Raw genomic sequence first — 45,966 nt, 5'->3', positions numbered from 1 at the left:
ATTAAGTCTAAATAGAGTATACAACTAATCCCACCTGCATAAGTAGGTGGGATTTATTTGACGCTTACTTTTCAAATGAAGATGAACCTCTTTGGTGACATATAATTGCAGTTTTCTATTAAGCTAATTTAGGCTTATACAAGGATAACCAACTGCTGCTACTGAATTTACTGCAAGGTTATACCTTAATTAGAATGCAATCTATAAAATCCTAAAAGAATTATTTTTATTCCGGCATCAATCCAGCAGAATATCTATTAACTTCATCACTTACTGTGAAACTGACTTTTAATCTCCTTAATAAATGGTACAATAACGGGAGAGAAGTTATGATTTGTTCATTATAGAACTTGAGGTGGGAAGGCAATAATGGGTAAAGTTCAAGTTAATTTATCGTTAAATGACGTGCTTGAAACACGATTCAGGCAATCTTTTCGAGGTTATAACCAAGATGATGTTGATGTATTCCTCGATAAAGTGGTTCAAGATTACGCAGCATTTAACAAAGAGATTGATAGACTGGAACAGGAAGTGGAACAGCTTAAAAAAGGCTATGGCTATAGATAACGCAATAAATGCGCGGAACATGTTTTATTTAAAAACAAATTTGGAAATTGTTTTTATAAAATCCATTTTGATTATCGTTTTCAAAGTGGATTTTTATATTACCATGATACATCGGGGTGATGGCATTGAAATTGAGCCAGGATACACAATACATCAAAAGTGCAGATTTGAAGAGAGATGAAGTGCCTTCGTTTGAAAAATTTCCGTTTCATTTGCCGGCAGTACGGGATTTCCGGAAGCTGCACTTCCATCCAAATGTGACATATATTATCGGGGAAAACGGCATGGGGAAATCAACTTTACTGGAAGGAATCGCCGTAGCTTTAGGCTTTAACCCGGAAGGCGGCACACGGAATTTTAATTTTTCCAGCTATGATTCCCATTCTGTTTTGGATCGATATTTGCGCATTGCCAGGGGAACACGCCGGCCAAAGGATCACTTTTTCTTTAGGGCGGAATCTTTTTATAATGTAGCGACAAATATTGAAGAACTTGATCAGGCACCGGTGCCGGGCGGCGGGAAAATCATCGATTCCTTTGGCGGTACGTCACTCCATGAACAATCACACGGGGAAGCTTTTTTTGCTGCGTTTATCCACCGGTTCCGGGGAAATGGGGTCTACATATTGGATGAGCCGGAATCCGCCCTTTCTCCGCTCAGGCAAATGTCAATGCTGGCGCGCATGCACGAACTCATCCATCAGGGATCGCAATTCATTATTTCCACACACTCCCCAATTCTGATGGCATACCCTGAGGCAAAAATGATGGAACTGACGGATGAAGGGATACAGGAAACGAGGCTGGAGGAGACGAGCCATTATACGGTGATGAAGCAGTTTTTTGATGATCGGGAAAGGATGCTGCATCATTTGCTGGGGGAAGAAGAATAGCACAGGTGCTGTAAATTTTTCGCATTTCATGAATGCTGTCTCTAATAAGGCGTCATCACGAGCCCCCATTTCCGGCATCCTTCTGTACTGATAGCGCAGACCCATTCATATTCTTATAGAAGAATGATATAAGAAGGAGGTCTGTGCCGTGAAGAAGGTGAAAGTACGATTGCGGCCACTGGTAAGCAAGTTAAATTTGCCTGCCGTCATAAAAACAGCAATCCTTCCCGGGGACACGGTGGAAAGATTATTTATTGCCACCCAGGTTGGAGAAATCTTTTACATTGGAGACGGGGAGATGCGCGTCTTTCTCGATATTCGTTCCTCCGTCATTGAATTGGGCACCTCGAATGGCGGATATGATGAGCGGGGATTGCTTGGCTTGGCATTTCATCCTAAGTTTTATAATAATGGTCTGTTTTATCTTCACTATTCTGCAGCCGGTACGCAGGGACCTGGTGCACCTCAGGCATCCTTTGAGCCGGACCCTTGTGATCCCGTAACATTGCATGTTAAGTGGGTGAACAGAGAAACCGAATATGATCATATTGATACAGTGGAAGAGTGGGTTTTACAAGCGAATGGCAAGCCCAAGAAACGCCGGACACTGCTTAATCTAAGAAGGCCGTTTGCAAATCATAATGGGGTCAACAGCTTAAATTTTTCTCCGGAAACAGGAAAACTTATCTTTACCAACGGGGACGGAGGATCGGGCTATGACCCATTTAACTTGAGTCAGGATGATATGGAGATTGCCGGAAAAATAATAGAAATCGATGTTAGTAAGAACAGACACATCAAGCACTCCCCTGTCGTCACACGGTTTAATGAACTCCCGCCAGGCATTCAGGAAATGCTCACGGCAGTCGCCAAAGGGGTACGCAATATGCCAGGAATTACCTTTCAATGGTTTCATGACCGGTATGTGAAATATGTGGGAAATGTCGGTCAGGAAGTGGAAGAGCCCATTTATTCATTTGAAAAATATAAGTCCATCCCGGTGACGCGTCTTGTCCAAGCTGCCTCTACACAATCCAAACCAGACGAGGAAGGATTAATTAACTTTGGCTGGCGGGCGTGGGAAGGAAGCTTTCCTACACCGGTTTTAAGAGAATGTACGAATGATGAGACACTGCTAAAGAAGAACATTGCTTTTTATGATGAAGCGGCAGCACTGTCAGCGATTCGCCTTCGCCCGCTTACGAGTTATTTTCACTATGATGCCAGAGAAGATAAGTTTGCAGGCAACGCACTTACCGGCGTTAAGGCCTATATGGGAAATGACATTCCCGGGTTAACGGGTGCTGTTGTCTTTACCGATTTTTTTAAGACAGGATCTCAGCCGGAGGATAAAGGTACATTGGCCTATACCTTCAGAAGAGCGGATGGAAGACAAAATGACTTCAGTGAAATTCAAGTTGATTATGATTTTGGACCACAGTCGGCCTATTATGTCAGTTTGGGAACGAATTCGAGTCAGACAAAATTATATCTTGGCGTTCACGGCTCCATGAATGTGACTGATCTTCATCAGGGCAGTGTTTTTGAAATCATTCCATAAATTCAGGTAAGCTAAATTATCATCTTAATTCTCCTGAAAATAAGTAAAGCAATGTCAACCCATAGCCAGCTGTAAAGAAAAGAAAAAAATAAAATACCTCCTGCTGCAATGAATGAGAAGGAACCATTGGCAACGGGACCTAAAATGGGGAATTGGAAAATATACAAAAGACTCGTGATTCCCAATGTTAAAAACACCGAGCCGGCAGCGATCATACTTATTCTCTTCCTGAAAAAGTGAAAAGCTGCTCCTATCCCAAGTCCCAGCAACCCTGTTGTAAAGGGGAAAATAATCAGTTCTGTCGGCTCCAAAATAAATAACAGCATGATGGTCAGAAGATAAGACATGATACCAAAAGGAAAAGAAAACATGGAACATAATAATATGGGTGCAGTGGCGAGCGGACTGATAAAAAATCCGATGCCGGGCAAAAATCCGCCAAAAGACTGCAGCATGGCGGCCAAAGATGAGAGGATGGCTGCAAAAACAAGCTTCACTGTTTTTTTATAGTTATGGAATGCCGTTTGGGACAAACGACCCTCATCAGAAATATTTTTTAGGAAATACACTTATTCGCCTCCGATCCATTTATTTGTAATCACTATATGGATATTAATGAGAGGCGGAACTTATTATGAATAGGACGAAAAATAACAGCATACTTAACAACATTGCAGCCGCAATAAGTGAAAATCTTAATTCCCTGCTGTAGTCCGCAGCCGTTTACGGGCGGAATTAAGCTGTGATGTGACAGGGATGTGTTTATTAGCATTAGCCAGCCCGAACAAAGGCATATTCCGGTAAATGCATTCATAGCTCCCTTTTTTTACGTTATAGGTCTCATGGTAAAAGCCGACAGCATCGTTGTTTTCCATTCTTTTGTTAAAATTTCTCCATGCACTCAGGTGCTTCTCCCCTTTTGCATATGCAAGCAGATCTTCCGCGGACCGCCAGTACTGAACCATGAAAGTGGTGCGCAGACCAAAATAGCTTTCCACCGAATGAAACCCTAACTCCTCCTGGTTTTCATAAAGCTCTTTAATCATTCCGGGCATGGCTGAAAAGACAGGGCCCCACTTATGAATAGCCCACCTTTTGTTTACGCGCATGCCAATAAGAAAAACAACAATATCTTCTTCATTTTCCGTCGTGTACCTGCCTGTGAAAATTTTTTTGCCCATGGTTATATCCCCTTTATTTAAAGAATGCATGCAATCATAAAATGTACAGGACCTACTTAACGCCCTGCTTTATCAATCCCTGTCTTTGATATTTATATCTTTCTTTTACTGAAAGGTAGATGATCAGCGGCACAAGCACAATGGCCGGTGCAAACCATAACCAAACAGAAGCTTGATTTAATGCAAATATGCGGGGAGCTCCAAAAACGACAAATGCAGTTACAGTGGAAATGCCGCAGCTTAACATGCCTGTCAGATGTTCCACCCTCCAGCGCAATTTAAAATCAGGCCGGCGCCACCAGTAAGTCATGTGGGATAAAGCCAGAAATACCCCTAACAGAGGAAACCATGTAAGCAGCTGGTCGCCAAGCATCCATCCGTATATGCTCATGAGCACTGCACTCGTGAAAAGGAGGACTGGGAGAAACCAATCGATCCACTCGCGGTGTTTTCCTGCGTGTTTTTTAAATCTCAGCACGCGCAATCCGTACATCGCTGTAGTAAAACTTAACACCGCAATAAACATCAAAAACAGGTAAAAGGAAAACTCTTCTGTGGTCAGCTTTCCTTCAAACCATATTCTGTATAAAGCAAGGTGTATCGATGTACCGCTTATCATAAACATGCTGCCGGTGAAGACCCAGCCCGTTAAGCGATGATAGCGGCCCCCCTTTTTAAACAGGAGCGGCAGCCATAAAAAAATCAGAGCAATAAACCCTGCTGCCACATGCGTTATAATGGATAATGTAATCACTTGTACCGTACCCCCTTCATAGTTTCTTCATGGTTTCCTCACACCAGTCAATCGCAGCTCTAGTCACCCGTTTTCCGTAATCAAGGGTGAATAGCCAATACGGTGCATCCCCCTCTTCACAGCCATCGCCTGAGATCATCATTTCAATCTGCTCATATGTTTCATATTGCGCCTCCAGCTTCTGCTTATATTCCTTCAGCAGAGACGCAGATTGCTCTTTTGACTGATGCCTGCCGAAAAATAATTTCAGCAGCACTTCATTCCGCTCCGCCGGAACATTTTGCAGCGGCGTTTCCAGCCAGTCCTTTAAAGCCCCCTCCCCTTTTGATGTAAGAAAATATGCTTTCCGGTCGGGCTTTCCTTCCCGGGATGCTGTTTCCACTCTGGCCAACCCTTCTTGTTCCAATCGTTTTAACGTCGGGTAAATTTGTCCATAACTGATTTTCCAGAAATGGTTGAGGCTTTGGTCCATGAACTGCTTAATGTCATAGCCTGATCTGTTTCCTGTCGTTAAAATACCAAGGATCGCATAGGTTGTGTCATTGTATTTTTCCAAAAGTAATTCCCCTATCTAAAAGATATGTATCATTTAGATATATAATACGTTAAACAAAATGAAAAGTAAAGATAAATTTGCATAATAGGTAATATTTATAGAAAATTTACAAAAGCATATGGTATCCTACCATCATAGAAAGTCACAATTCATAAAGGGGATATGAGCAATGGAGAATATCGGAAATCTTATTCAGTACCAGATTTATGCCACGATGCATAATCCGGATCCAAACAGGCTGCCGGTAATCACGGAAGAGTGGGAAAAGCTTGCACGGGAAAAGCTGGAGGACGGTCCTTATTATTATATTGCAGGCGGTGCCGGAGCAGAGAAGACCATGGAGGCAAATTTGAAAGCGTTTACGGACTGGCAAATCATTCCGCGCATGCTGCGTAATGTAGACAAGCGCGACCTGTCGGTAAACATATTTGGACAAACGTATCCTTTCCCTGTATTACAGGCCCCGATTGGCGTACAATCGATCATCCATGAAGAGGGAGAGATCGGCTCGGCAAAAGCTTCTGCGGAAATGGGCGTACCCTACATAGCAAGTTCCGCATCCACGGTCCCCATGGAAAAAATAGCAGAAGCAATGGGAGACGCACCGCGCTGGTTCCAGCTCTATTGGAGCAGAGACCCGGAGATCGCAGCAAGCTTTTTAAAACGAGCCGAGGCATCCGGCTACTCCGCCATTGTCGTCACATTGGACACCCCGATGATGGCATGGCGGGAGTATGATTTGAAGAATGTGTACCTGCCATTTTTGGCCGGGGAAGGTGTAGGAAACTATTTTACGGACCCGGCATTCCAGGCAAAGCTGGATGCCCCGATAGAGGCTGATCCCCAGGGCGCCATTATGCATTGGACAAGGATTTTTGGAAATACAAGCCTTACTTGGGATGATCTCTCCTTTTTACGGGAGCACACAAAACTGCCGATTATTTTAAAAGGGATCATGCATCCGGATGATGCCAAAATGGCAATTGAGAAAGGTGTGGACGGCATTATTGTATCCAACCATGGCGGGCGTCAGGTCGATGGCGCTGTTGGCGCGTTGGAAGTACTGCCTGAAGTGGCAGAAGCAGTTGGAGATAAAGTGCCGGTATTAATGGACAGCGGAATCCGCCGAGGGTCGGACATCATGAAAGCCATGGCACTTGGTGCAAAAGCAGTACTGGTGGGAAGGCCGCTGATGTATGGTCTGGCAGTGGCAGGACAGAAAGGCGTAAAGGAAGTGCTGCAAAATATGCTGGCAGACTTGGATATTACGATGGGATTGACCGGGCAGAGCAAAGTGAGTGAGCTGGATGAATCACTGCTGAGGAAATTGGATGGATGATGGTGGGAGCGGCTTTTGGGCCGCTTCCTCTACTTATGTTTAGCTATGAAAAGGCATAATGAGGCTTTAGCTCTAAGCTCTGTTACTGTCCGTTCTCAAATTAATAATCAGCCAAACCACCTGAATAATTAATGGAATGATAAACCCAATCAATAAAATAACAAATGCAATTAATCTCAGCTCAGGTGTTTGCACAGCACCAGTCCCATCAACTTCTCTCAGCCAGATAATAGCTGAGCCTAATACAAACATGACAAACCAGAATATACTGCAAATCCACCAGAAAATCCATCGTTTTTTCACATTATCATTCCTTTTGCATGCTTTAACTAAAATGAATTTATGCTATATTTTAGTCCAAACTAAGCAGCGCCAATGCCCCGATCGTTGTTATAATAAGAATGAAAGAAACCGTCATCCATATCGTATTTTTCTCTGTAACCTTGTTATCTTTTATCTTCTTTAACAAGGAGACTAAATTCACACAGAAAATAATGCCATAAACGGGTAATAAATAAAGTCCTAAAACAGCATACAATTGGAAAAAAATAATATCACAACCTATAACATTTTCATTCTTTGAGATTCCTTTTTAGCAGCTTCTATGTGCTGCTTCATTGGGTTCTTCAGCTATTTTTTTAATAAACCACCAGCAAAATCGCTGTGGCCATCGTCATCATCAACGGTACTTAGCAAACATACATTGAAAGTGTTTACCCCCCTTCCTGAGAAAATCCCTGGGGTAAACATTCCATCTTTAGGAAAATACGCTGCTCGCCTTCAGCAATCCATCTCTTGCATCGATATATTCCTGGTGCAGCCTATCCACATATGCTGCTGCACTTGTCACCTCATCCACTGCACCTATCCCCTGGCCGCTTCCCCAAATATCCTTCCAGGCCTTGACGTCCGTGTCTGTGCCAAAGCTCATTTTAGACGGGTCGCTTTCCGGAAGAGCTTCAGGATCCAGGCCAGCTTCCCGGATAGATGGCTTCAGATAGTTTCCATGGACACCCGTAAATAAATTGCTGTACACAATATCATCTGACGTGCCTTCCACGATCATTTGCTTGTACTCCTCAGATGCTCTTGCTTCATGCGTAGCGATAAATGGTGAGCCAATATAAGCGAAATCCGCTCCCATTGCCTGTGCAGCCAAAATTGCCTTTCCATTGGCGATAGAACCAGACAGCGCCAGCGGACCGTCAAACCATGCGCGTATCTCCTGTACTAAAGCAAATGGGCTTTTGCTTCCGGCATGTCCTCCTGCGCCTGCAGCAACGGCAATAAGGCCATCTGCCCCCTTTTCAATGGCTTTATTGGCAAACCTATTATTGATCACATCATGCAATACGATGCCGCCATAGCTGTGGGCAGCCTGATTTACTTCCTCCCGGGCTCCGAGAGAAGTGATGGTGATGGGAACCTTGTACTTTACGCACAGCTCCATATCCCGCTCCAGCCGGTCATTGGATCTATGTACGATTTGATTAATCGCAAAAGGCGCTGCCGGGCGATCCGGATTTTTCTTGTTATAATCATCCAGCGTCTCGGTGATCTCAGCCAGCCACTCATCCAGCTGGGAGGCCGGTCTGGCATTTAACGCCGGCATGGAACCTACAATTCCGGCCTTGCACTGTTCAATGACAAGCTTTGGATTACTGATAATAAACATGGGTGATCCAATAACAGGAATCCTTAAATTATTAAGAATGGATGGTATGTTTGACAATTTTAGTTCCCCCAATTTCAAAATTTGTGTGTGAAATAATCATATTTATTTGCAGTAAGAAAGAGAAATCGTTTTCAATAATCCTTCTAATTAGTAATACTATATTACCAGGATAATAGTCAAACAATTTCCAGGAATGGTAAAAATGCATTATTTGGATACTTGTGATGTTTAAATCTTTGATGGGATTTGGATTTAAGTAAGATTACTAGATTTCTTTATGTGTTTTGACCCGGGTGCAATAAGTTTGCAGCTTCTGCAGATTTGTTAAATACACAGCACTCAATTCTGCCGTTGTGTAATGATCCACCTCGTCAAATGCGTCTACACGTCAGGATATGAATTTACTGCGCCCGGTAATTGGATATAAAACCATGCCGGTTTAGCTGTTCACCGGCTCTTCGGCAGTTTCCGCTGCAGGCTGGAATTGAATACGGCAGCCACCCTTTGTATTTTTGCCCATAACGGCAAGAATGTATTTACTTTTTTGAGGTACAAAGGAAACCTTACCTTTTTCACTCTCTTTAAATTCTTTGTCGATAATTATTTCTTTTCCCATTTTAATGGATAATACAACAGACCCCTCTTCCACTTCCACATCATAATGAAGTTCTGTCTGCTGACCCGGCTTTAAGGAAAACAAATAGTTGTTGCCACCGTTGTACTTTCCATAGCTAAGGCGGAGTGTTCCTTTGGTGCTGCTGTGATCAAATACAAATTTATGCCTGATAACCGGAAAGCGGACGTTCCGGATATAGCCCTTTTCATACAATATGTACACGATCCCAAGCACGATGATAATACCTATCAGATTCGTAAAGTCCATTGTTCTTTCCCCCAAATTTTATTTCTTTATGTGATATTTTACCATAAGAAATACAGGAAAAAAGTCATTTTTATAAATACTCCGCTAAAGCTGGCGGGTATTAGTCCATATTAGGTGAAGGGAAAGTAGCGATGAAGCTGTTCCTTCCATTCTGCATGAAGTAAATTAAGTACTTCTTTTCAGTTCTGAGGCTGCTTGGTATTCAGTGAAGAAATTACTAATATTTTTCACCTTAAGAAGGATACGACAGCATAATAAATTGTGGTAAACTAAAAATAAATTTTATAGTGAAGGTTGGACAGGAAAATATGAAAATCACCATCGTCTCAGTCGGAAAACTGAAGGAGAAGTACTTGAAACAAGGCATCCAGGAGTATTTGAAGCGGCTGGGAAATTACGCCAAAGTGGAGATAATTGAAGTTACAGATGAAAAGGCCCCGGAAAGCATGAGTAAAGGTGAAATGGAAGCGGTAAAACGAAAGGAAGGAACGCGGATTTTAAGCCATGTCAGCCAGGATGCATATGTGATTACGCTGGAGATCGGTGGTAAAATGCTGAGTTCGGAGCAGCTGGCAGCGAAAATAGATGAGCTTGCGACGTATGGGAAAAGCAAAGTGGTCTTTGTGATTGGCGGTTCGCTGGGGATCAGCAGAGAAGTTCAGGAGCGGAGTGATTTGGCATTGTCTTTTTCCAAGTTGACTTTTCCCCATCAGTTGATGCGGCTGGTTTTGCTGGAGCAGGTTTATCGGGGGTTTCGGATATTAAGGGGGGAACCGTATCATAAGTAGGGGTGGCTTTTCACTAATCATGTTGCTAGTGATAGATTGTCTACTTGTAAAATTAAAGATATAAAACAAGTGTAGATATTGATATCTGCACTTTAAAAATATCTATAAATGCACCAATAATAGTTGACCATAAACTTTCTGGATCTTTAGCTTTTGAGGAAACTTTTTTGATAATTGATTAAACTTATTAACAGATCAAAAAATTAATAGTTGTTCTCTTGTGACTAATTATGGTTTACATATTTTTTAAGTGGTTTTCCTATCTTTCTTTAGAGGCTTTAATGATTAAGTTATTTGAGAAGCTGCCATAAATATTATTCATAGCAGCTAGCTCGTATAACTGGAATAATTAATTTGTTGCATATGTTAATTCTAGGTTTGTACAAATATTCTTTAATAAATCAATTGCAGTCCCTCTAGATAAATAATCATGTGCATATTGATTCAAATAATTTTTTAAACACCCATAACAACTTGTTTCCAGCCCACATGAACACATTTCCAAGATATTCAAGCTTTCCTTTAATGTAAGGTTCAGTTGTCCATAAATTTCCTTCATATAGCCGGCTCCACCTGGAACTTTATCATATAAAATGATGGACGGGTTTACTTGATTTTTATAATGTACCACACCATCAATGTCATTACGATCAATACCTAGTGCGATACTTGCTCCGTTTAGAATGGCATACAATAAGGATTCCCACGGCCATCCTTCTATTTGATGGCCTTTAATTTGGTAATTCTCCAACTCTAATTCAAGCACGTCGCTCATAAACTCATGACCAAGATGGATTGGTTTCGACTCATATTTACCCGTACAGTCGCCGCCGCTTGGTGTTTTATGTTTTGATGGCTTTTTTCGGCCGCCTTTGATAACACTACCGCATACATTACATAAGTGATAGCCTTTTCCTTTTGCTGAGTTGACAACAGCAAGTTTTCCAAATGGTGAATATTTTGCGCTTAAGGTAAATTCCTTTAAAACCTCCTTATTTTCTAGTTCTTTATTCTCTCCTTGAGTTGAAAAGTCATATTCTGAAAAGAACACGCGGGATCGAAATTCTTTTAGCGGTTTTCTTTCCCCTGCTTTTCCTTTTTTGGAAGCCACAAACCCAAATGACGGTACTATCATTTTATTAATAGGAATAAGTTCACCACAGGATTCACAATTCATTTGATGCTCATCAAAGTTTGGATCATTTTCATTCAGCATATTATAATAGTTACAGTTTTTGCATTCCGAATAATATTTTCTAGTTAATTCAAATCCCCGAATAAACCGAAGACCTACACTCTCAAAAATATTGCCATTAGCGATGATTTGCGAACCTGGAGCATATTCCGATACTGCCAACGTCAAATCACGGTTTAAACGTATCTTTTCTGCTTCCTTATCAATAATTTGCATTTCAACAACATCCACCGGGAATCCGTATTTCGGTAAAATATTATGTTTGGAAAAATAGGAAATTAGTGATTCAGATAACTGTGTTTTAATTAGTCTTCGGAAAACATCTACTGACCCGCTGTCTTTTTTAAAGTTTCTTTCTGCCAATTCCCGTAATTGCCTTAAGTTATCATAGTACATTGTGGTGACTTTTTGCAGAAGACTATCACTGCTATTCGTTATCATTAGTTCTTTCGACCAACCCCAATTTTCAGTGTCCATTTCATTTTTGGCGGAAACCGGAATAATATTATTAATCGAATTCATTAGTTCCTTAGGTTTCTCATTTAAAAACTCTGTTAACAAATGCTGTCCTGATTCTGATTGATTCTCATCTTCTAAGAAGAATTTTTCAATTTTTCCGAAGTAATCTGAATTCCTCCTGAAAAACTGTGACAATATAACGGAATGAATATGTCGCTGAATAATCTTTTTATTATCCATTGTAAATATTGGGGGCTTCACAATTCCTGCAATCATATCCTCAGGTTTTTCATAGAAGGTTAAATCATGTGAACGTCTATTGGCGTACGTTAACACAAATGCAACAGATGATTTTCTTCGACCGGCACGGCCAGCGCGCTGTATATAGTTTGCTGTATCGGGTGGTACGTTACGCATAAACACGGATTCCAAGTCACCAACGTCCACTCCCATTTCAAACGTAGTCGAACAGCTCAATACATTGATTTTACCTTTTACGAAGTCATTCTGATAATTCATCGCCGTTTCCGGGCTTAGTTGTGCCGTGTGCTCCTTAACTGACATCGGTATCGGTATTATCTCTTCATACAACTTTCTATAATGATTAAATTCTGACTGTGGATTGAAAACTTCCAGCGTACCTATACAGTCATTCTTTGGGCACACCTCACTGACATTTCTACTCGATAAAATTCCACAAGTTCCACAGCGGTAAGTGCTCTCTACTTTACTAATTCTCCAGTATTGATAGGACATAATTTTGTTACCTTTATGCTCTGTAAAATAGTTCGGTAAAATTTGGTCGGTTGCTATAAAACTTTCCCATATATCTTGCAGGCACTTCTGGGCTTTCTTTTTACTTTCTACTTCTGAAAAGCCTTTCCTTTTATAAACCCGCATCAGATAATCCAAACGTTTGTTAAAACGATTAGTTGGCAGCCATGACATTACATTCGTTTCTGATTGGGATTGTTTTTTATTCATACTAACCTGCCTATTTTTTGGGGAAAACGTTTGATCTTTAGGATCTGATTCACTAGGATGTTGCATCGCATTATAATAACGGAACGAGTCAAATAGAACGTTAAATAAATCAATTACTTCATCTCCGGAAATGTCAAGCTGTTCTCCGATAAGTTCCTTGTTATTCATCATTACTTGAGGGAGTTCAACTTTAATATCAATCAGTCCAACTCCTTCCAAAGAATTTCGTTCTTCCCCTTTAATCAACTCACGCATAACATACTGTTGAGCCTCTTTTTTCCGTTCTACCCTGTCCATTGCATTACTATAGATTTTTTGTTTTTCCGCAAGCTTTATCAACTTTGTTGTTATGGTTTCTACACTGAGAGATTGTTCCTCAGATTCCGCTAGGACCGTATATATAAGGTTTTTCCAAACAATATGCTTATAAGTGCTTTCTAAATACGGACTAAAATAAGCTGCGGACTGCCTAGAGTCCGAGAAAATTAGTAGTTTTTGGGGATCATACATAACTTCTTTTGGCTTTTCTAATGTATTATTGCTAGCCAAAAAGCCGAATCTACTATTCTTCATATTTACAGTGGACTCTTGATTTAATTTTTCTTCCCGCTTTCCGCCTTTTACTAATTGTTGGTAGAGAGAAGTTGATAATACACTCGTCGCCCCGTCCTGTCCTAATATGAACTGGCGGATTGGATTACTACTGCGTTTCCCGCAATTATTACACTTCGAATGTTTATCAAACTCAACAGCTTCTTTTCGAAGTAATATTTTTTTTATACTTTTACCTTTCTCACAACACTCAGAGGATGCGTTATTGCCTTTTATGTAAATAGATGAACAACATGGGCAAAGTTCATACAGCAAGTCTTCAGCAGTGTGTTCGCCTTCTAATAATTCTTCATCTTCATCATATACATTTTCTTTACTAATGTTGTTAACAATCATATAAGCAAAAAAGCGAACGTTTTCATCTGATTGGTTACTCTGCTGCTGTATCAATTTACCGTCTTTCTCTTCCCCGATGAGATGAGGTTGGCCACAACTATTACATACCCCTAGTTCGAAAAAAGGATGCTTCGTTTCTTCATCATATTTTTTAGTTTCCACAGAAAAATTAATATCTGGGTAAAACTGGACAAATGCTCCCTCAATGGAACGAATAAAGGCGTGATATCTGGCAGGCAACAGAGGTTCATCAGATTCATTTCCTTTAGCCTTCACAGCCAATTCCACCAACTTAATAAGGTTTTCTTCTAAATGATCGGGATGAATATTATTCCCTTGCAGGAGCATCTTATTATGAATCATATTAATGACAGTTGTTAACTTTTTTGGCTTGTCAGAAAGGGTTTCCCTTAAAAGAAATAAATTACTGTCATGTTTTAATAGTTCGTATATCAAGCGATATGGATTTTTTTCGTAGTTATTGACACTTACATTATTTATACCGAATTCCGGTAACTTTATTATATCAGCATCTGTGACTTCCTCTTTATTTAACAATTGTAGTAACCATGTATAGATATCCCAGTTAGGTTGATATATTTGTTGGTAATAATCACTATAAGAAATCCTGTCTGCCTCAATTATTGATGACAAAGAATTATGTTTATACGTAAAAGACTCATCGAATAAGTTTTCCGCAAATTGAACCACTTTTTCCTTCGCCTTTTTCCCTGAACCTAATGTTGCACTTGTAGCAATACACTGTAAAGAACCTCGAAATGGTCTATTCTTTAAAACCCGATCCTTTAACCTTCGCAGTAGCATACCGATCTCAATACCTTTTGCCCCGTTATAAGTATGCGCCTCATCAAGTACGATATACTTCCAGTCGTTTGCAAAGCCACCATCAAAAAACGGTGTATCATCCGGTCGAAGTAATAAGTATTCTAACATTGCATAGTTTGTGACTAATATGTTTGGAGGTGTCTCTCGCATTTCCTTTCTGGATAGCAATTCATTAGGCAGAAGTTTTTCATCCTTATTAATATGCTTAAATGTTTCTGTTGCTTTTCTAGGGTCTTCCTTGGTTTCCCCTGTATACCTTCCAAAGGTTATTTCAGGATTGTTCTCCAATAACGTTCTTAACCTTTTCATTTGGTCGTTTGCTAATGCATTCATTGGATAAACGAACAATGCCCTAACACCAGGGTTGAGTGTTCCATTTTCAAACTCCTCAAACAAAGAGTTCATAATTGGGAGCATAAAACTTTCCGTTTTACCACTACCGGTACCTGTAGCCACAATGAAGTTCTTTCCTTCTGCAGCATGTTCCACTGCTTTTACCTGATGCGAGTAAAGTTTTCTATTCACTGGAAGAGCTTCCTGATTTACTTTATTAAACCGCCGAGAAAGTAACCCGCTGTCCATCAAATCCTGTACAGACTTTGATTTCTTATAGGGTGCAGTAACTTCTAGATATGGTCCTTGTGAAAATTTATTTTTATTTCCTATTTCCTCTTCAAACTTACGCATCAATCCCGGATCGTTGATATAGAACGATGTCTTCAAATAATCGAGGTATGCGTTTTCAATTTCAACTTTTCCATTTAAAGGATGAATACTCACGAGCTTTACTCCTTTCTTTATTCAAATGTCTGGTTTTTATAAGCATTTCGTAATACCCTGATATATACACTAAATCGTGTGTTAACCATGCCTTATCTGTTTCAAGAATCTTTTTTGTGACACTGCGGATTCCTTTTCGTTCCTCATCTGAAAAGGATATTTCTGATATACTCAACAATCGGTTTAACAATGCGACTTTTGCAATCAAGTAGGGATAAGTATTTCCGGGTAAATTGTCTAGTTGATAATCCCGCTTATCTATCTCTTTAAAAAGCCGATAATCAAATTTATTCTTCTCTTTCTTTTGCTGATAGACATTAGTGATATACATGTAATTATCTTCAAGTAATTGAACAATCTTTTGTCGGTAATTACTATTCACTTTCATTTTTTTAATAAATTCAATATGTGCCTGTGTAACACTAAAATCCTGGATTACCGAATGATCTAATTGCATTTGCTGAAGCATAATATTTAGCTGTGTACCATTGTTTTGAGCAATCATTTGCATGGCAATTTTATCACCGAAGTAGTTTTTATTTGTGTTTTGAACGTCATCTATCACCTGTTGGTTTACATCAGTAGCTAATGTGGATCTCAATGAACTATAATCCCATTCTGCAAATCCAGCTAATAGCAATAAAATCTCAATCATTTCTCTGTCTTCGTCTGGGTTTTGGACCAAATCAATAAGTAAATCTATATTTCTTATACCGAAGTCGCAACATGCATCGTAGTCCTCTGTTAGTAAAGATACATATTTAGGCCCCATTTGTTTTATTGCGTGAACCAATTGCTCGAATTCCTCGGATTCAAATTCATATTCAAGACCATCCTTGTCATGTAGCAATGTCAACTCCGATAACGTATAGGGTGTATCAACTTTTATAACTTGGTACTGACCATGCTTATAACTTGGTTGATTATCTTTATCGTCCAGCAGGAACGCAAAGGGATTATTATTTTTTTCCAACCATTCAAGCAAATAATAGCCGGAACCTCCATTGTTGAGCGTAAATTTAGTCTGGCCCTTCGATAGATCAAACTTTTGATTTGCCTTTGTAGGTTCATCCAGCTTCCAAATTTTTAACTGCATATTTTCCTGCGAAAAGCTTTCTTCCCACTTCATTTCTATTGATTCATGGTCATAGGAATAATTAAAGTTGGTAACCTTCCAATTATTATCAATAAATAAAAAAGGACGATATTCCGTTTCAATTGGATCAATTTTGCAATATAACTCTACACTGTATTTGTCATGTACATCACTAAAATAACTTAAAGGTATCGTGACCTTCTTACCGATTCTGACTGATTTATGAATATACTTATCCGCCGTTTTACTTTTTAACGTAATTTCAAATTTTTCACTATTATATTTATTCAATGACGGGTTTTCTAAATCTATTACTAAACGTGCCTTTTCTAAGTTTATTTCAGTTTTATCCGTCATTGTACCTGATTGAAAGATACTATTCTGATAGATAATCTTGGCATCGTATGGTTTTGTATATAGAACCAAGGGCAAGGATGTATCTGTTTTATCATTTGTGAATTGGATTACTATTTTATACTGATCTATTGAACACTTCATACTAAAATCAATAAATTGACCCCGTTTCAATTTTTGAAACATATTTATATTTTCTGGCCAGATAACCTCAGCATTATAAGAAGAGGGTACATGAAATTGAATAGACTTTAGTTTTTTTCGTTTCATAAATAAATCCTGATGTACCCTTACATTTATGTTTTCACCCATAATAAAATTAAACGTTATATCTGTACCAAGAGGTCCATAAAGCATTAATTCAAATTCTCCAAAGCCTGTATCCTGAATTACTTCTGAAGATTTTAAGGGAATACGGACATCACCATTGACTGTAAATGTCTTATCCATATCAACAATCGAAAAACTTTCACTTTCGCCTGTACCTTTTGAGAATAGCTTTAGATGCCAATCAAATTTATTCATAAAAAACGGTGTGAATTCTTTCGGAACTATAAGAATTGGAGCTTTTTCATAAACCGTAAAGCGTTCATGCCCAATGTTATCCAATAGCTTCCCTGATAAATAAGGTAAGCTATCTTTATTGCTTAATACTATAACATGATTCCCCATAACTATTTCTTCCGTATGTGTTGCTTCAACTTCAATAAGGCTATAACCCCTCCAGGTTTGATTCATATTATAATGGTAGGTTTGTGAGTTCCAACTAGAAATATCTTTTATGTAATCATTAGATGCTACCATTTGTAATTCTTTAAATGGTTTATTGATATCAACCAGTTGCTCATTTGTTTTCGGATGAAAAAATAGTATGTTTTCCTGATTAAATACAAACTCTGTTTCAAGGTTATTGTTATAATACAACTCTACAGAGTATTGATATTTCGGCATTATCACATAATCTTTTTGAAATTCCTCTACTAAAAACTCATTAACCCCGCCGGATAATTCTATCTTAACTGTACTTATTTCATGCGATTCCAATGTCTGTTTATTTGTAATAACCCACTTAACGTCATTTATTGATGAATTCTTTTGTTTAATAATTGGCAGATGGATTACAACTTTTAAAGCAGCAGGATTTAAACGTAATTTAGGGTGCGCAATCGGGTTTTTATTCCTATAAGTATGTTCTGCATTTTCTTTAAGATATTTGTCCATACCTTTTAACAGATGATCCGGTAGGTATCCTAAATTATTTTTATAAAAAGGTTTATGTTGTTCTTTCCATAGTTTGAGTATTCGATTTATTAGGTTTATGGAAACTTCATCTCCTAATTTAATAAAATCAATTACTCCTTTAAATAAATGATAGGTTTTTATAAGTGAATTGGAATTAATTTTTATTAACTCATATATTTCATATGCATCCAAGTCATTTTCTGCAGCTGGAATGATGACATTCCGAATAAAAATAGCAACATTTTTTTGGGGGATTCCAGCATGACCTAAGATATTATTAAGGTATTTCTGTGTCCGATTTTGATCAAAAACCTTCAGTTCTTTTTTTTTGATCGTTTCCAAAAACAAATTCTTCCAAAGCCCCGTATCTTTAATTATTATGTACCTTCTAAAGTGGTCCCAGAAATTCCCGTCATATTTAAATATTGCAAGGTATACGGTGCACGCTAAACAAGAAAAGGGATATTTAGACCATAAACTCTTCACCATATACTTTTGGTCGGATGAATCCAGTGGTACCTCAAACGCTTTAATTAGATACTCTAGTTCCTTTCCTCTCAAGTGCATCTGACTGATAATGGTTATGTTTTGGGCTCTTTTAAGCAAAATTGGTTCTATTTGTTTTAAATTCATGCCTTCTACAATGTTTAGCTTAGCCAAATTATCCACCTCCCTTTATAACCTGTTCTTTTATTCCTAAGTATATTTTACCATATTTTAATATACTAATAGCAGTCAATATACATTTAAAAACGTTTTTTAAATTTTGAATTTAAAAGGTATACCTTCATGATAAAGGAATTATCGAACAGTTCCAAGGGATCATCTAAAGAGAATGTAAATTCTTTGAATGGAGTGGAAGGTTGCTTTTAACTTTAAGTGCTTAAATTTATTACAACATAATCCTGCACAATATTATGTATGCCGAAGCTAATCTAATTGCAAATTTGTTATACTGTAGGAGTTAAGACTTATTTTTAAAAAATTAGATATGTGTCTATTTTTCTGGGGAAAAGCTAGTGCGAAAAGTTAAATATCAATACATTGATTATTGGTATAGTAGACAAGAAGGGGAAATCTGGTGCAGTTTTTTCAAAGGTGTTCCAAAACTCAGACTCCCTTAGCATCGCTTCGACGACTTTGAAGTAATTAGTAAATGAAAATTAAGGTATATGAGGAGGACTTAGGTATTGAAATGTTAGAAAGTGAACTTGAAGTAAGTTTAGATAAGTTTATTATCTTTGGAGGAGATAAAATTTAAACCAATTAATTTATGAATAGAAGATTCACAGACATATTGAAAGATCAATTAATAAATAGATTTTGAAATTAATTTCGCATATGCCTTATGGTTAAGAAAGTTGAACGATCTTTTGATTAACAGATCTCTATAGGAGTCTGATTTAAATTTGTCGAAAAGGCAATTTGGATTTACCCGAAGTAATTTTATTAAAACAAGCTACAACATGATAGGAAAAGAATAGCTTTTTTTCTCTTTTTATATCATGTAAAATATTAGTAGAATACATATAAATAAGAGGGGTCTTACACAATGAAAAACTTCCAAGAGAAAGTAAGTTTTATCTGGTCCATTGCTGAGTTATTAAGAGGACCATATCGACCAGAAGATTATGGGAACGTAGTATTGCCGATGGCTGTACTGCGCCGTTTTGATGCCGTACTGGCAGATACAAAAGAAGATGTCTTGCAAGCAAATGAAAAATATCAGTCACTTCCCGAGTCAACACGTGATCAGATTTTAAATAGAGTGGCAAAGCAGGGTTTTAATAACACCAGTCAGTATGATTTCACGAAGTTATTAAGTGATCCGGATAATATTGCAGATAACTTAAGGGATTATATTAATGGATTCTCGGAGGAAGCGCGGGAAATTTTAAGCCATTTCAAGTTTGATAATGAAATCGATAAGATGGATGAAAATAACTTGTTATATCTGGTTGTCCGACGCTTCGGGGAAATTGATTTACATCCAGATACCGTCTCCAATATTGAAATGGGATATATTTTTGAGGAACTGATTCGCCGTTTTTCAGAGCATGCGGAAGCCGGGGATCACTATACGCCAAGAGAAGTTATTAAACTGATGGTGCACTTGCTGTTTTTGCACGATGAAGAAGTTATATCTACGCCAAGTATTACCAAAACGCTATACGACAGCTGTGCCGGTACTGGCGGAATGGGAACCGTTGCCCAGGAATATCTTACAGAGTATAATCCATCGGGACATTTGGAGTTTTTTGCCCAGGAGGTTAATGGGGAATCTTATGCGATATCCAAAGCGGATATGCTTATTAAAGGACAGAATGCGCAAAATATTAAGCTTGGCAATACGCTGTCTAACGATCAATTTAAGCATGAAAAGTTCGACTATATGATCACGAATCCGCCTTATGGGGTGGAATGGAAACCTGCTAAAGACGCCGTGGAAGCAGAACATGAAGACCTTGGATTCAGTGGACGCTTTGGGGCTGGGCTGCCACGAATCGGGGACGGACAGCTGCTCTTCCTGCAGAACCTTGTAGCGAAGATGAAGCCTGTTACAGAAGATAACCCGCATGGTTCACGAATTGCGATCATTATGAATGGCTCTCCATTATTTACTGGTGATGCAGGAAGCGGAGAAAGTGAAATTAGAAGATATTTATTTGAAAATGATTTGGTAGAAGGGATTGTGGCGCTGCCTGATCAGCTATTCTATAACACTGGCATATCCACCTACATATGGATATTGACTAATAACAAAACTTCTTATCAAAGAGGGAAAGTACAGCTTGTCAACGCGGTTGATTTGTATCAGAAAATGCGCAAGAGCCTGGGGAACAAGCGTAATGAAATTTCAGAAGAACAAATTGATCGTATTGTAGAGTTGTATGGACAAACGACAGAAAGTGAAAACGTGAAAATATTTAATAATGAAGACTTTGGCTATTACCGTGTAACAGTGGAGCGGCCATTACGGTTAAATTTCAAAATTACAGAGGAACGTATTGCAAGGCTTGAAGAAGAGCGGGCATTTATTAATTTGGCAAAATCTCGTAAACGCGGGGAGGAAAAAGAGAAGGAAATAGAAGCGGGTAAACAGCAACAGGAGACAATTATAAAAATCTTAGAAGATATGCAGAGTGAAATGGTGTACACAAACCGGGAAGAGTTTATAGAAGTTATTAAAACAGCTTTTAAAGGGTCAGACATTACATTACGTACCCCGTTATTAAAAGCTATTTGGAATGCATTATCCGAGCGGGATGAAACAGCTGATGTTTGTATGAAAAACAAAAAAGACATCGAACCGGACACAGAACTTCGGGATACAGAAATTATCCCTCTTTCAGAGAATATTGAGGCATATTTTGAACGGGAAGTGCTTCCCCATGTGCCGGATGCCTGGATAGATGAGGATAAAACAAAAATCGGCTATGAAGTTCCGTTTACAAGACATTTTTATAAATATACGGAACTTAGACCGTCAAGTGAGATTAAAGCGGAGATTCAGGAGTTGGAAGAAAGTATATTAGAGAAGTTGAAGAAGGTGATGGAGTGATGGGAGAGTTAAAGGCCTATCCGGAGTATAAAAATAGTGGGTTTGAGTGGGTTGGAGATGTACCAACTGATTGGCAGTATACAAAATTAAAAAGAATTGCTTCAGTTGAATTAAGTAATATAGATAAGAAGTCGAGAGAAAATGAAATTGATGTTTTACTTTGTAATTATGTAGATGTTTATTATAACGATATTATTACATCTGAATTGAGCTTTATGCAAGCTACTGCAAAACAAACTCAAATTAACAAATTTAAGTTAAAACGTGAAGATGTACTAATAACGAAGGACTCTGAAACAGCGGATGATATAGGTGTTCCTGCTTGGGTAGAGCAAGATATGGAAAACGTTATTTGTGGTTATCACTTAGCACAAATTAGATCATCCAGATACTTAATTGGAAAATTTCTTTTTTATATGCTTGCCTCCACTACATTGAATTCTCAATTACATTCTTTGGCAAATGGTGTTACTAGATTTGGAATATCAAAAGGGGATATAGAAAACAGTATATACCTGATCCCAGATGTAAAGACACAAAAAGCAATTATTAATTTTCTTGATAGTAGAACCTCTCAAATCGATGCACTGATCTCCGACAAAGAACGCTTAATCAAGTTGCTGGAAGAAAAACGCCAGGCGATAATCACCGAAACTGTGACCAAAGGACTTGATCCAAATGTGAAAATGAAAGATTCAGGGAATGGGTGGATTGGGGAGGTACCAGAGCATTGGGGTGTTGGAAAAATAAAGTATTTCTCGGAAATGAAAACAGGTGCTACACCAAGTAGAAATAATTTAGACTACTGGGAAGGCGGTACTATTAATTGGATGTCTTCTGGAGAAATAAATCAGGAGTATATATATCATGTCAATAATAAAATCACTGAACTAGGATTCAAGAGTTCTAGTACTAGCTTACTTCCAATTAATACAGTTATGATCGCCTTAAATGGACAAGGCAAAACTAAAGGAAAAGCAGCCATATTGAAGGTGAAATCTACTTGTAATCAATCACTAGTCGGTTTCATTTGTGATGGAAAAAACTTGCATTACCTTTATTTGTACTATTTCTTAAAATCTAAGTATCGCGATATACGTGGCTTAGTCGGTGATGGTTTGAGGGATGGAATATCATTAGGGCTATTAAAAACATTGTATATAAGTCTTCCCAGTTATGATGAACAAGTCAAGATAGTAAAAGAAATAGTTTCACAGGAACAAGATATCTTAAAAACGATAGAAATAATTAAAGAACAAATCTCCAAACTCAAAGAATACCGCGAATCCCTAATCTACGAAGCCGTCACAGGCAAAATAGATGTACGGGATTATGCAACCGAAAGGCAAGAAACCTATTAGAAAGGAGGCACAACATATGGCCATTGACTATTCAGAAATGGGACTGGAAGAAAATATTGAATCAAGTTTAACTTATGCCGGTTACCTGGAGCGGCATCTTGAAGGGGAAGCCTTAAAGAAGTTTCAAAAATATGCCATTGATGTGGAGATGCTCTTCCAGTTTCTCGAAAATACCCAGCCAAAGAAAATAGCGCGCCTAAAAACAATTCACGGTAATAAATTTGAACAAAGATTGTTGCACCGGTTGGAACAGGAATTAACCCGCCGTGGGGTCATAGACTGTTTGCGATATGGAATTAAAGACCGGGGCGTTTCACTCAGGCTTGTTTATAATAAGCCGCCAAGTTCATTGAATCAAACCTTGGTACAAAACTATGAAAATAATATTTTTACTGTCAGCCGTCAAGTGTATTACAGCAGCCAGAATAAGAAAAGTCTGGACATGGTGCTTTTTCTTAACGGCTTTCCCATTGTCGTGATGGAGTTGAAAAACCCATTGACAAATCAAACAGTGGAACATGCAAAACGTCAATTTGAAAAGGATCGAGATCCAAAAGATCTGTTGTTCCAGCCAAAGAAAAGAGTTGTCGTGTATTTTGCAGTCGATACGGATGAAGTGTGGATGACAACAAAACTGAATAGAGAAGGAACTTATTTCCTGCCGTTTAACCGTGGGAATGAAGGCGGCAAGGGGAATCCTGTGATTTACAATAATTACCGTACGTCTTACTTATGGAGTGATGTATTACAAAAGGACAGTCTGTTAGATATCCTCTTCCGTTTTGTCTATACCGAAGAAAAGGACATTAAAGATAGTACAGGAGAAATGATAGATAAGAAGGAAACGGTGATTTTCCCGCGCTATCATCAACTAGATGTCGTCCGCAAAATTGAAACGGATATTAAAAAGCACAAGGTAGGCCGAAACTATCTCGTACAGCATTCAGCCGGAAGTGGTAAAACGAATAGTATTTCCTGGTTGTCTCATCGACTGGCCAAAGTTCATGATGAAAACAATGAAACCATCTTTGACAGTATCATTGTCATTACAGATCGCCGAGTGCTGGATAAGCAATTGCAGGATGCTATTTATCAGCTGGAGCATGAGGCAGGCGTTGTACAAAAAATCGATGAAGACTCCAAGCAGCTTGCCGAAGCTATTCAGAACAAGACACGGATCATTATTACAACATTACAGAAATTCCCGTTTATTATTGAGAAAGTGGGCGAATTTTCCCGCGGGAAGTATGGCATTATCATTGATGAAGCCCACAGCTCCCAAGGCGGGAAAGCATCAACCGCCATGACAAGCATCCTATCTGATAAAACGCTTGATGATGCCTATGAAGCAGATAAAGTGATGGAAGAAGAATTGGACAGCACAGAAGAAAAAATTATAGAAACCGTGGAAAAGAGCGGAAAACAAGACAATATTTCATTTTTTGCTTTTACAGCAACTCCAAAACCGAAGACAATCGAAAAATTTGGCACGTGGAATGAACAAACCGGACTTCCGGAGGCATTTCATGTTTACTCTATGAGACAGGCCATAGAAGAAGGATTTATTTTAGATGTACTACAGAACTATGTAACTTATGAAACGTTTTATAAAGTGGAAAAAAGTATCCATGATGACCCTGAAGTCTCTAAAAAGAAAGCCACTCAGGAAATTGCGCGTTTTGTTTCTTTGCATCCGCATAATATTGCACAAAAAACGGCAATCATGGTTGAGCATTACCGCCGTGTGACAAGGCACAAAATCGGTGGTCGGGCAAAAGCAATGGTCGTTACCCGCAGCAGGTTACATGCTGTGAAATATAAATTGGCCATTGATGATTATATTAAACGGAATAATTATACCGATCTGCAAACCCTTGTTGCATTTTCAGGCACGGTGGAAGATGACGGTATTCCTTACACTGAACCAGGAATGAATAAAATTAGTGAGGGGGAACTGCCGGATAAGTTTTCGACGGATAAATATCAAGTGCTGATAGTGGCGGAGAAATATCAGACCGGTTTTGATGAGCCACTGCTGCACACGATGTACGTGGATAAGCCCTTAAGTGGAATTAAAGCTGTTCAAACATTGTCCCGGCTGAATCGAACTTGCAGGGGGAAAGAAGACACATTTGTTCTCGATTTTGTGAACGACCCGGAAACAATTCAGGAGGCATTCCAAGCTTACTATGAAGTAACCGGTTTAAGTGATGTAACGGACCCAAATATATTATACGATTTACAATATGAGCTGGATTCCATGCAAGTGTATCAGCAGAGTGAAATCAACGCAGTCAGTGAATTAGAGTTTAATGGCAAGTTAAAGGATAAACGTGCACAAGAACGATTAAATCCCATATTGGATCAGGCAGTTGACCGCTTTAATAAAGAACTGACAGAGGAAGATCAGGATCAATTTAAGAGTTCAGCGACGAAGTTTATCCGGACATATTCTTTCGTGCTTCAAATTGGGCCTTTCACAGATATAGATCTGCATAAACTCTATGTTTATTTAAGTTATTTACTGCGAAAGCTGCCTAGAAAGCCAAATGAAAGACTCTATTTAGCTGATGATGTAGCATTAGAGTATTACCGCAATCAAAAAGTATTTGACGGCAGAATTGAGCTTGAAACACAAGGACAGGCTAATATAGATCCATCCCAACATGCAGGAAGTGCATCCCGGCCAGAAGAAGAAAAGGAAAGGCTTTCATCCATCATTGACCGGATGAATGAGAAATTTGGGACGGATTTTGATCCTCAGGATAAACTATCACGTGATCAGTTAGTGGAGGATATGGTACAGGATGAAGATCTGCAGGAAAGGGCAAGAAACAATTCGATTGATAACTTTACCTTCAGCTATGAAAGCATGTTTATGGACTTTCTTATTGAACGTATGACCGAAAAGAATTTCTTCCAAAAGATGATGGAGAACGAGGAGCAGCGTGCTTTTTTGATGAATGAGATGAAAGAGGAAGTTTATTATCGGGCTAGGGAGCAGTGAAACTAGTTAAACCGATTGTTGTTCCAATTGCTCAGGGATTAAAGGAAGTAAGGAGACGGTTCCTACGTTTCCAAGAAAAAAACATTTCCAAAGAAATGCAGTGCAGGGTTAGTTCACTCGCTTTCTCCTACCCTTTTTTTAAAATGAATAGGATGTAAATTTGTCAAAAAGTGGGTTATGAAAAGGTGATTGATAGGATACACGAAATAACAGAGAATGAAGCAAGAAAACCGTCCATTTGCTTTCTGCCGAAGGTCCCCGACCCTTCTATCGCCTGCTAAGAATCGGAAGTTACAAGTCAATGGCGAGCAGCTTCACAGTGGCTTTGACTCTTTGCACAATAATGCAGGGGTATGGTAAAGATTGGTATACAAACTGTCATTCGGTTGTAAAATTATTGGCTAGCTGCGGTAATAAGTATATCATCGCCGATAAATTTCTGTGGCTGTAATCATTTATACTTAAAAAGGTTTCTGTTGATTGTTATTATATAGTATATACATTAATGTTGGGAGAGAATTAATTTTGGCAATAAATAATCATTCATTTAAAAGTATAGGCTCCTTTCTACAAGATAACGTGTATTATATCCCCGATTATCAAAGAGAATATTCGTGGGAAGAAATGCAAATAGATGACTTTTGGCTGGATCTTCAAAATTTAATAGATGGAGATGAAGAGGATCACTTTTTTGGACAAATAGTAGTCCATAGTGATGCTGAAGAAGATAAGAGATTTATCATTGATGGTCAGCAAAGAACAACAACTTCTGTTATTTTTTTAAGTATTCTAAATAGACTATTCGATTCTTTATATAAAAATAGTAATCATTACGCTTCACGTGAAAACTCCGAAGATATAAGGATTAAATATATAGGAAGATGGTCAGAGCATAAAGATAGTTTACGTTTAAAGTTATCTAACAAAGACAATTCCTACTTTATGAATAATATTCAGAAGGATACCGATACGGAACCTGAAAAACCGAAGCCTAAGTCCCAAAAAAGAATTTATGAGGCTTATTATTATTTATATGAAAAACTAACTAATAAGCTGAGCAAAGAAACAAACTTGGAGCAAAAATTCATTGTTTTAAATGAGTACTATGAATATTTCATAAATAAATTTAAGGTAATGTATGTAGAAACTAACGCATTAGAGGAAGCATTTATAATTTTCGAGTCTCTTAACGCAAGAGGAAAAGGTTTAGAGACATCTGATTTATTAAAAAACCATATATTTAAAAATGCTAAAAGTCAAATTAACTATGTTAAAGATAAATGGGAGAAGATGCAATCAATAGTTGATAATGCAGATATCACTAAGTTCATAAGACATTATTGGAATTCAAAAGAAGAATTTACGAGAACGGTTAAATTATATAAAAAAATAAAGTATAAAATAAATACTGAAAGGAAGTGTATAACTTTAGTTGATGAACTTGAAAAATTAGCACCACTTTATAATTCATTGAGCAGTAGGGACGATGATTTCTTTTTTACAAATAAAGACTTAAATAAAAGCTTAAAAAACTTAAAAACGTTTAATGCTAGTTCGTTTTATCCAATCGTTTTAGCAATGTATAATAAGGATTTTGATGAAGAGTCTATATTTGAGGTTGTGAAACAAATAGAAACATTGATTTTTAGAAACATTATCATTTCTGGAAAAGTAGCTAATAAATATGAAGTATTATTTGCGGAAATTGCTTTGGATATAACTAATAATAATGAAAACAAAATAAATTCTATAAATAATTGTATTCGTAAGTTACAAATAACGGATTCCGAATTTTATAGTGCCTTTAGCATGGCTAAAATCACAAAAAAGCCAATAATAAGGTATATCTTTAGAGAGATTAACTCTTTATTTAATAATGAAGTAGCTATAATAGAAGATAATAATAAAATTCATATTGAACACATTATGCCAGAGAAAATTGGCAAATGGGAAATTGAACCAGAGATCCATGAGGAGTATTTATGGAGAATAGGAAATCTTACATTATTAGGTGAAGAATACAATAGGGGAATCTCAAATAAACCATTTACTAATAAACTTGACGTTTATAAAAAAAGCAGTATAAAACTTTCCAATGATTTAACTAATTACAATGATTGGGGTGTAGAACAAATTGAAAAAAGACAGAATAGCTTGGCGGAAATGGCTGTAAAAGTCTGGGGTGTAAAAGGAAAATAATTATAAGGATGAATTAGTAGAATTAAAGGTTACTCTTAACGGCCTTGATAAGTTGTCATAAATAAATTTGAACCCCGATTAGATTAACGGAGCTGTTGTATAAATCGGGATTATTAATTAAAACTCCCTCAGATAAATTCAATTTACTCTTAAATGCTTGATTGTTCGCAGGATTGCAACCACTTTTCGTAACTATAACGGATGAATGGAGTGGACATTGATAATAAGGGCTACATGAAGGCATGCAGGGATAAAGGAGTTGTAAACCCCAAGTATTCTAATATTACTGTACGCATTCAATGCACCTTTACAAAACCCTGGATCCTTATGAGGACTATATATTGATGTGGTTGAAAAAACATTCCGATAAGACGAGTGCCCAGGCACATGATTGGTTGCAGGAAAAGTTAGAAGTTACGACAGTAGCCGAGAATACAGTACGAAACTATGTGAATGACTTAAGGGATAGATATCATATTCCCAAGGAAATGGCTGAACTTGTATATGGAACGGTAGAAGAGTTTCCAAAGGGAAAACAAATGCAAGAAGATTTTGGAGAAAAGTTTTAATATACAACGAAAAGGGAGAAAGAACTAAGCTTTACATGGCCGAGTTTATCTTATTTCATTCACGTCGTTTCAAATATGTAGAGTGGATGGATCGCCTTCTTCGTACAACGGACTTAATTAGAAAGCAGAAAAATGCGTTTCGATATTTTGGCGGGATGACGGAAGAGATTGTATATGACCAAGATCGTTTATTGGCTGTCAGTAGGGAAATTATATTCCTTATTTTTTGATATAATTGATTTCAGGCATTGCTAGCATCCTTCCACTCTCCCATCATTTATTGATTCGACACCAATAACGACAGGGTATTTTGAGGGGGCTGGTAAGCCTTTTTTTGTGGAACCTTCTAATATTTTGGTTGCAATACTCTTAACTTTTATTTTGCACTAAACAATTGGCACTTGAACCATAATCACATATTACTCTTTTATCTAAACTTGTTAAAAATAATTGATCTTTTCCTTTTAATCTACGCTGGACGTTAACTCTTTTGCTTTGAAATGCCTCTGTTGTATTTGGCAAGTAAAAAATGTATGAATGGCAATTAAAAATGCATGCCACTTACCGCCTCAACGTATTACTGTAATAAAGATTCCTTATAACGGAAACTTTCACCGTTAAAAAGGAGTAGATGGGAATGGTGGATCAGCCGATCAATCACTGCTTCTGTTAGTATTGGATTTCCAAAAACATGATTCCACTGCCCAAATTGTAGATTGGTAGTAATCACCAGGCTTTTATAAATGACTTGAAACAATAGCTCCGCGCCTTTTTTATGAAGAGGAATGTAACCTAGTTCATCCAAAATTAAGAGCTTCAACCTTTCAAGCTGCTTGATCAGCCTGGGGAGGGAACCATTCTGGTTCGCCTCAATTAACTTATTTGCTAAAGCTGCCAATGTAAAGAACTTCACTTTGGTGCCGTACCTATGTATGGCATTTAAGCCGATTAAGGTTGCCAAATATGTTTTCCCTGTACCCACTCCACCATATAAAATCAAATTCTCCTTTTTATGAATAAATTCACCTTGAAGAATACGATCCCGGTCAATCCCTTGAGGGATTTGAATATGCTCCCAATGAAAGGGCTGGTCACCTGTTTTTGGCAATTGTGCCTGCTTGAGTAATAAGTTCATTTTTCTTTCTTCCCTATTCTCTATTTCCCTTTCAAATAACTGAAGAAGATAATCATAATTATTATCCGCTTTAATTTCATGATAATGCTCTCTAATCCAACTCAACTTTAGGCGCTTTGCGTATGCCTCGATTTGCTCTTTCATCCAGATACACCCCCGCTTTGGAGTAGAGCATCATAATGAGAAAGCCCTCTAGTTGCTGCAGGCATATCTGGTAGATTAATAGCCGGGTGTATCTCTTTATGTGTATGATCCTGCTTTATGATCGAGTAAAAACAATGCTTGATTTGATCTGTACTTGGATGTCCATGAGAAGAAGCCATCGTGAGAGCTTCATTGAGTAAAGAAAAGTCGTCATTCTTCAGAAGTTCTCCAAGTAGGCGTAAAACATCCTTCTGCTCTTCTTCTGAGCAGTTCTTTAAATAGTCCGTCCAGATAGCCGGAAATTGGTTATAGATACTCGAGTACTTGATAGCTCTTGGTCGTTTAGACAATAAATCCAGATAAGGCTGCCATATCATTGATTTACGGCTTACGCCGTAGAGTCTGTAGTGTTTGGCAATTACTTCATGATCTTTATTTAAAATGGCAATTTCATTATAAACAATACGAACCCTAACCTTTTGCTGGGCAAACCTCGGAGAAGTTGAATATTGCTTTTTATCTATGGTCACCAAACCGTATTTGTCAGACTTTAATTCTTAGTATCGGGCGCATTCAAACCCCTTCTCAGGCAACATGGTAAAACTATCAAAATCCTCTTCAAATAACTTCGATTGAAGTACCTTTTTATCGTAATGTACGCGGTCGCGATCGTTTTCTGCCATTTCCCATAATCTTTTATTGAAATGCTCTATATTTATAATCCTATTTTCGGGCAATAAAAAGTTATTTCTTACATACTTAACCATTGCTTCTACATAACCTTTTTCATTTCCTTTGCCTGGATTACAGAAGCAATACAAAACGTTCAAATGTATCTGTTAGTTCACGCTCCCCCTTAGAAAATATTTTGTTTACTGCAGGAGATAAATTATCAAACCGTATCGTCTTCGGAACCCTTCCCATATGTTGAAACATGCGCTGTAATCCTTCTAGTAAGCATTCTGTGTTTTTCGAAAGAAAAACCTGAAAATAAAAGCTGTTACTATGCGGAAAAGACATTACCAGATACGGTAAATCAATTGTTTCTAAATCATATTTGAATGGGGCCGTCCCAAAGTCAACCTGGGCAGTACCTAGTATAGATTCAAGCGGTAATGCTGCTTCTGTCATTGACTCCTTCAGTTCTTTCTTTCTCTTCGATACATAATCACGTATCGTACGGTCTGAACCGGTAAAGCTATGGAAATCTCTTAACTGTTCATACATTTTTTTGGCTGTTCGCTGATACTTCTTTTTCTTCTTTAGATCTTCCTTAATCCACTTATCGACGATGGTTTAACCGGATCCATAACCCGTGCCTTACGCTTTTGTTTTCTCTTTCTTTTGAACTCTTCCTGGTTCGCGTATTTACTTACCGAACGCGGGTCAACTTCCATCCTTCTAGCCACATCGGCATAAGATTCACCTATTTGATTTACCTCGTGTCTGATATAATCAATTTGTGCCACTGCTAACATCTCCTAAATATCCTCCTGTTAAACGTTGTTGGTCCAACGAGGAGTTTAAAGTTATTTGGGGGAGTTGGCAAGTGGCGCATTTAATTTATGTTTGCTCCTACGGATCATACATAAATTAAATGCCAAACCGTACATTTTTAGTTTGCCATAAACAATTGTGTTGCTTACATTCGAACTGCTAGTAAAAATGAAGGTGCTTTAACTGAACAAATGGAAAAAATAGAGGAATTTATCTCAGAAAAAACTGGAAACTAGATTCTGTTTATACTGATGTTGGATCTGGGGTTAAGGTGAATAAAAGTCTTCATAAAATGATTGAAGACGCTCAAAAAGGAAATATTGATATTATCGTTGCTGCTGATACGACCCGGATTCTTAGAACTAATGAGATAGCTAACGTATTAGGAAAGCTACGAGAATCCAAAGTTCATCTTATTACAGTATATAGGTTTTTAAATAATGATATAACTATGTTAAATCTTTATGCTTATATAAGTGAATATGAAGCTAAAGCAAAAAGCCAAAGAATTAAACATGGAATAAGGTTAAAGAAGGAAAAGTCTCTAGGAGAGCTGGGTTGATTACTCGTCATCTGCTATCGTTAAGTTTGTGAATTAATATATAAGAAAAACAACAAGCTAGCATTTTATAATGCTGGCTTGTTGCAATTCATAAGACAACCTAGTAACGATTTATATATTACTATAACCTTAGTATATAAATAATCTTACATATACTGCATTTCGTGTTTAGAAGCATTTTTAGATTTAAAATTTCAAGTATCAGCACACCTATACCCATAAAGTAAATCCATTGTCAAATTAAAATTTAAAACCTAGATTTATACTTTCTTCATTATTTGTCTAATAGGAAAGGCGTTTTTTGTAAGAAAAGTTTTAAAGTGATATTATTAGAGTAGAGTTGGGATTTAAAGTAGTTATATAAACTGGAAAAGATTAGGGTTTTTTGTTATTGGAACATAGAAAGTGCCAGATACAGTAATAGAATAACTAGTGGAACTAATAGGTGAATATAGATTATATCAGCGAATGTCAGTCATTTTAGTAAAAAGTTTGGTGAAGAAACTTTTGGGGGATGACTGACATTTTTGATTAGTAAAAGTGTTATCGCTATAGATGAAGAAAGAGGAGTGAGTTGGGATTCAGAATTTAAATCATTAGAACTACTTGGGCATAAAATAGAATATTTTTTACAACAAATCTAGATTTCTCGGAATATTTGGTGGGGGTTGTTATAATGGGGAAGAATTTATCAGCTGTTGGCATTGAGTTATTAAAAGAGGCACTATGCAGTATTTACTGGTACAAAAGTAATTTGAGGAGTTTTTTGAGTAATTGTATAAATGATACCACTATTATTAATCGTCCAGATTGGAATGGTTATAAAAGACAAATTGTCTCGGATATCATTGATGAGCTATGTAGTAGTGAGGAGGAACAAGGATGGCAGTTATTGAAAGAGAAATAGAAAAAATAGAATCGAGCGATAAGACGCAGACGAAAACTTTATATTATCTCAGGGAAGGAAAAGATATTATAGAGAATTTGGGTTTTGAAGAACAGCAGGAGAAGGTAAGTGCATTACTACTAAGAGGTATTCAGAGCAAAAACTTAAACATTTTTATTGGCTCAGGTTGCTCCCTACCGGCAGTCGAATTAATGGGTTCTACATTTAAGTCTCTAAAAGAACAAAATAAATCTCTTATACTAGGGAGCTATGGTGGTGATAGTGCCGATATAGAAGGATATTTGAATTGGTTAAATACAGGGATAAGGTTTATTGACCAAAATTCAAATCCAACAAAACTAGAATCACAAAAAAGGGAAAAATTAATAAAGTCATTTAATGTAACTAAGGAATTCTTAGTTGATAGTATTGTTAAGGATTATGACAAAGAGGATAAAAGTATTTTAAGTACTAAGAATAACTACCAGTTATTTTACAACTCAATATTCTCAATAAGAGGTATTAAAAATTATTCTCCAGTAAACATCTATACAACAAACTATGATTTATTTAATGAAATTGCTATGGAGTCACTTAATATCCAATATACAAATGGCTTTAGGGGAACGGTAAATCGGATTTTCGATCCTGCAGTATTTCAACTCAGACTAGTAGATGATGAAAATAGATATAAAGATAAATGGAGTGTTGTTAGAAAGTATGTAAAATTATATAAAATACATGGATCTATTGATTGGAGATATGACAGTAAGGTTAAAAATGTTGTTCAGTCTAATTTAATAAACGAGTCATTAGAAGATGTATTAATATATCCAACTATTAACAAACATATAGAAACGCAGCAAACTCCATATTCCGAGTTATTTCGCGCCCTTACTGTTAATCTACAAAAACCTGATTCAACCCTAATTATAATTGGTTATGGATTCCCAGATCAGCATATTAATCATCTAATTTCACAATCCTTAAATAATGAGGACTTTAATTTGATTGTATTTGGTAATCAGACAGAGGAAAATGCTGAAGAATTTATTAAGCAACATCAACATAAAGCTAACTTTCATTTTATTGGAGGTTCTATAAGTTCTGCTGACGATGGGCATTTCTTTTCGAATGTAATAAATTATATTAGCGGTGGTAATCTAGATGAGGAATAAAAGTATTGGTAGTATAACTAAAGTATTTTTCAATAAAATAGTTATAGAAGTTCCATCACCTTCCGACATTCAACACAATCATAAAGGTGATATCTATATCTGTAATGGTTTAAATGATTATATCACAATTTATAAGGATTTAAATAATAAATTTATTTATCAAGTAACGGGACTTTATGAACAAGAAAAAGCTTTTATGGATTATGAGGAATCTAAGTTTTATCAATATGCATATTTTGAAGCGGTTCCAGTTGGTGAGATTTCAAATAAAAAATTTGAGTATGGATTGTCAACATTTCCTATGATAAATGAAGAAGTGTATCTTACAACTGTAGATGATATCCAAAGTATTCTTATACCTGATAATGAACCATTATCATTATCTTTAGGTCAATTAACCACTCATCAGTATATTCCTAGATTTTCAATTGATTCGTTGTTTACTAATCATATGAGTATTTTAGGAAACACAGGGTCTGGAAAATCTACAACTGTTAGAAAAATGTTAAATGAATTATTAAGTCTGGAAAATAGAGGGTTAGATCCAAATCAGATGAATTTTATTATCTTTGATATCCACAATGAATATAAAGCATTTAGTGAAGAATATGCTTCTTACGTTAGTGTGGATGACATAGCTATACCATTAGAAACCCTAACATTGGATGATTGGATAAATTTAGTACAGCCTTCATCAGCCGTGCAGCTACCAGTATTAACCAATGGTTTAAGGATGGCAAGTTTGTTTCGCTCAAATGAAAACCATCATAAATGGATAATGGCATTTTGTGCTTTGGAACTTTATAATAATCAGCAAACAGATGCTGTTACAAAAAGAAGTAAGATTGTTGGATTGCTTGATAAACTTGAATCAGATGAGATTAGAAGGGTATTAAGGTTATATAATGCACAATACGGCAATTTTCCCCAAGACCACGAGAGTGACTTTAAGAATGTTATACAAGCTTATATTGAAGAACATTCTAATGTTGAATATGAACATTGCCAGAAACAATTAACAACATTATTGGAAGAAGCTTCAAATAAAATTATCTCTTTAACAGAGATAAAAGATGGGATAGATATGATTCTATTGCTGGAGGAATCCAAAGGGAACTCACAAGTAAGATCCCATTGTTCTACTTTAATGACACGTATTGATAATTTAATTCTTACTTATTCAAATACCTTATTTGATAACAATAGCGAAAAAATTAATTCTTTTAATGAAATAATACAATTTCAAAAAGCGTTAACTATATTTGATTGCTCTTCACTCGATGATAATGACTTACTATTTTATACAAGTTATCTATTAAGAGAAGTACTAGAAAGACAAAAGGAAGTAAGGAAAAATGATAGGCAAATAAGCAAGATATATAACTTTATTTTAGATGAAGCACACAGATATCTTACTGATACAAATCAGGAAGGGCAAATAAAGTCATTACGAATGTTTGAAAGAATATCCAAGGAAGGTCGAAAGTTTGGTTTATTTTTAATTGTAGCGAGCCAAAGGCCAAGTGAATTATCAAAAACTGTATTGTCACAATGTAACAATTTTATTTTGCATAGAATTAGAAGTAATTTGGATTTAGACCAAATGCGTAAAAGCATTCCATATATAAATGATTCTCAATTGTTTAGGCTAACACATTTAAAAACAGGTGTTGCATTAATGGCCGGTGAATCATTTGTTGTTCCTATGGAAGTCTTAATCAGCGGGGAAGATTATGGAAGGGAGTCAGCAACAATAAAGCCGAGTGAGCTATGGCAAGTCCAGATTGGCGAATTAAGAGTATAGTAGAGACATAAACCGAAATTTAATACATGCCCTTCTAAAAAGTAGGTTAGATGGGAAAAGTACCCAATGTATCAATTGTTTGTTTATCAATACTAAAGACGTACTAAAGGTGACATTATATTTAATAGACAGATAAATGTAGATGAAAAGGGTAATAATAAAACTGTAATATTGGAATACGATGAAGTCTTAAAAAGTTTTTAAACCTAAAAAGTTAGGAAATAGTACAGAGCTAATACAGTGCTTTAAAAGTAGAGTAACGAGCCTGAGATATCAAGCTCGTTTTTTCGATTCTTTGCCCCTTAGATATTAACGGTGACCCCTACCATAAGTAAATAAATTTTTTAAAAACAATCTAGTGTCAGCTCCTTGTTTTACAAACAACTTTTAAGGGTAAACAAATATAAATACCTAATTGAAAGGAGTCCATTATGACTGAGAAATCATTATACGAACGCCTGGGTGGTATCTATAACATAGCAGCTGTTGTCGATCATTTTGGAGATGCGTTAGTGAAAGACCCGATTGTTGGAGAAAATACTAATAATGCTTATATGAAGGACTGGTACGAAAACCACAGCTGGCGTGGAGCGGGTTTCAAGGTTTTGACCACCTTATGGGTTTGTGAAAAGGCAGGGGGACCTTATCGTTACATCAGTACGGAACCTAACCGTGATTCTCTGGATTTAGAGCCGACACATTATGATATGAAGCTAACAGAGGAAGAGTTTGATGCTGCAGGTAAGCTTTTAGCTGAAACACTTGACCATTTTGAAGTGCCTAATCGAGAGAAAAATGAAGTTCTTGATGCCTTTATGGATCATAAAGAGGAAGTTATTAGTGGTACAATCAAATAAGCTATTTAGATAGAAAGGTTTGGTCTCGCGCTGCTTAAATGAATGTAAGAGGAACAGGTATCTCGTTCAGTTGTTGATAGACCCTTAAGACTGTATAAAGTTTGAGGGGTTTTTTGAGTACCCGTTTATTTTTCCTGAGGACGCTGTATTGGTAGCTGGTCACCTGCATACAGTAAAAACATGTATAACAAATATGATCAGTTTGGAACCAATGACTTGCCGGATGATAAAAAAACTATAGGTCAAAGGGACAGGTGGTGTCCACAATGAATTGATCATCCTCGGACATTGCACCTTTCCCTTTTTTATTCAATACAAAAACAGCTCCACGACAAATACTGAAAAACAGGAGAGCAGGGCAACACTCACCAGGCTTGCTCCACGGTAAGCAAAAAGAATAGCAGCAACAAAGCCAACCAGCCCGGAAATTGGCGATGCCGTAGCATCTAAAATGGCCGGAAAAACCATTACTGCCAATGTCACATAGGGAACGTAGTATAAAAACGATCGGATATAGACATTTTTGATTTCTTTTCTGATAAGGGTAAGCGGCAGCACCCTAATGAGATACGTTACCACTGCCATCACGAAGATGTAAAAAATAGCGTTATTCATGCTTATGCTCCTTTACTGGAAAGATGAATGCCGCGATACCGGCTATTAAAAAGGTTAAAATAATAATTTTTACACCGGATGACATGGACGCCAAGGCGGGAAGCTCTGCAAATGCAAAGCTCAGTACCATGGAAATGATAATCAGTCCGGAAAGGGTTTTATTGCCTTTTGCTGGCGGGATAATGACAGCGATCAGCATTCCGAACAGGGCAATACTTAATGCACTCATCAATCTGGGCGGAAGAATATTTCCGGAAACAACCCCAAACAGTGTACCCAATGCCCATCCCGGCACAGCAGCACTCATTACGCCATAAGCATAATAAGGGCTTAGTTTTCCTGGAGCCGCAATAGACACGCCGAATATTTCATCCGTAATCCCATATGCCATTGTTAATCGATGGAAAAAGGACGTGTTTGGATCAATTTTTTGCGATAAAGCAAAAGACATGAGAAAATACCGGGAATTGATAATCAGCTGTGTGACAGCAATTTCAATCATGGTTGCGGCACCGGCAATAAGCGTAATCCCGGCAAACTGTCCGGCTGATGTTAAATTAGTCACGGACATCAGTACCGCTTCAAACCAATTTAGCCCGGCTTGCTTGGCAAGAATGCCAAAGGTAAATGAAACCGCAAAATAACCCATTGCAATGGGAATCCCGTTCTTTAGCCCGCTTTTCCATTCCTCTATGTTTGTTTTCATTTTACTTCCTCCAATGATGCTGTGGTGAAAGGGTCATTTTATAAGAAACGTTTCTATGTTCATTGTTTCGTTAGATACTTTTTAATATCAAAGTGATTCTAGCATAGGCATTTACATTAGTAAAATTAATAATTATAATAGTTAAATAAGGATATCTAATGAAAGTAGGAGAATGTCATTGAATCGCTATGATGTTTTTTTGAAGGTGATTGAAAAAGGAAGTTTTACGAAAGCGGCGGAAGCGTTGGGTTACACACAATCGGCGGTAAGCCAGAAGGTCCATGCGCTGGAAGAAGAGTTGGCCACTACGTTGATTTCCCGCTCCCGTAAAGGAATTACGCTGACTGCGGACGGGGAGGAATTTCTGCCATTTATTAAAAAAGTGAATAATTCCTATCGGGAGCTCATGGAAAAAAGCCGGGAAATGCAAGGACTGGAAAGCAGCAATATTCGGATCGGCACGTTCACCAGTATTTCCAGTCAATGGCTGCCTGGTTTAATGAAGGAATTTAAGCAGCTTTATCCGTCAGTCCATTTCTATCTTCAACAAGGTGAGTATACAAGTATTGTCAAGTCGATTAAGGAAGGCAGCGTGGATTTTGGCTTTGTCAATCCTGATGCAGCAGACGATCTGGAGACAGTTTCCCTGAAGCAGGATTACATGCTGGCAGTGCTTCCGGAAGATCACGTGCTTCGGACGCGCCCAAGTATAACATTGGAGGAGCTGGCCAATGATCCCTTTATTCTGCTGGACGAAGGGACTTTAAGCGAGCCATTGGAAAGTTTCAAAGCAAATGGCCTGCATCCCAATATCGAGTATCGTGTTATTGATGATTACACGATTATGTCGATGGTGGAAAGCGGACTCGGTATCTCCATACTATCTGAACTGGTGATGAAAAACGTCAGCTACCGAATGGTGAAAAAAGAAATCACGCCGCCTATCACCCGCATGATTGGCATTGCATATAAAAACAAGCATACATTACCCATCGCAAGCCGGCATTTTATTGATTTTATCATCCAGAAGTTTAAACATGAACGGCATCTTTTTGAGTAGACAGATTATTTCCAGGGACAGATGACATGCACTATTTTTAGTAAGTATCAGATATTAAACCTGGCCGCTCTGTCTCCAAAACTGGAGAGGTCACTAAAAATTGCAGGCAGGTGAACCGTATCATCAGTAAACATCTGGCCATTTTTAAGTGATGGGTCAAATAACTATTCGATGTTCTTGAATCATGTTATTGTAGGTCTAATTAATAAAAAGAGAAGGATGGCGGTCTTTTTGAGTAGGTTAATGGACAAAAAAAGCTGGTCAATAAAGGACTCAGCCTCTAAACTGTCATTTGAAACAGCTGGCGGCGGTAATTGGGATGAATGGGATAGATATATATCCATAGAGGGTAAAAAAGCTTTTCATATAGGGAATATATGTGGTACTTGCGAGTTTTTCTTTGAGCGCTTAGATGGTGCAAACCAGGGTATTTCGCCTAAAGTAGTTAGTACAGCTTTACAGGAAGGGATTTCAAAGCTGGATGATGAATTCCTTTCAAAAGTTTCATTAATACTGCCAAATGGGGAATATGAAGTATCACTTATTGAGGCGAATCCAAAATTAGTTGACTTGGGTAAAGAAGAAGATTATTTTTCTAATGAACAAATCCAGGTTTGGGGAGAGGATGAATTCTGGGGATTGCCGCACTACCCTAAAATTCAATACTATCGCAGTTTAACAAAGGAATTAACACATAAATCAAAGTTATTTGAGTTTGTTGTTCCAACATTCCCAGTGCATTGGCTGAATGAAGGCACCGTAGACAAGTATAAATCATTAATCTCGGATGGAAGCAGACCTGCAGCATTGTGCTTATCTGTATTGGATATAAAAGAACCTGCCGATTATGAAGCTCATACAGACCACCCGCAGCATTGGTGTTTAACACATTATGTTGTAGATGGTCATCACAAGATCTTCTCGGCTTCCTTACTTAATAAGCCAATTACTTTACTTTCCTTCTTGGCAAAAAAAGAGTGCATTGCTGATGAGAAGGATATACAAGAGTTGTTTAGAAGTTTTTAAAATAATCGTGGTTTCGGAATTACCCGTGTTTACAAATGACGGCTTGATTCAAAATTAGTGAAGATGTTTAGGAAGCGGCGTGATGGTGCGATGCTTTTTTAAGATGACATCTTCCCCTCGGTTGATGCGGCTCGATTTTTGGAGAAGATTTACCGGGGAGTTAGGGTGTTACGGGGGAGCCGTATCTTTATAAGTACTGCATATGCAGAGGTTTTAGAAGTACGGAGGGATCGGGATGGGTACAGGAAGGTTGAACAATATGAAACCTATACATTTTAAAGAAGATGAAAAAGGAAATAAATTTGTATTATTGTCCGAAGATGATTATTGTTTTTTAAAGGAATTGGCTGGAAGCGTAAAAGAGTTAGAACAGAACAAAGAGCGGCTTGAATTAATAAAAGAACAACAGAAAGAAGAAATCAGAAAAATATCTGAGCAAAACTATCGTTATCGTGAAGCCATCATCGAAGCGATGGATTTGGGATTGTATGGCGATAGTGATAGCGGGATCATGACAATGTATGAAATTCTCAATGAAGCATTGGGAGAATCAAAATAATTCGATAGTGAAAAATGCAGGCTCACAAAACTTTGAGCCCGCATTTTGCTAAACGCTTAGGCCTGGAAAATATAAATTGACCTCCTGATGATAAGCTGCTTATGCATTCCTGACTGAACCCGCATAAAAACCTTCCTTACCAACTGCACTTCATCCGCATTCCTGTATTTAATCACATAGCCCATACATACATCCCCGCCGCCATGAATACCGTTAGCAGGAGCGCTCCCAGTACAATGAATGAAATTCGTTTCAATATATATGGCTCCTTCGACTGAATACCAAACATGTGAGCACCGAGCATAACTCTGGCCGGAGTAGCCATGGAAGCAATGGCAGCACTCGTGTTTTGGGAATAGGCGACGATATCAGTCGGAAGCCCGACCTGACCGGCAGTATGAAGCTGCAGCTTAATGAACATGGCATTGGAAGAAGTCGTGCTCCCAGTAAGGAATCCACCCATTGCTCCGATCAGCGCAGAGACGACTAGAAAACTTTCGCCAAATACTGCCCCCGTCGTGTCAGAAATGACGGAGACCATCCCTGAAGCCCCCATCAATTGCGAAATTGCAACAAAGCTGGAAGTGGTAATGAGAAAAGGAACCCATTGTTTCACTGTTTTATTCAGCAGATGAAAGACATCTTTCCAGGAGATCTGAAAAATAAAAATGGAAATAATGCAAGTAACCAGCAGCCAAAACCCGGGTGAATACAGTAAAGCGAGTTCATAATCGTAAGCCGGCATCCGGATGACTGCATAGGTTTCCAGAAACGTCTGGAACGGTGTATCCAGCCGGGTGAAGAAAATCAGCACTGTCAAAATAATGTAAGGGCTGAAAACTTTTAGCATCCGCCCAGGTGCCGGGCTTTTCCCATAGTGCTGCCTGCTGCTCCTGGCCATCATTAACCCAGTCGCAATGACAGCCAGTGAGCTGAGCACCCCCGCAAGCTCTACACTAAGATAATAGTTAAGGAAGAGTATACCTCCAGTAAGAATAGCGTAAATGATAAGTATCTGTTTCCAGTGCATTTTTGCTGCAGCCCAACCGCCTGCAATCAGCACAGCAAACAAAATGAAATAAGCGAATATCGGGATATTCATCACTGCTGTTCCGAATCCGAATTGTTCAAGCGGTATCCCGCCGAGTTCGGCACCGATAATGGTTCCGGTTGCCAGGGCGCCCCAGGGAATGGCAATCAGACTGATCAGACCCAGCAGGACTGCTTTCACTTTAGAAAATCCGATTGCGGCAAGAATTGGCGTCACCATCATAAAGGCTACACCGAATCCGCTCGTTGACTCAATTAATGGTGACAGCCCGCCAATAAGGATGAGCACTTGCAGAACCTTATTACTCGTCGCACCGGATATGAAGTTTGCAATAGACTGAATCCCGCCCGTGTGCTCCATCAGATGGAAAAGGAAAATACCAAAAAACAGCACATATGCAGCTATAAAAGCAATTAGCACACCATGAAAAGATGCATGCAGAATTTCCCCTCCTCCAATTCTATACTGGCTAAAAAGGAAGGTTAAAAGAATCGTAAGCCCATAAGTCAGAAGGGAAGCACGCAATGACGTAAGCTTAAGCAAAAAGAGAAAAATGATAATGAATAATACTGGTAATATGGCAACTAGAAATAACATGACATCAGCCCCGATGCTCCACTTTCATTTGTTCATCAATTATATATTATCCTATCATATGGATAGTTATTTATGGTGAAAAGCGTCAGGTATCTGTAGGGAAAGCCCTTTTCACCGGCAGATAATTTTAAGGACACTGCAAGATTTTTTGTATCTGCCGTAATATAATGAATGAACAAGGTGCCTTCCTTTACTTAATTATTCCCATAGATGAATCCATTATAGAAAACGAAAATAAGCTCCTTATCTACTTAACCTGTCCACATGTTGAAGAAAATAATTAATACGTTTCAATCTGAAGTCTTTGATTTCCATTTATCCAAGTGATTACTGAGTTCACCGAGGTTAATTTTAGGAGAGATGAGAAACTCCCTGCAACCTGGCATTTGGTATAGCAAAATAGGTGCAATCCAATAAATTTATTGCATGAACACTTCATAAGTATCCTGATAAAAAAGCACTGCTTTTAATTGTTGATTTTACAAATATAGATGGAGAATACTGCCTAAAAAAACTAAACATGCCCGGGTTATCCGGGCATGTTTAACATTATTGCTGATATTCCTTTTCCGTGCCGCTGTCAAATTCGATTTCCAGTTCTATCTCAATGGCATCTTCGGGAATGTTAAACCCTTCTATAACTGCATTTAATACTTCCTCATCTGGTGTCTTTTCATCGAAATGGAACGAAGAAAAAATGATGTCCAATTGTTCCATCGCTTCATCACCAATTAAATCGATGCCTTGCTCTCTATCCCTGTAGGATGCTTCCATTTCATCATTTGGTTCATTTTCGAAATCCACATCAAGTGCATCGTCATCGTTTTCTGTGTAATCAGCTTCCAGGTCAAAACTAAAAAAACCGTATTCTGTATTGGTATCGGCATCGGTGCCGGTGTCATTGTTGGTGTCATTAGTATTGCCTGTTTGCTGTTCGCTATCGCCCGTACCATCATCAGGCGGATTTTCTACCTCATCATTATTACCACAGGCAGCAAGCAGTAAAGTTAATATTATAACAGCTCCCAGTCGGAAAAATGTTTTTTTCATTTAACCACCCTTATTCATTTGTTTGTTGATATTACTATTTACGAAAAAGATTTGAATTAAACATATCGGGTTTTTAAATGAGCTGGCAGCCCTCCTATACATAAACATTTCATGTCATCTGAGTATTTAACAATTAATGAAGAAATTTAACTGGACTAAGGCAAGATCACTTTTATCAGAGCCTGCATGAGGCTCGTGCGTTTGAGGACGTTTCTAACCTGTACAATCTAGAGATCTGCTTTATTTTGCTACCACATCAAGCTAATTGGAAGTCGATCTGGATGAAACAGCTGAAAATGCTTGGAACCGTTTTATTAAATTTACAGTTAATTCATTATTCTCACATCAGATTTATGGTACGATAATGAAAAGTTTACCAATTATTGAGAGGAGTTTCTCCTTGTTGAAACCAAAGATTGTATTCAGTGTATTTATATTGTTTTTATTAGCAGGTTGTAACGTATTGGGTCAAAAAGATATTGCTGAAATGGATCCTGCTGAATTGCCGGACGTGATTGCTTTTCAGGATGACTTCACACGTGAGTTTATGAGTTCTTTAGAAGAAGTGGAAGATGGTTATTATTTATTTGAATCGAAGACAGGTGGATATACGATGATGTATCCTGAGAATGCGAAAATGGATGAGATTTATTATGAAATGTCTGGGGATAATTATGAAGGTATCCAGTATGGAGAAAGTAAAAAAACAAATGATTATCAATATAGTGTAAGAGCCACATACAATGAAGGTGGAAGAGCAAATGACTTCAATACATTGAAAGGTATACTTTCAGCCCGAACTGGTTATGAAGGGGATTATGAATCAATAGAATATGATGGCAAAACAGTTCATTTTGCTACCTCCGAATATGTTGATCAGGATGAAGATATTATTTCTTATAATTTCCTGGGAATTATCATGTTAAATACTAGAGATCAATCTCTTTCTATAAGATATAATGTAATTCCAAATGATGATAACAGTATTGATTTAGAGGCCATTCAAAATGAAGTAACGAAAATAATGGAATCCATTGAATTTAAATAACTTTGATACCTCTGTATTCAGTTTATTTCACCAATTACTTTCTCTTAAAACATCATGTAACAGTACAAAAAGCCAATCTATTAATTTTGCAAATGATTCATTACTCTCATATTAGATATATAGTATGATAATGAAAAGTTTACCAATTATTGAGAGGAGTTTCTCCTTGTTGAAATCTAAAATTGTATCCAGTTTACTCATATTGTTTTTATTAGGAGGTTGTAATGTATGGGGTCAAAAAGATATTGCCGAAATGGACCCTTCTGAATTGCCGGACGTCATTGCTTTTCAGGATGACTTTACACGTGAATTCATGGGTTCTTTAGAAGAAGTGGAAGATGGTTATTATTTATTTGAATCGAAGACAGGCGGATATACGATGATGTATCCGCAGAATGCGAAAATGGATCACCTTTTTTATCAACGTACTGGAGATAACTATGAATACATTCAGCTTGGAGAAAATGAAGAAACAAATGAATTTAATTATTATGTAAGGGCGACTTATGATGAAGGAAGAAGAGCTGTTGAGTCGGAAACATTACTAAATTTACTGTCCACATATGTTAGTTATGAAGGAGATTATGAGAAAATCGACAATACAGATACAACGATTTACTTTGCTACGACAGAGTATGTAACCGAAAGTGGAAAAAGTACTACAAATCGCTTCTTTGGCACGGCAATGTCCAACAATAGTGATCAATCCGTTAGGTTTATTTATAACTTGATTGATGATAACGAAGATGCAGATAATGCTGTTGATTTAGAAAGTATTCAAGGAAGTGTTTTGGAAATAATGAAATCTATTGAATTTAATTCAGTGGAATAAAACAGGTGAATTAAATTGAAGAAGTATTAAATAGTGAACTATTAAGAAATAGACTAATGGAATTAGAATACAAAGAGGTCTCTGTGGAAGACATAAAGAGAATATATATAGAAGAAACCGGTAAAAAGCCACCTTTAAATATATAGGTTTATTACCCTGATGATTTCGTTGACAAATCTACTGCAAATGGATTTAATGGTACAATCATTCATTTTTTTGATGAAGAAAAAGACATTAATTAATCTTACACCATAATTAGGGGGAGTGAGGCAGTTGAAGCGCGTGAGAATGAATGGAGACCTGAGGACTGGGCGTATAATGCTTTTGGAGTCTTTTTAGGGAGTAATACTGTTCAATATGATGCCGCACTTGAATTTGATAAAAAAGTTACTGGAAAAATATTAATTAGCAGTAAAGTTTCAAGTAGTAATATAGAGTTTAAGAAAATTGGATTAGGACATTCATTAGGGGGAACTTAAATACATTAATTCAGGGAGTGTAAACTGAACTGTGTAAGTGGAAGAGCGTACGGCTTTCACTTCGCAGTTCAGTTTTTTATT

Annotated in this window: 36 protein-coding genes and 1 pseudogene; 22 read left to right on the top strand and 15 right to left on the bottom strand. The window is 37.5% G+C overall.

The window, feature by feature from the left end:
- The first annotated feature begins 369 nt into the window (after nt 1-369).
- From GHD25_RS17555 to GHD25_RS17545, 3 genes are all read left to right on the top strand, one after another.
- Nucleotides 370-567 carry a DivIVA domain-containing protein gene (locus GHD25_RS17555; RefSeq protein WP_164219287.1) on the top strand — a complete coding sequence of 66 codons (198 nt, stop codon included), beginning with the start codon at nt 370-372 and terminating at the stop codon, nt 565-567.
- Nucleotides 568-686: 119 nt separating this feature from the next.
- Nucleotides 687-1,460 carry an AAA family ATPase gene (locus GHD25_RS17550; protein WP_164219285.1) on the top strand — a complete coding sequence of 258 codons (774 nt, stop codon included), beginning with the start codon at nt 687-689 and terminating at the stop codon, nt 1,458-1,460.
- Between the two features lie 148 nt (nt 1,461-1,608).
- Nucleotides 1,609-3,021 (top strand): PQQ-dependent sugar dehydrogenase, encoded by a 1,413-nt coding sequence (locus tag GHD25_RS17545; RefSeq protein WP_164219283.1) that lies wholly within the window; start codon nt 1,609-1,611, stop codon nt 3,019-3,021.
- A gap of 11 nt (nt 3,022-3,032) precedes the next feature.
- Here the strand turns inward: GHD25_RS17545 and GHD25_RS17540 are convergent, their stop codons facing one another.
- The 4 genes from GHD25_RS17540 to GHD25_RS17525 all read right to left on the bottom strand — a co-directional run bounded on the left by GHD25_RS17540 (nt 3,033) and on the right by GHD25_RS17525 (nt 5,512).
- The gene (locus GHD25_RS17540) at nt 3,033-3,590 is read right to left on the bottom strand and encodes a YybS family protein (protein WP_164219281.1); all 558 of its coding nucleotides are present in this window, start codon (nt 3,588-3,590) and stop codon (nt 3,033-3,035) included.
- Nucleotides 3,591-3,716: 126 nt separating this feature from the next.
- The gene (locus GHD25_RS17535; RefSeq protein ID WP_164219279.1) at nt 3,717-4,202 is read right to left on the bottom strand and encodes a DUF4188 domain-containing protein; all 486 of its coding nucleotides are present in this window, start codon (nt 4,200-4,202) and stop codon (nt 3,717-3,719) included.
- Nucleotides 4,203-4,254: 52 nt separating this feature from the next.
- Nucleotides 4,255-4,956, bottom strand: a complete 702-nt coding sequence (locus GHD25_RS17530) for a DUF2306 domain-containing protein (RefSeq protein WP_164219277.1) — start codon at nt 4,954-4,956, stop codon at nt 4,255-4,257.
- 16 nt (nt 4,957-4,972) lie between these two features.
- Nucleotides 4,973-5,512: a PadR family transcriptional regulator gene (locus GHD25_RS17525; protein ID WP_164219275.1), complete on the bottom strand. Its 540-nt coding sequence runs from the start codon at nt 5,510-5,512 to the stop codon at nt 4,973-4,975.
- A 169-nt stretch (nt 5,513-5,681) separates the two neighbouring features.
- Between GHD25_RS17525 and GHD25_RS17520 the strand changes: the two genes are divergently transcribed.
- Entirely contained in the window at nt 5,682-6,851 is a 1,170-nt protein-coding gene (locus GHD25_RS17520; RefSeq protein WP_164219273.1) for a lactate 2-monooxygenase, read from the top strand.
- 72 nt (nt 6,852-6,923) lie between these two features.
- Here GHD25_RS17520 and GHD25_RS17515 read toward each other — a convergent pair whose 3' ends face one another.
- The 3 genes from GHD25_RS17515 to GHD25_RS17505 form a co-directional block, all read right to left on the bottom strand.
- Nucleotides 6,924-7,154 (bottom strand): DUF3923 family protein, encoded by a 231-nt coding sequence (locus tag GHD25_RS17515; protein WP_164219271.1) that lies wholly within the window; start codon nt 7,152-7,154, stop codon nt 6,924-6,926.
- 454 nt (nt 7,155-7,608) lie between these two features.
- The gene (locus tag GHD25_RS17510; protein ID WP_164219269.1) at nt 7,609-8,583 is read right to left on the bottom strand and encodes an NAD(P)H-dependent flavin oxidoreductase; all 975 of its coding nucleotides are present in this window, start codon (nt 8,581-8,583) and stop codon (nt 7,609-7,611) included.
- A gap of 382 nt (nt 8,584-8,965) precedes the next feature.
- The gene (locus GHD25_RS17505) at nt 8,966-9,409 is read right to left on the bottom strand and encodes a hypothetical protein (protein WP_164219267.1); all 444 of its coding nucleotides are present in this window, start codon (nt 9,407-9,409) and stop codon (nt 8,966-8,968) included.
- 308 nt (nt 9,410-9,717) lie between these two features.
- Here GHD25_RS17505 and rlmH point away from each other — a divergent pair, with 308 nt between their 5' ends.
- On the top strand, nt 9,718-10,197 hold the full coding sequence (gene rlmH, locus GHD25_RS17500; RefSeq protein WP_164219291.1) for a 23S rRNA (pseudouridine(1915)-N(3))-methyltransferase RlmH: 480 nt from the start codon (nt 9,718-9,720) through the stop codon (nt 10,195-10,197).
- 349 nt (nt 10,198-10,546) lie between these two features.
- On the opposite strand, the gene GHD25_RS17495 is transcribed toward rlmH, so the two are convergent.
- Together GHD25_RS17495 and GHD25_RS17490 are read right to left on the bottom strand one after the other, a co-directional pair.
- Nucleotides 10,547-15,409, bottom strand: a complete 4,863-nt coding sequence (locus GHD25_RS17495) for a DEAD/DEAH box helicase (protein ID WP_164219265.1) — start codon at nt 15,407-15,409, stop codon at nt 10,547-10,549.
- Nucleotides 15,378-18,761 (bottom strand): hypothetical protein, encoded by a 3,384-nt coding sequence (locus GHD25_RS17490; RefSeq protein WP_164219263.1) that lies wholly within the window; start codon nt 18,759-18,761, stop codon nt 15,378-15,380. Before GHD25_RS17490 ends, GHD25_RS17495 begins: the two co-directional genes overlap by 32 nt.
- A gap of 892 nt (nt 18,762-19,653) precedes the next feature.
- Between GHD25_RS17490 and GHD25_RS17485 the strand changes: the two genes are divergently transcribed.
- The 6 genes from GHD25_RS17485 (at nt 19,654) to GHD25_RS17460 (ending at nt 29,029) form a co-directional block, all read left to right on the top strand.
- Nucleotides 19,654-21,663 carry a type I restriction-modification system subunit M gene (locus GHD25_RS17485; protein ID WP_164219261.1) on the top strand — a complete coding sequence of 670 codons (2,010 nt, stop codon included), beginning with the start codon at nt 19,654-19,656 and terminating at the stop codon, nt 21,661-21,663.
- On the top strand, nt 21,663-23,024 hold the full coding sequence (locus GHD25_RS17480) for a restriction endonuclease subunit S (RefSeq protein WP_164219259.1): 1,362 nt from the start codon (nt 21,663-21,665) through the stop codon (nt 23,022-23,024). Before GHD25_RS17485 ends, GHD25_RS17480 begins: the two co-directional genes overlap by 1 nt.
- Before the next feature lie 16 nt (nt 23,025-23,040).
- A complete protein-coding gene (locus GHD25_RS17475; RefSeq protein WP_164219257.1) occupies nt 23,041-26,031 on the top strand; it encodes a type I restriction endonuclease subunit R in 2,991 nt (996 codons plus the stop codon).
- A 525-nt stretch (nt 26,032-26,556) separates the two neighbouring features.
- Entirely contained in the window at nt 26,557-28,230 is a 1,674-nt protein-coding gene (locus tag GHD25_RS17470; protein ID WP_164219255.1) for a DUF262 domain-containing protein, read from the top strand.
- 341 nt (nt 28,231-28,571) lie between these two features.
- Complete coding sequence (locus GHD25_RS17465; protein WP_164219253.1) at nt 28,572-28,799, top strand: hypothetical protein; 228 nt, start codon at nt 28,572-28,574, stop codon at nt 28,797-28,799.
- Between the two features lie 35 nt (nt 28,800-28,834).
- Complete coding sequence (locus tag GHD25_RS17460) at nt 28,835-29,029, top strand: hypothetical protein (protein ID WP_164219251.1); 195 nt, start codon at nt 28,835-28,837, stop codon at nt 29,027-29,029.
- Nucleotides 29,030-29,376: 347 nt separating this feature from the next.
- On the opposite strand, the gene istB is transcribed toward GHD25_RS17460, so the two are convergent.
- Nucleotides 29,377-30,078: an IS21-like element helper ATPase IstB gene (gene istB, locus GHD25_RS17455; protein WP_164219249.1), complete on the bottom strand. Its 702-nt coding sequence runs from the start codon at nt 30,076-30,078 to the stop codon at nt 29,377-29,379.
- Nucleotides 30,075-31,556 (bottom strand): annotated as a pseudogene (gene istA, locus GHD25_RS17450) (IS21 family transposase). The gene istB and the pseudogene istA overlap by 4 nt, the downstream one beginning before the upstream one ends.
- A 227-nt stretch (nt 31,557-31,783) precedes the next feature.
- Here istA and GHD25_RS17445 point away from each other — a divergent pair.
- The 5 genes from GHD25_RS17445 (at nt 31,784) to GHD25_RS17425 (ending at nt 36,862) form a co-directional block, all read left to right on the top strand.
- Nucleotides 31,784-32,137, top strand: a complete 354-nt coding sequence (locus GHD25_RS17445; RefSeq protein WP_164219289.1) for a recombinase family protein — start codon at nt 31,784-31,786, stop codon at nt 32,135-32,137.
- Between the two features lie 676 nt (nt 32,138-32,813).
- Nucleotides 32,814-33,044 carry a hypothetical protein gene (locus tag GHD25_RS17440; protein ID WP_205601383.1) on the top strand — a complete coding sequence of 77 codons (231 nt, stop codon included), beginning with the start codon at nt 32,814-32,816 and terminating at the stop codon, nt 33,042-33,044.
- Nucleotides 33,020-34,201 carry an SIR2 family protein gene (locus tag GHD25_RS17435; RefSeq protein ID WP_164219247.1) on the top strand — a complete coding sequence of 394 codons (1,182 nt, stop codon included), beginning with the start codon at nt 33,020-33,022 and terminating at the stop codon, nt 34,199-34,201. The genes GHD25_RS17440 and GHD25_RS17435 overlap by 25 nt, the downstream gene beginning before the upstream one ends.
- Nucleotides 34,191-36,005: an ATP-binding protein gene (locus GHD25_RS17430; protein WP_164219245.1), complete on the top strand. Its 1,815-nt coding sequence runs from the start codon at nt 34,191-34,193 to the stop codon at nt 36,003-36,005. Before GHD25_RS17435 ends, GHD25_RS17430 begins: the two co-directional genes overlap by 11 nt.
- 431 nt (nt 36,006-36,436) lie before the next feature.
- On the top strand, nt 36,437-36,862 hold the full coding sequence (locus GHD25_RS17425) for a group I truncated hemoglobin (RefSeq protein WP_164219242.1): 426 nt from the start codon (nt 36,437-36,439) through the stop codon (nt 36,860-36,862).
- A gap of 309 nt (nt 36,863-37,171) precedes the next feature.
- Here the strand turns inward: GHD25_RS17425 and GHD25_RS17420 are convergent, their stop codons facing one another.
- Both GHD25_RS17420 and GHD25_RS17415 read right to left on the bottom strand, forming a co-directional pair.
- Nucleotides 37,172-37,477, bottom strand: coding sequence for an AzlD domain-containing protein (locus tag GHD25_RS17420; protein WP_164219239.1), 306 nt, complete (start codon nt 37,475-37,477; stop codon nt 37,172-37,174).
- Nucleotides 37,470-38,183 carry an AzlC family ABC transporter permease gene (locus GHD25_RS17415; protein ID WP_164219237.1) on the bottom strand — a complete coding sequence of 238 codons (714 nt, stop codon included), beginning with the start codon at nt 38,181-38,183 and terminating at the stop codon, nt 37,470-37,472. Before GHD25_RS17415 ends, GHD25_RS17420 begins: the two co-directional genes overlap by 8 nt.
- 178 nt (nt 38,184-38,361) lie before the next feature.
- Between GHD25_RS17415 and GHD25_RS17410 the strand changes: the two genes are divergently transcribed.
- The 3 genes from GHD25_RS17410 (at nt 38,362) to GHD25_RS17400 (ending at nt 40,828) form a co-directional block, all read left to right on the top strand.
- On the top strand, nt 38,362-39,243 hold the full coding sequence (locus tag GHD25_RS17410) for a LysR family transcriptional regulator (protein ID WP_164219235.1): 882 nt from the start codon (nt 38,362-38,364) through the stop codon (nt 39,241-39,243).
- 177 nt (nt 39,244-39,420) lie between these two features.
- Nucleotides 39,421-40,269: a hypothetical protein gene (locus GHD25_RS17405; protein WP_164219233.1), complete on the top strand. Its 849-nt coding sequence runs from the start codon at nt 39,421-39,423 to the stop codon at nt 40,267-40,269.
- Between the two features lie 235 nt (nt 40,270-40,504).
- Nucleotides 40,505-40,828, top strand: a complete 324-nt coding sequence (locus tag GHD25_RS17400) for a hypothetical protein (RefSeq protein ID WP_164219231.1) — start codon at nt 40,505-40,507, stop codon at nt 40,826-40,828.
- A gap of 172 nt (nt 40,829-41,000) precedes the next feature.
- On the opposite strand, the gene GHD25_RS17395 is transcribed toward GHD25_RS17400, so the two are convergent.
- The gene (locus GHD25_RS17395) at nt 41,001-42,476 is read right to left on the bottom strand and encodes an L-lactate permease (protein WP_164219229.1); all 1,476 of its coding nucleotides are present in this window, start codon (nt 42,474-42,476) and stop codon (nt 41,001-41,003) included.
- A gap of 549 nt (nt 42,477-43,025) precedes the next feature.
- Complete coding sequence (locus GHD25_RS17390; RefSeq protein ID WP_164219227.1) at nt 43,026-43,526, bottom strand: YusW family protein; 501 nt, start codon at nt 43,524-43,526, stop codon at nt 43,026-43,028.
- 403 nt (nt 43,527-43,929) lie between these two features.
- Between GHD25_RS17390 and GHD25_RS17385 the strand changes: the two genes are divergently transcribed.
- The 3 genes from GHD25_RS17385 (at nt 43,930) to GHD25_RS20450 (ending at nt 45,885) form a co-directional block, all read left to right on the top strand.
- Nucleotides 43,930-44,574: a hypothetical protein gene (locus tag GHD25_RS17385; protein WP_164219226.1), complete on the top strand. Its 645-nt coding sequence runs from the start codon at nt 43,930-43,932 to the stop codon at nt 44,572-44,574.
- A gap of 169 nt (nt 44,575-44,743) precedes the next feature.
- Nucleotides 44,744-45,406 (top strand): hypothetical protein, encoded by a 663-nt coding sequence (locus tag GHD25_RS17380; RefSeq protein WP_164219225.1) that lies wholly within the window; start codon nt 44,744-44,746, stop codon nt 45,404-45,406.
- A gap of 251 nt (nt 45,407-45,657) precedes the next feature.
- Nucleotides 45,658-45,885, top strand: coding sequence for a DUF6792 domain-containing protein (locus GHD25_RS20450; protein ID WP_462943953.1), 228 nt, complete (start codon nt 45,658-45,660; stop codon nt 45,883-45,885).
- Nucleotides 45,886-45,966: the final 81 nt, after the last annotated feature.

It is taken from the genome of Virgibacillus aidingensis (assembly GCF_010994035.1).
In the GTDB taxonomy this organism is placed as follows: domain Bacteria; phylum Bacillota; class Bacilli; order Bacillales; family Amphibacillaceae; genus Virgibacillus_N.
This window is presented reverse-complemented; position numbering and strand designations above follow the sequence as displayed.

Excerpts from the sequence above, each read along its gene's own strand:
- rlmH (WP_164219291.1), top strand. The coding sequence starts at position 9,718 with ATGAAAATCACCATCGTCTCAGTCGGAAAACTGAAGGAGAAGTACTTG.
- GHD25_RS17475 (WP_164219257.1), top strand. The coding sequence starts at position 23,041 with ATGGCCATTGACTATTCAGAAATGGGACTGGAAGAAAATATTGAATCA.
- GHD25_RS17400 (WP_164219231.1), top strand. The coding sequence starts at position 40,505 with ATGGGTACAGGAAGGTTGAACAATATGAAACCTATACATTTTAAAGAA.
- GHD25_RS17535 (WP_164219279.1), bottom strand. The coding sequence starts at position 4,202 with ATGGGCAAAAAAATTTTCACAGGCAGGTACACGACGGAAAATGAAGAA.
- GHD25_RS17550 (WP_164219285.1), top strand. The coding sequence starts at position 687 with ATGGCATTGAAATTGAGCCAGGATACACAATACATCAAAAGTGCAGAT.
- GHD25_RS17395 (WP_164219229.1), bottom strand. The coding sequence starts at position 42,476 with ATGTTATTTCTAGTTGCCATATTACCAGTATTATTCATTATCATTTTT.
- GHD25_RS17440 (WP_205601383.1), top strand. The coding sequence starts at position 32,814 with ATGGGGAAGAATTTATCAGCTGTTGGCATTGAGTTATTAAAAGAGGCA.
- GHD25_RS17435 (WP_164219247.1), top strand. The coding sequence starts at position 33,020 with ATGGCAGTTATTGAAAGAGAAATAGAAAAAATAGAATCGAGCGATAAG.
- GHD25_RS17555 (WP_164219287.1), top strand. The coding sequence starts at position 370 with ATGGGTAAAGTTCAAGTTAATTTATCGTTAAATGACGTGCTTGAAACA.
- GHD25_RS17430 (WP_164219245.1), top strand. The coding sequence starts at position 34,191 with ATGAGGAATAAAAGTATTGGTAGTATAACTAAAGTATTTTTCAATAAA.
- GHD25_RS17520 (WP_164219273.1), top strand. The coding sequence starts at position 5,682 with ATGGAGAATATCGGAAATCTTATTCAGTACCAGATTTATGCCACGATG.
- GHD25_RS17460 (WP_164219251.1), top strand. The coding sequence starts at position 28,835 with ATGGCCGAGTTTATCTTATTTCATTCACGTCGTTTCAAATATGTAGAG.
- GHD25_RS17480 (WP_164219259.1), top strand. The coding sequence starts at position 21,663 with ATGGGAGAGTTAAAGGCCTATCCGGAGTATAAAAATAGTGGGTTTGAG.
- GHD25_RS17415 (WP_164219237.1), bottom strand. The coding sequence starts at position 38,183 with ATGAAAACAAACATAGAGGAATGGAAAAGCGGGCTAAAGAACGGGATT.
- GHD25_RS17420 (WP_164219239.1), bottom strand. The coding sequence starts at position 37,477 with ATGAATAACGCTATTTTTTACATCTTCGTGATGGCAGTGGTAACGTAT.
- GHD25_RS17505 (WP_164219267.1), bottom strand. The coding sequence starts at position 9,409 with ATGGACTTTACGAATCTGATAGGTATTATCATCGTGCTTGGGATCGTG.
- istB (WP_164219249.1), bottom strand. The coding sequence starts at position 30,078 with ATGAAAGAGCAAATCGAGGCATACGCAAAGCGCCTAAAGTTGAGTTGG.
- GHD25_RS17425 (WP_164219242.1), top strand. The coding sequence starts at position 36,437 with ATGACTGAGAAATCATTATACGAACGCCTGGGTGGTATCTATAACATA.
- GHD25_RS17390 (WP_164219227.1), bottom strand. The coding sequence starts at position 43,526 with ATGAAAAAAACATTTTTCCGACTGGGAGCTGTTATAATATTAACTTTA.
- GHD25_RS17485 (WP_164219261.1), top strand. The coding sequence starts at position 19,654 with ATGAAAAACTTCCAAGAGAAAGTAAGTTTTATCTGGTCCATTGCTGAG.